Source organism: Citrobacter sp. 21OH12SH02A-Citro (genome assembly GCF_027919895.1).
In the GTDB taxonomy this organism is placed as follows: domain Bacteria; phylum Pseudomonadota; class Gammaproteobacteria; order Enterobacterales; family Enterobacteriaceae; genus Citrobacter; species Citrobacter braakii.
The window spans coordinates 2,705,795-2,761,594 of the sequence record NZ_CP114801.1 but is presented as its reverse complement, the minus strand read 5'-3'; the positions used below and the strand labels follow the sequence as shown (position 1 = coordinate 2,761,594).

At 52.2% G+C, this 55,800-nt stretch carries 61 protein-coding genes (2 of these 61 only partly in view); 34 read left to right on the top strand and 27 right to left on the bottom strand.

Translation table 11 applies throughout. From position 1 onward, the window contains the following. The 8 genes from O6D90_RS13410 to O6D90_RS13375 form a co-directional block, all read left to right on the top strand. A protein-coding gene (locus tag O6D90_RS13410; protein ID WP_016156290.1) for an ABC transporter permease crosses the window boundary here: on the top strand, positions 1-745 show its 3' portion. 68 nt of this gene lie to the left of the window's left edge; only the last 745 of its 813 coding nucleotides appear in the window; its start codon lies beyond the left edge, outside the window; it ends in the stop codon at positions 743-745. Continuing rightward, a complete protein-coding gene (locus O6D90_RS13405) occupies positions 739-1,533 on the top strand; it encodes an ATP-binding cassette domain-containing protein (protein WP_016152790.1) in 795 nt (264 codons plus the stop codon). Before O6D90_RS13410 ends, O6D90_RS13405 begins: the two co-directional genes overlap by 7 nt. Continuing rightward, positions 1,517-2,107, top strand: coding sequence for an ATP-binding cassette domain-containing protein (locus O6D90_RS13400; RefSeq protein WP_016156291.1), 591 nt, complete (start codon positions 1,517-1,519; stop codon positions 2,105-2,107). Before O6D90_RS13405 ends, O6D90_RS13400 begins: the two co-directional genes overlap by 17 nt. Before the next feature lie 124 nt (positions 2,108-2,231). Further along, positions 2,232-2,843, top strand: coding sequence for a metal-binding protein ZinT (gene zinT, locus O6D90_RS13395; RefSeq protein ID WP_231392229.1), 612 nt, complete (start codon positions 2,232-2,234; stop codon positions 2,841-2,843). Positions 2,844-2,983: 140 nt separating this feature from the next. Beyond that, positions 2,984-3,622: a leucine efflux protein LeuE gene (leuE, locus tag O6D90_RS13390; protein WP_016152793.1), complete on the top strand. Its 639-nt coding sequence runs from the start codon at positions 2,984-2,986 to the stop codon at positions 3,620-3,622. A gap of 173 nt (positions 3,623-3,795) precedes the next feature. Further along, positions 3,796-4,158, top strand: coding sequence for a DUF1971 domain-containing protein YeaR (gene yeaR, locus O6D90_RS13385; protein WP_005120376.1), 363 nt, complete (start codon positions 3,796-3,798; stop codon positions 4,156-4,158). Positions 4,159-4,161: 3 nt separating this feature from the next. Then, positions 4,162-4,344 (top strand): DUF1869 domain-containing protein, encoded by a 183-nt coding sequence (locus O6D90_RS13380; RefSeq protein ID WP_003832433.1) that lies wholly within the window; start codon positions 4,162-4,164, stop codon positions 4,342-4,344. 214 nt (positions 4,345-4,558) lie between these two features. Continuing rightward, a complete protein-coding gene (locus tag O6D90_RS13375; protein ID WP_016156293.1) occupies positions 4,559-5,206 on the top strand; it encodes a hypothetical protein in 648 nt (215 codons plus the stop codon). Between the two features lie 49 nt (positions 5,207-5,255). Here O6D90_RS13375 and fdhF read toward each other — a convergent pair whose 3' ends face one another. Then, positions 5,256-7,403, bottom strand: coding sequence for a formate dehydrogenase subunit alpha (gene fdhF, locus O6D90_RS13370; RefSeq protein ID WP_016156294.1), 2,148 nt, complete (start codon positions 7,401-7,403; stop codon positions 5,256-5,258). 359 nt (positions 7,404-7,762) lie between these two features. Between fdhF and O6D90_RS13365 the strand changes: the two genes are divergently transcribed. Beyond that, positions 7,763-8,011: a GlsB/YeaQ/YmgE family stress response membrane protein gene (locus tag O6D90_RS13365; RefSeq protein ID WP_016152796.1), complete on the top strand. Its 249-nt coding sequence runs from the start codon at positions 7,763-7,765 to the stop codon at positions 8,009-8,011. 49 nt (positions 8,012-8,060) lie between these two features. On the opposite strand, the gene yoaJ is transcribed toward O6D90_RS13365, so the two are convergent. Genes yoaJ through O6D90_RS13350 form a run of 3 tightly spaced genes read right to left on the bottom strand, consistent with a single transcriptional unit; the run spans position 8,061 to position 9,309 of the window. Beyond that, positions 8,061-8,135 (bottom strand): protein YoaJ, encoded by a 75-nt coding sequence (yoaJ, locus tag O6D90_RS13360; protein WP_101700011.1) that lies wholly within the window; start codon positions 8,133-8,135, stop codon positions 8,061-8,063. Between the two features lie 2 nt (positions 8,136-8,137). Then, the gene (locus O6D90_RS13355) at positions 8,138-8,236 is read right to left on the bottom strand and encodes a YoaK family small membrane protein (RefSeq protein ID WP_032941789.1); all 99 of its coding nucleotides are present in this window, start codon (positions 8,234-8,236) and stop codon (positions 8,138-8,140) included. Positions 8,237-8,283: 47 nt separating this feature from the next. Further along, a complete protein-coding gene (locus tag O6D90_RS13350) occupies positions 8,284-9,309 on the bottom strand; it encodes a sensor domain-containing diguanylate cyclase (RefSeq protein WP_016156295.1) in 1,026 nt (341 codons plus the stop codon). Between the two features lie 186 nt (positions 9,310-9,495). Here O6D90_RS13350 and O6D90_RS13345 point away from each other — a divergent pair, with 186 nt between their 5' ends. Then, positions 9,496-9,744, top strand: a complete 249-nt coding sequence (locus tag O6D90_RS13345) for a putative hemolysin (protein WP_016156296.1) — start codon at positions 9,496-9,498, stop codon at positions 9,742-9,744. Positions 9,745-9,751: 7 nt separating this feature from the next. On the opposite strand, the gene O6D90_RS13340 is transcribed toward O6D90_RS13345, so the two are convergent. Next, positions 9,752-10,099 (bottom strand): DUF488 domain-containing protein, encoded by a 348-nt coding sequence (locus tag O6D90_RS13340; protein ID WP_016156297.1) that lies wholly within the window; start codon positions 10,097-10,099, stop codon positions 9,752-9,754. Between the two features lie 198 nt (positions 10,100-10,297). Between O6D90_RS13340 and O6D90_RS13335 the strand changes: the two genes are divergently transcribed. Beyond that, positions 10,298-11,005, top strand: a complete 708-nt coding sequence (locus O6D90_RS13335) for a CTP synthase C-terminal region-related (seleno)protein (protein ID WP_016156299.1) — start codon at positions 10,298-10,300, stop codon at positions 11,003-11,005. A 36-nt stretch (positions 11,006-11,041) separates the two neighbouring features. Here O6D90_RS13335 and O6D90_RS13330 read toward each other — a convergent pair whose 3' ends face one another. Next, positions 11,042-12,229, bottom strand: a complete 1,188-nt coding sequence (locus tag O6D90_RS13330; RefSeq protein WP_016156300.1) for a CynX/NimT family MFS transporter — start codon at positions 12,227-12,229, stop codon at positions 11,042-11,044. Positions 12,230-12,328: 99 nt separating this feature from the next. On the opposite strand from O6D90_RS13330, the gene O6D90_RS13325 reads away from it, so the two are divergent. Continuing rightward, positions 12,329-13,147, top strand: coding sequence for an AraC family transcriptional regulator (locus O6D90_RS13325; protein ID WP_016156301.1), 819 nt, complete (start codon positions 12,329-12,331; stop codon positions 13,145-13,147). Here O6D90_RS13325 and O6D90_RS13320 read toward each other — a convergent pair. The 3 genes from O6D90_RS13320 to dgcJ form a co-directional block, all read right to left on the bottom strand. Further along, the gene (locus O6D90_RS13320) at positions 13,104-13,550 is read right to left on the bottom strand and encodes a DUF441 domain-containing protein (protein WP_016152803.1); all 447 of its coding nucleotides are present in this window, start codon (positions 13,548-13,550) and stop codon (positions 13,104-13,106) included. The two genes, O6D90_RS13325 and O6D90_RS13320, sit on opposite strands and share 44 nt — an antisense overlap. A 138-nt stretch (positions 13,551-13,688) precedes the next feature. Then, positions 13,689-14,192, bottom strand: a complete 504-nt coding sequence (locus tag O6D90_RS13315) for a YbaK/prolyl-tRNA synthetase associated domain-containing protein (protein ID WP_016152804.1) — start codon at positions 14,190-14,192, stop codon at positions 13,689-13,691. A gap of 44 nt (positions 14,193-14,236) precedes the next feature. Then, complete coding sequence (gene dgcJ, locus O6D90_RS13310) at positions 14,237-15,727, bottom strand: diguanylate cyclase DgcJ (RefSeq protein WP_016156302.1); 1,491 nt, start codon at positions 15,725-15,727, stop codon at positions 14,237-14,239. Positions 15,728-15,892: 165 nt separating this feature from the next. On the opposite strand from dgcJ, the gene O6D90_RS13305 reads away from it, so the two are divergent. Genes O6D90_RS13305 through O6D90_RS13295 form a run of 3 tightly spaced genes read left to right on the top strand, consistent with a single transcriptional unit; the run spans position 15,893 to position 17,761 of the window. Then, a complete protein-coding gene (locus O6D90_RS13305) occupies positions 15,893-16,663 on the top strand; it encodes a class I SAM-dependent methyltransferase (RefSeq protein ID WP_016156303.1) in 771 nt (256 codons plus the stop codon). 13 nt (positions 16,664-16,676) lie between these two features. Next, positions 16,677-17,087 (top strand): hemerythrin domain-containing protein, encoded by a 411-nt coding sequence (locus tag O6D90_RS13300; RefSeq protein ID WP_016156304.1) that lies wholly within the window; start codon positions 16,677-16,679, stop codon positions 17,085-17,087. A 35-nt stretch (positions 17,088-17,122) separates the two neighbouring features. Next, positions 17,123-17,761 (top strand): CatB-related O-acetyltransferase, encoded by a 639-nt coding sequence (locus O6D90_RS13295; RefSeq protein ID WP_218731482.1) that lies wholly within the window; start codon positions 17,123-17,125, stop codon positions 17,759-17,761. Positions 17,762-17,836: 75 nt separating this feature from the next. Here O6D90_RS13295 and O6D90_RS13290 read toward each other — a convergent pair whose 3' ends face one another. Together O6D90_RS13290 and yeaG are read right to left on the bottom strand one after the other, a co-directional pair. Next, positions 17,837-19,120 carry a YeaH/YhbH family protein gene (locus tag O6D90_RS13290; RefSeq protein ID WP_016152809.1) on the bottom strand — a complete coding sequence of 428 codons (1,284 nt, stop codon included), beginning with the start codon at positions 19,118-19,120 and terminating at the stop codon, positions 17,837-17,839. Between the two features lie 123 nt (positions 19,121-19,243). Further along, positions 19,244-21,178 carry a protein kinase YeaG gene (gene yeaG, locus O6D90_RS13285; RefSeq protein ID WP_016152810.1) on the bottom strand — a complete coding sequence of 645 codons (1,935 nt, stop codon included), beginning with the start codon at positions 21,176-21,178 and terminating at the stop codon, positions 19,244-19,246. A 434-nt stretch (positions 21,179-21,612) separates the two neighbouring features. On the opposite strand from yeaG, the gene O6D90_RS13280 reads away from it, so the two are divergent. From O6D90_RS13280 to O6D90_RS13265, 4 genes are all read left to right on the top strand, one after another. Further along, complete coding sequence (locus tag O6D90_RS13280; RefSeq protein WP_016152811.1) at positions 21,613-22,359, top strand: MipA/OmpV family protein; 747 nt, start codon at positions 21,613-21,615, stop codon at positions 22,357-22,359. Positions 22,360-22,937: 578 nt separating this feature from the next. Continuing rightward, positions 22,938-23,180, top strand: a complete 243-nt coding sequence (locus O6D90_RS13275; RefSeq protein ID WP_019076610.1) for a hypothetical protein — start codon at positions 22,938-22,940, stop codon at positions 23,178-23,180. Positions 23,181-23,190: 10 nt separating this feature from the next. Beyond that, positions 23,191-23,544: a hypothetical protein gene (locus O6D90_RS13270; protein ID WP_016156306.1), complete on the top strand. Its 354-nt coding sequence runs from the start codon at positions 23,191-23,193 to the stop codon at positions 23,542-23,544. Positions 23,545-23,722: 178 nt separating this feature from the next. Continuing rightward, positions 23,723-24,577, top strand: a complete 855-nt coding sequence (locus O6D90_RS13265) for an aldo/keto reductase (RefSeq protein WP_271143108.1) — start codon at positions 23,723-23,725, stop codon at positions 24,575-24,577. Positions 24,578-24,672: 95 nt separating this feature from the next. Here the strand turns inward: O6D90_RS13265 and O6D90_RS13260 are convergent, their stop codons facing one another. Together O6D90_RS13260 and gapA are read right to left on the bottom strand one after the other, a co-directional pair. After that, positions 24,673-25,557 (bottom strand): D-hexose-6-phosphate mutarotase, encoded by an 885-nt coding sequence (locus O6D90_RS13260; RefSeq protein ID WP_016156308.1) that lies wholly within the window; start codon positions 25,555-25,557, stop codon positions 24,673-24,675. Positions 25,558-25,756: 199 nt separating this feature from the next. Beyond that, entirely contained in the window at positions 25,757-26,752 is a 996-nt protein-coding gene (gene gapA / locus O6D90_RS13255; protein ID WP_003030697.1) for a glyceraldehyde-3-phosphate dehydrogenase, read from the bottom strand. Between the two features lie 341 nt (positions 26,753-27,093). Between gapA and msrB the strand changes: the two genes are divergently transcribed. Both msrB and O6D90_RS13245 read left to right on the top strand, forming a co-directional pair. After that, positions 27,094-27,507 (top strand): peptide-methionine (R)-S-oxide reductase MsrB, encoded by a 414-nt coding sequence (gene msrB, locus O6D90_RS13250; protein WP_016152816.1) that lies wholly within the window; start codon positions 27,094-27,096, stop codon positions 27,505-27,507. Positions 27,508-27,549: 42 nt separating this feature from the next. Next, positions 27,550-27,825: a YeaC family protein gene (locus O6D90_RS13245; protein WP_016152817.1), complete on the top strand. Its 276-nt coding sequence runs from the start codon at positions 27,550-27,552 to the stop codon at positions 27,823-27,825. A 44-nt stretch (positions 27,826-27,869) separates the two neighbouring features. Here the strand turns inward: O6D90_RS13245 and yajD are convergent, their stop codons facing one another. The 5 genes from yajD to sppA all read right to left on the bottom strand — a co-directional run bounded on the left by yajD (position 27,870) and on the right by sppA (position 33,403). Then, entirely contained in the window at positions 27,870-28,214 is a 345-nt protein-coding gene (yajD, locus tag O6D90_RS13240) for an HNH nuclease YajD (protein WP_003832478.1), read from the bottom strand. Between the two features lie 93 nt (positions 28,215-28,307). Beyond that, the gene (locus O6D90_RS13235) at positions 28,308-29,561 is read right to left on the bottom strand and encodes a glycoside hydrolase family 18 protein (protein ID WP_016156309.1); all 1,254 of its coding nucleotides are present in this window, start codon (positions 29,559-29,561) and stop codon (positions 28,308-28,310) included. 260 nt (positions 29,562-29,821) lie between these two features. Next, positions 29,822-30,460 carry a bifunctional nicotinamidase/pyrazinamidase gene (pncA, locus tag O6D90_RS13230; RefSeq protein ID WP_016156310.1) on the bottom strand — a complete coding sequence of 213 codons (639 nt, stop codon included), beginning with the start codon at positions 30,458-30,460 and terminating at the stop codon, positions 29,822-29,824. A gap of 14 nt (positions 30,461-30,474) precedes the next feature. Continuing rightward, positions 30,475-31,491, bottom strand: a complete 1,017-nt coding sequence (ansA, locus tag O6D90_RS13225; protein ID WP_016156311.1) for an asparaginase — start codon at positions 31,489-31,491, stop codon at positions 30,475-30,477. Between the two features lie 55 nt (positions 31,492-31,546). Continuing rightward, the gene (sppA, locus tag O6D90_RS13220; protein WP_016156312.1) at positions 31,547-33,403 is read right to left on the bottom strand and encodes a signal peptide peptidase SppA; all 1,857 of its coding nucleotides are present in this window, start codon (positions 33,401-33,403) and stop codon (positions 31,547-31,549) included. Between the two features lie 175 nt (positions 33,404-33,578). Here sppA and O6D90_RS13215 point away from each other — a divergent pair, with 175 nt between their 5' ends. From O6D90_RS13215 to topB, 3 genes are all read left to right on the top strand, one after another. Then, on the top strand, positions 33,579-34,130 hold the full coding sequence (locus O6D90_RS13215) for an NAD(P)H nitroreductase (protein WP_016152830.1): 552 nt from the start codon (positions 33,579-33,581) through the stop codon (positions 34,128-34,130). 116 nt (positions 34,131-34,246) lie between these two features. Then, complete coding sequence (selD, locus tag O6D90_RS13210; RefSeq protein ID WP_016152831.1) at positions 34,247-35,290, top strand: selenide, water dikinase SelD; 1,044 nt, start codon at positions 34,247-34,249, stop codon at positions 35,288-35,290. A gap of 4 nt (positions 35,291-35,294) precedes the next feature. Further along, complete coding sequence (topB, locus tag O6D90_RS13205; protein WP_019076618.1) at positions 35,295-37,241, top strand: DNA topoisomerase III; 1,947 nt, start codon at positions 35,295-35,297, stop codon at positions 37,239-37,241. 63 nt (positions 37,242-37,304) lie between these two features. Here the strand turns inward: topB and gdhA are convergent, their stop codons facing one another. Next, on the bottom strand, positions 37,305-38,648 hold the full coding sequence (gene gdhA, locus O6D90_RS13200; protein ID WP_016152833.1) for an NADP-specific glutamate dehydrogenase: 1,344 nt from the start codon (positions 38,646-38,648) through the stop codon (positions 37,305-37,307). Positions 38,649-38,885: 237 nt separating this feature from the next. Here gdhA and O6D90_RS13195 point away from each other — a divergent pair, with 237 nt between their 5' ends. After that, positions 38,886-39,161: a YnjH family protein gene (locus O6D90_RS13195; protein ID WP_016152834.1), complete on the top strand. Its 276-nt coding sequence runs from the start codon at positions 38,886-38,888 to the stop codon at positions 39,159-39,161. Here the strand turns inward: O6D90_RS13195 and O6D90_RS13190 are convergent. Further along, on the bottom strand, positions 39,121-39,534 hold the full coding sequence (locus O6D90_RS13190; protein WP_019076619.1) for a pyrimidine (deoxy)nucleoside triphosphate diphosphatase: 414 nt from the start codon (positions 39,532-39,534) through the stop codon (positions 39,121-39,123). The genes O6D90_RS13195 and O6D90_RS13190 overlap by 41 nt on opposite strands. 79 nt (positions 39,535-39,613) lie before the next feature. On the opposite strand from O6D90_RS13190, the gene O6D90_RS13185 reads away from it, so the two are divergent. Further along, positions 39,614-40,183 carry a carboxymuconolactone decarboxylase family protein gene (locus O6D90_RS13185; RefSeq protein WP_016156315.1) on the top strand — a complete coding sequence of 190 codons (570 nt, stop codon included), beginning with the start codon at positions 39,614-39,616 and terminating at the stop codon, positions 40,181-40,183. Beyond that, entirely contained in the window at positions 40,176-40,799 is a 624-nt protein-coding gene (locus tag O6D90_RS13180; protein ID WP_016156316.1) for a CDP-alcohol phosphatidyltransferase family protein, read from the top strand. The genes O6D90_RS13185 and O6D90_RS13180 overlap by 8 nt, the downstream gene beginning before the upstream one ends. A gap of 100 nt (positions 40,800-40,899) precedes the next feature. Here O6D90_RS13180 and O6D90_RS13175 read toward each other — a convergent pair whose 3' ends face one another. The 7 genes from O6D90_RS13175 to xthA all read right to left on the bottom strand — a co-directional run bounded on the left by O6D90_RS13175 (position 40,900) and on the right by xthA (position 48,029). Then, complete coding sequence (locus O6D90_RS13175; protein WP_016156317.1) at positions 40,900-42,207, bottom strand: sulfurtransferase; 1,308 nt, start codon at positions 42,205-42,207, stop codon at positions 40,900-40,902. A gap of 86 nt (positions 42,208-42,293) precedes the next feature. Then, complete coding sequence (locus O6D90_RS13170) at positions 42,294-42,926, bottom strand: ATP-binding cassette domain-containing protein (protein ID WP_016156318.1); 633 nt, start codon at positions 42,924-42,926, stop codon at positions 42,294-42,296. Then, positions 42,926-44,461 carry an ABC transporter permease gene (locus O6D90_RS13165; protein WP_016156319.1) on the bottom strand — a complete coding sequence of 512 codons (1,536 nt, stop codon included), beginning with the start codon at positions 44,459-44,461 and terminating at the stop codon, positions 42,926-42,928. The genes O6D90_RS13170 and O6D90_RS13165 overlap by 1 nt, the downstream gene beginning before the upstream one ends. Continuing rightward, positions 44,434-45,603 carry an ABC transporter substrate-binding protein gene (locus tag O6D90_RS13160; RefSeq protein WP_016156320.1) on the bottom strand — a complete coding sequence of 390 codons (1,170 nt, stop codon included), beginning with the start codon at positions 45,601-45,603 and terminating at the stop codon, positions 44,434-44,436. Before O6D90_RS13160 ends, O6D90_RS13165 begins: the two co-directional genes overlap by 28 nt. 32 nt (positions 45,604-45,635) lie before the next feature. Then, positions 45,636-46,346 carry a TVP38/TMEM64 family protein gene (locus tag O6D90_RS13155; protein ID WP_016156321.1) on the bottom strand — a complete coding sequence of 237 codons (711 nt, stop codon included), beginning with the start codon at positions 46,344-46,346 and terminating at the stop codon, positions 45,636-45,638. After that, complete coding sequence (locus tag O6D90_RS13150) at positions 46,343-46,999, bottom strand: TVP38/TMEM64 family protein (protein WP_016156322.1); 657 nt, start codon at positions 46,997-46,999, stop codon at positions 46,343-46,345. The genes O6D90_RS13155 and O6D90_RS13150 overlap by 4 nt, the downstream gene beginning before the upstream one ends. Before the next feature lie 223 nt (positions 47,000-47,222). Next, a complete protein-coding gene (xthA, locus tag O6D90_RS13145) occupies positions 47,223-48,029 on the bottom strand; it encodes an exodeoxyribonuclease III (RefSeq protein WP_016156323.1) in 807 nt (268 codons plus the stop codon). 444 nt (positions 48,030-48,473) lie between these two features. Between xthA and astC the strand changes: the two genes are divergently transcribed. From astC to ves, 7 genes are all read left to right on the top strand, one after another. Continuing rightward, a complete protein-coding gene (astC, locus tag O6D90_RS13140) occupies positions 48,474-49,694 on the top strand; it encodes a succinylornithine/acetylornithine transaminase (RefSeq protein ID WP_016156324.1) in 1,221 nt (406 codons plus the stop codon). After that, a complete protein-coding gene (gene astA / locus O6D90_RS13135; RefSeq protein ID WP_016152846.1) occupies positions 49,691-50,725 on the top strand; it encodes an arginine N-succinyltransferase in 1,035 nt (344 codons plus the stop codon). Before astC ends, astA begins: the two co-directional genes overlap by 4 nt. Beyond that, a complete protein-coding gene (gene astD / locus O6D90_RS13130; protein ID WP_016156325.1) occupies positions 50,722-52,200 on the top strand; it encodes a succinylglutamate-semialdehyde dehydrogenase in 1,479 nt (492 codons plus the stop codon). Before astA ends, astD begins: the two co-directional genes overlap by 4 nt. After that, positions 52,197-53,540: an N-succinylarginine dihydrolase gene (gene astB, locus O6D90_RS13125; protein ID WP_016156326.1), complete on the top strand. Its 1,344-nt coding sequence runs from the start codon at positions 52,197-52,199 to the stop codon at positions 53,538-53,540. Before astD ends, astB begins: the two co-directional genes overlap by 4 nt. Beyond that, the gene (gene astE, locus O6D90_RS13120) at positions 53,533-54,498 is read left to right on the top strand and encodes a succinylglutamate desuccinylase (protein WP_016156327.1); all 966 of its coding nucleotides are present in this window, start codon (positions 53,533-53,535) and stop codon (positions 54,496-54,498) included. The genes astB and astE overlap by 8 nt, the downstream gene beginning before the upstream one ends. 349 nt (positions 54,499-54,847) lie before the next feature. Further along, complete coding sequence (gene spy, locus O6D90_RS13115) at positions 54,848-55,333, top strand: ATP-independent periplasmic protein-refolding chaperone Spy (RefSeq protein WP_016156328.1); 486 nt, start codon at positions 54,848-54,850, stop codon at positions 55,331-55,333. Between the two features lie 351 nt (positions 55,334-55,684). Beyond that, a protein-coding gene (gene ves, locus O6D90_RS13110) for an environmental stress-induced protein Ves (protein ID WP_016152850.1) crosses the window boundary here: on the top strand, positions 55,685-55,800 show its beginning. It continues 460 nt past the right edge of the window; 116 of the gene's 576 nt are visible here — the first part of the coding sequence; it begins with the start codon at positions 55,685-55,687; its stop codon lies beyond the right edge, outside the window.

The window sequence follows — 55,800 nt, the reverse complement described above, 5'->3', positions numbered from 1 at the left end:
GGTGTATGGCGCCGCGACGCTGGATAACCCATTGAGCGTTAATCTGCTTGCCCGTCATCTACCGCCTGATGCGCTGTATTGGTTTGGCACCGATAACCTCGGTCGCGATCTGTGGATTCGTTGCTTTCAGGGCGCGTTAACCAGTCTGCAAATTGGTATTGGCGCAGCGTTTTGCAGCGGCTTCATCGCATTACTGATGGCGGCGGTTTCACGTATACATCCGCGTCTGGATGTACTAATGCGTCTGATTACCGATGCCATGCTGTCAATGCCGCATCTGCTGTTGCTCATATTGATCTGTTTCACGCTGGGCGGCGGAAAAAATGGGGTGATTATGGCGGTTGCGTTGACCCACTGGCCGCGTCTGGCGCTAATCCTGCGTGCCGAAGCGCAGCGCGTGGCCCACAGTGACTATCTGACGTTAACCTGGCGTCTGGGACACGGACATTTTTACTGCTGGCGGCATCACTATCTCCCGGCATTGTTACCCCAGTGGTTAACGGGAACCTTGCTGATGTTTCCCCACGCGGTGTTGCACAGCGCGGCGTTGAGCTTCCTCGGTTTTGGGCTGGCGCCGCATGAACCATCGCTGGGCCTGTTGCTGGCTGATGCGCTGAGGTTTATCAGTCATGGCGACTGGTGGTTAGTGCTGTTTCCCGGGCTGATGCTATTCAGTCTGGTTATGTTATTCGATCAGCTCGCAAGGGCAGTGCATCGTTTATGGTTACGAGGTGACGCATGTTGAGTTTAAGACAGGTCTCGCTGGACGTGGCGCGTTATCGCTGGTACGGCGCGAGAAACTGGTCTTCGCTGTTGCAGGATATCTCTTTCGACGTAGCGCCAGGTCAGATGGTGGCGTTAGTTGGGGGAAGTGGGGAAGGTAAAAGCCTGTTGCTGCAATGTCTGCTTGATCTCTTACCGGACAATTTGCGTTTCAACGGCTCCATCACCCTGGAAGGGAAAACGCTGGATAGTGATGATATTCGCAAATGTCGTGGCAATACTTTCAGCTATGTCCCGCAAGGCGTTCAGGCGCTTAACCCGCTGCTCTCGATTGAAAAGCATCTGCGCAGGGCAAGTCAGCTCTCTGGCCAGGCCTGGAATGCCGGAAAAATTGAACGATTGCTCCAGCGTAGCCAACTGGAAAGTCGCGTATTAGATGCTTTCCCACGCCAGCTTTCGGGGGGGATGGCGAAACGTGTTCTGGCCTGTCACGCGTCGCTGAGCCAGGCTCGCTATATTCTGGCTGATGAAATTACCGCCTGGCTTGATGCACCGCTGGCTAATCAACTGCTTGAACAGCTACGTGAGCAATGTGAGCAAGGGGCTGGCGTTTTATGGGTAACGCACGACCTTACGCTGGCCGCTCGCCACGCGGACCGCATTGTCGCGCTGCATCAGGGAAGGGTGTCGGATAACGTCAGCCGGGAACAGCTGTTACGCGGAGAGATCAGCGAGCATCTGCAACGCCAATGGCGGGCGCTGCCTGAAAGAAATCAACTTTTTGGAGAGCGCGATGCTGTGCTGTCGTGAGGTGACGATTTGTCAGGGAGGAAAGGTGCTATGGCAAAATCTGACCTTCTCTCTGCGCCCCGGAGAACGCATTGGGGTTTGCGCACCCAGCGGAACCGGCAAAACAACGTTGGGGCGCGTACTGGCGGGCTGGCAAAAACCGACCTCGGGTGACATTCTGGTTGATGACCAACCGCTGCCAATGCACCAGTATTGCCCGGTGCAACTGGTGCCACAGCATCCGGAATTAACCTTTAACCCCCGGCGTAGCACTGGCGATGCGGTTTATGATGCCTGGCGACCTGATGCTGAACTGCTTACCCGTCTTCACATCAATCCTGAGTGGTTAACCCGCCGTCCCGGACAGCTTTCTGGCGGTGAACTGGCGCGAATTGCTTTACTTCGCGCGCTGGATCCGCGGACACGTTTTCTTATTGCCGATGAAATTACCGCCCAGCTCGATCCTTCCATTCAAAAAGATATCTGGGTATTACTGCTTGAAGAGTGCCAGCGTCGGCCATTAGGTATGCTCATTATCAGCCATCAGCAGGCTCTGCTTGAGCAGATTTGCTCCAGAAAACTCATTGAAGCGTGAGGCAATAACGTGCAGTAATGTCTGTTGATTAAATTGTTACGTTATATTATAACAATTCACTCGCAAACGATTTGAGGGTGAAATTTTGGCTATTCGTTTTAACAAACTGACAATCGCTCTGGGGATGCTTTTAGTCTGTGGGCAGGTTTTGGCGCATGGTCATCATTCCCATGGTGCGCCGATGAGTGAAGCAGAACAAAAGGCGTCGGAAGGGGTATTTGATGATAACCAGGTGCAGAACCGGGCGCTGTCCGACTGGGATGGCATGTGGCAATCTGTCTATCCGTATCTGGTCAGTGGCGAACTTGATCCGGTTTTCAAAAAGAAAGCGGAGAAAGATAAAAGCAAAACGGCAGAACAAATTAAAGCTTATTACCGTACAGGCTATGCAACCAATGTAGACACCATCGGCATCGAAGATGGCGTGATGGAATTTCACACCGGTAATCAGGTCGCATCGTGCAAATACGATTATGCCGGGTATAAAATCTTGCACTATAAATCAGGCAAGAAAGGTGTACGGTATCTGTTTGAGTGTAAAACCGCTGACAGCAAAGCGCCTAAATACGTGCAATTCAGCGATCATATTATCGCGCCGCGTAAATCGAGCCACTTCCATATCTTTATGGGAAATACCTCGCAGGCTGCCTTGTTTGAGGAGATGGAAAACTGGCCTACCTACTACCCTTATCAGCTGAAGGGCGAAGAAGTAGTGGATGAAATGCTGCACCATTAATCCGGGCTAACCTTATCTGTACACACCCGCCACCAGTGGCGGGTTTTTTTAATTAATAACCTGCTCTTTCCATCACCTGTCGCATTCGTTAGCATATTGTATCGCAGCAAGTGCATGTGTTTTTTCAGGAAGAGGTTAACGTGTTCGCAGAGTATGGAGTTCTGAATTACTGGACGTATCTGGTGGGGGCTATTTTTATCGTGCTGGTACCGGGGCCAAATACGATATTTGTGCTGAAGAACAGCGTCGGTAGGGGAGTAAAGGGGGGTTATCTCGCCGCCAGCGGTGTGTTTATTGGTGATGCCGTGTTGATGTTTTTGGCCTATGCCGGTGTTGCTGCATTGATTAAAACAACGCCCGTTTTGTTCAATATCGTTCGTTATCTTGGCGCTTTCTATTTACTGTATCTTGGCGCGAAGATCCTGTATGCAACACTGAAATCGAAAGCAAGCGACGCCGCGCCCGAGGAAGTCCCGTTTGGCGCTATTTTTAAGCGCGCATTAATCCTGAGCCTGACCAACCCCAAAGCTATTCTGTTTTATGTGTCGTTCTTCGTGCAGTTTATTGATGTCAATGCGCCGCATTCAGGGCTGTCATTCTTTATTCTGGCTATTACGCTTGAGATAGTGAGCTTTTTCTATTTGAGCTTCCTTATTTTCTCCGGCGCGTTTGTGACGCAATATATCCGTACGAAGAAGAAACTGGCCAAAGTGGGTAATTCCCTTATCGGCCTGATTTTCGTTGGTTTTGCCGCCCGTCTGGCCACGCTTCAATCGTGATGCCATCGGCCCGCTGATTGCGGCGGGCCTTTAATATTGCGCTCTGCTTTTCATTTAAAATCGTAGGGTTGTAACCAATAAATGGTATTTTAAATGTATATTTTGAGGCGTACCCTGTGTACAGCAGCGGTTCAATATGACTCGCTGGTTGTCGACTGGAAAAGGGAAGAAAAATGCTTCAAATTCCACAGAATCATATCCATACACGCTCTACGCCATTCTGGAACAAAGAAACGGCGCCTGCCGGAATTTTCGAACGCCACCTTGATAAAGGGACCCGAGCCGGGGTTTATCCTCGACTTTCGGTTATGCAGGGGGCGGTCAAATATCTCGGATACGCAGACGAACACAGTCCGGAGCCAGTAGAGGTGATGATTATTGAAGCCGGTCAGTTTGGCGTTTTTCCACCGGAAAAATGGCATAACATCGAAGTGATGACCGACGACACTTACTTTAATATCGATTTTTTCGTCGCCCCGGAAGTTCTGATGGAGAGTGCAAATCAACGAAAAGTCGTGCGCACCGGCAAGGAGTAAATCATGGGTAAAGCAACCTATACCGTAACCGTGACCAATAACAGCAACGGTGTTTCTGTTGATTATGAAACAGAGGCGCCAATGACATTACTGGTGCCGGATGTGGCAGCTGAAGTGGTCAAAGATCTGGTCAATACCGTGCGTTCGTACGATACCGAAAATGAGCACGAAGTCTGCGGGTGGTAGGCATTAGTCACTGCTACTGATTGAATATATTAGTTTTTAATCTAAAAACCGCACTGCGCTTTGACGGCGCAGTGCGTTTTTTTGTGGGCGAAACAGGGAAATATCCAGAAAGGATTCCTTAAGAATACCTTAAGAGATTCGCATTGATTGCTAATAGTTGATCATTCACAGGGGTTATGATCGCGAAACAGATATAAAACAGAACATCGCGCTTATGAAACTCAATACCCGACTTACATTACCCACAATCATTCTCGGATTAGCCATCGTGGCGATCCCGTTCGCCGCGAACTGGCATCTCCCGCTACTAAACGGTACTGTCGTCAGCTGGATTGAAAATGGCCAGGCGCTATGGCTGCTGTTTGGTGCCATATTTACACTCAGTTACATCAGGCCCTTATCACGTCCCGAAGGCGAGAAGCAATTTTGGCTTTGGGCGGCAGCGTGGTGGCTGGTATTACTGGGCCGAAGCACAAGTTGGGGCCGCGATTATTTTCCTGAGCATCCTAAACTCCTGTTCCGGGCTATCTCAGTGGTATTGATTGCCATGATTATTCTGCCAGTGCTGATTTCGAAGCGCTTACGCCAGGATATTGCCCGTCGCTTTCGCAATGAACCGCTACCTCTGTGGCTGTTAGCGATCACCACCTGTGCATTTTTGATCTCCGATACGGTAGAGCATCATCGTCTGCTGGCTCCCATCTTTCTGCACAATGCTCAGTATGGCGATCTGATTGAAGAACTGTACGAACTACCGTTTATGGCGGGATTGTTTCTGATGAACCTCGGCTTTATGCGGCGGGATAAGCAGGAGGAAGCTGCATCCATCCGCTTCAGTGAACCACAGCTGGCGAAGTCATGAGATAAGGCCTGAGTCTGGAAAGCCAGACTCAGGCGATGATGGCGGTGATTTACGCAATAGCCTCACACAGACGTGACTTCATATCGCTATACGTTTGTGCGGCATATTTTTCTGCCCAACCCTGATCGGTAATGTGCTCAATATTTACGGCGCAATATTTGGTTTCCGGCGTTTTCGAAATAGGATCGAGATTGTCCTGGGTTAACTCGTTACACGCGCCAATCCACCATTGATAGGTCATATAGACCGTTCCGGCATTGATGCGCTCGGAGACATCCGCGCGGCTGATAACCTTACCGCGGCGCGAGCTGACCCATACCAGATCGCGATGACGAATACCCAATTTTTCAGCATCATGGGTATTGATTTGCACATACCCAGGCTCGTCTGCCAGCGCTTGCAACGCTGCGCAGTTGCCGGTCATCGAACGGCAGGAGTAGTGCCCAACCTCACGCACGGTACACAGCACCAGCGGATATTGTTCATCAGGAACTTCTGCTGGCGCTCGCCACGGTGCGGCAAACAGTTTGCCTTTGCCATTGGCGGTATCAAACTGGCTGCGCGCGTAAAGGTAGGGTGTACCAGGACTATCGAGATCCGGACATGGCCACTGAACATGACCCATCTCACCCATTTTCTCATAGGTCACGCCGTAGAACAGTGGACACAGCTCGCGCATCTCATCCCAGATTTGCTGGTTATTTTGATACTGCATTGGATAGCCCATTTCGCTGGCCAGCAGGCTGATAATCTCCCAGTCACGCTTTACATCACCAGTGGGTTCAATCGCTTTCTCAAAACGCTGGAAACCGCGATCGGCGCAGGTAAAGACGCCACCGTGTTCACCCCATGAGGTGGCAGGCAGGAGGACATCGGCCATTTCCGCCGTCTTGGTCATGAAGATATCCTGCACGACGATAAAATCGAGCGCGTTAAATCCTTCGCGGACCAGACCCAAATCGGCCTCGGTTTGCAGCGGATCTTCTCCCATGATGTAGTAGGCTTTGATTTTGCCTTCGATAGCCAGATGCGGAACTTCGGTGATGCGGGTTCCAACCTTGTCATCCATCTGATTAACGTCAATACCCCATGCGGCGGCAAATTTCTCCCTGACGGCGAAATCGGTTACGTCCTGATACCCTGGAAACTGGTTAGGCAGCACCCCCATATCGCACGCGCCCTGCACGTTATTTTGCCCGCGCACCGGGCCAACACCGACGTTAGGGCGTCCCAGATTTCCGGTCAGCAAGGCCAGGCTCGACAAACCACGAACCACGTCAACGGCCTGACCAAACTGGGTGACGCCCATCCCCCACATCACGGTGGACGATGGCGCCGCAGCAAATGTACGCATCGCCTGACGAACCTGCTGTGCGGGAACACCGGTTAAATGTTCAACGTCTTCAGGCGCATACTCCTTAACGGTTTCCCAGTATGTTTCCAGTCCTTCCGCATGCTTTTGTACATACTCGCGATCGTAGAGTTGCTCCTCAATGAGAACATGGCCAAACGCGTTGACCAGCGCCATATTGCAACCGTTTTTCAACTGCAAATGTTGGTCAGCGATACGGGCAGTTTCAATCCGGCGTGGGTCGCAGACAATGATTTTTGCGCCGTTCTGGCGAGCTTTAATTACCCGGCGGGCCACAATTGGGTGTGAATCGGCACAGTTATAACCAAAGATCAGCAGGCATTTTGAGTTTTCAATGTCGCTGATGGAATTGCTCATGGCGCCATTGCCTAACGTTTCCTGTAACCCGGCCACGGAAGGGCCGTGACAGACGCGGGCACAGCAATCGACATTGTTGGTATGGAGCACGCCACGTGCGAATTTTTGCATCACGTAGTTGGTCTCATTCCCTGTTCCACGGGAAGATCCGGTGGTCATGATGGCACGAGGGCCATAGGTATTTTTGATTTCAGTTAAGCGTTTTGCGGTGTAACGAATGGCTTCATCCCAGCTAACGGGAGTGAATTTTCCACCTTTTTCATAACGGATCATCGGGCGGGTCAGACGGGGAGTCAGAAGGCGAGTGTCGTTAAGAAAGTCCCAACCATAATAGCCTTTCAGGCATAACTGATTTTGGTTCGTTACACCCTCTGCGGCCTCAGCGCGGATGATTTTGTTATTCTCAACAACAAGCTTGAGCTTGCACCCGGCCCCACAGTATGGGCATACACTGGTGATTTTTTTCATCAATAACAGACCTGTTAAATGCTGAAATAGCGCGAATTGTAGACGCAGTCACGCGATATGCATCGCGGACTACGATGTGTCGTAGTGACGGGCTGTTTAAGCATAAAGTGTGCCAGAAGTGAAAACCCAGCAATAGCAGGGGCTGACAGCCAAAGCGTTAAGCAGAATGACTGACGATTCGACATTAATGACGAGGCGCGACAAAATTAGTCTGCCAGTCAGCGATGTAACCTTATGAAACATCGGAAAAAGATGAAAAACAGAAGTGATAGCGATCACAAATTTTAATTTTTCAGCGCTATGCTATGCTTTTATACGACGAGTGAATCGTTAATTTAAAAACATAAGTGAGGGAAATTATGGGCATTATTTCATGGGTGGTTTTCGGTCTTATTGCTGGGATTTTGGCAAAATGGATTATGCCGGGTAAAGATGGCGGCGGATTCTTTATGACCATTATCTTAGGGGTTGTCGGTGCGGTAGTGGGTGGCTGGATCAGCACCTTCTTTGGTTTTGGTAAAGTCGATGGTTTCAACTTCGGCAGTTTCGCCGTGGCGGTGATCGGTGCGATTGTGGTGTTGTTTATCTACAGAAAAATCAAAAGCTAAGTAAACATACAGACAATAGAGGCCACTAATATGTGGCCTTTTTCTTAGGTCACCACCAGCCGAATTCTGTTCCCAGAACGACGATGATAGCCACGCCAATCATAATAAGCGTTGTTTTTTTCATCGTTATGCTCCCGGCGCAGCGTAGCCGCCAATAAAAAACCAGGATAAGAAAACGACAGCGGAAATGAAAATGATGACGGGGAAAATAATACCGAGTCGCATACGATTATCTGCCAGAGTTATTTAAAGACGGGTTAGCATAGCAGGGCTTAATGTACGACAAAAGTGGTTTTATCCTGACGCTTTTTATCCTTGTACATTGCGCTGTCTGCGAGGTGAAGCGCGCAGTTTACATCAGTCTCCAACGGATTAATTTCCACCACGCCCAGACTGGCGCCAGGATAAAATAGATGAATGTCGCCCAGGTGGTAGTCACCACAAATTTGCTGTTGTAGCTGATTTTTCACCTGCTGCAGGCGGTCCCGCGGATCCCTGTCATCTTCCGGTGACAGGCTCACGACTAAAAATTCGTCACCACCCAGTCGGCCAAGGATATCATTGTCACCGCATTCGCGAAGCAGACGCTGACCAATCTGGATCAGAAACTGGTCGCCAACCTCGTGGCCAAAGCGGTCATTGATCAATTTGAAATCATCCAAATCAATATAGGCAAAAATAATCTTCTGCCTGAGATGTCGGGCAAGGGAAAAAAGAGTCTCAACATTTTCAAAAATGGCGCGCCGATTCGGTAATCCGGTCAGGGCATCGGTGTAAGAGTGCGCAATCAGCGCGGCATTCGCTTCACGTAACTGAGCAACCAGCGACTCTTTTTGAATTGACTGGGCGATCAGGCCCGCAAACAGATGTAACACCTGTTCGCCACGTTGGCTTAATGCGTGCTGGTGGCGACTGGTGGCGCAGAGCGTACCGTAAAACGTTCCGTCGGGAAGATGAATCGGCGTGCTCAGGAAAGTGGTTATCTCCAGCGCGCGGGCGGCGGTACACTCTGGCCAGCGAGCGGGGACGTTGTCGCTGTACAGACAGTTTTCGTCTATGGCGCGTTTGCATAGCGTCTCATCCCAGGGTACGGACAGCCCTTCAGGGATCTGCATCTGCTTGCTATTGCGCGCATACAAAATATGCTGCAGGCGGGCATCTAAATCGACCTTGGTTAAATAGGTGGATTCCATCTCAGTCACCACTTCCAGCATCTCCAGAAGTTGCCGAACCAGGCTCTCAACTGACTGCTCCGTGGCTAAGGATTGTGAGACTCTGGCAAGGATCATGTCCGACATGAGGTGTAAATGCTCCTGAGTAATGACTGGGCTGACGTGGCCCGCATGATAGAACATCAAGATGAAAGATGAAACACGCCATCCCGCTCAAAACTTAAACATTAAATTGAAAGCTGGCAGTAAAACATGGAGATAGATGGAAAGTCGGGGTAACCTGCCGGGATAAGGTTTTTAACAGGAGTCGATATGAAACTGGCGTCTATTATTTTGCCCGGCTTGTTGGTGTTAGCGGGATGTACCACTCAGCCCGAAGCCCCCAAACCGCCGAAGATTGGTCTGGCGAATCCGGCATCGGTATATTGCGAACAAAAGGGCGGCTCGCTGATTGCGGTGCAGATCCCGCAAGGCGTAAGGTCGGACTGCAAATTACCGGGCGGGGAAGTGATTGATGAATGGGCGCTCTGGCGCAGAGATCATCCGACAACGGGCAAATGAAATCCGGTTAGCATTGACGTATCCATTCAGCCAGCACCAGCGCGTGGTTTTGCTGGGTGTTTTTCGCCGCATACAGTAGCGTTAAGGTTTGCTGTCGGGCAATCTCTGCGAGACGCTTTCCTTCCTGCTGCTGTAGGGCCAGTTCAGCGCGATATTGCTCGGAAAAGTGTGTGAAATCAATCAATTCTGCGTGGAACGCCTTGCGTAAATCAGATGACGGCGTAAGCGCTTTATTCCATTCGTTAAAAATAAAGTCGGTCTTTTTTACCCCGCGAGGCCACAGCCTGTCGACCAGTACGCGATAACCATCATTTTTTTCTGCTGGGTCATACACCCGTTTACATTGAATTTTCATCTTTTCATCTGCTCCATTAATCCACTGCTTTGATATATTTCGACACCTTTATTACGGTTAAATAAGATCGTAAAACGTGACAATTGTAACATTCTGCCCGTCCTGACTCCCAATTTAAGGGATTGTGATACCAACAAAAAATCGGTAGGCTGAGGCTCCTTATATTGTCCCTCATTGTCTGGACATAAGGAAAGCTTAATGGAAATTTCCCCGTTTAAAGATACGCTTCGCATTGCGCTGGTGGGTGATTACAGCCCTGATATTGTGGCGCATCAGGCCATTCCTCTTGCTATCGATGATGCCGCTGCCGTCCTGGAATTAGTGGCTGATTATGACTGGCTAACCACCTCTGATATTAGCAGCAGTGAAGATCTGATTGGCTATGATGCTATTTGGGTCGTTCCTGGCAGTCCATATCGGCACCTGGAAGGCGCACTGATCGCTATCCGCTACGCGCGTGAAAACAGCATCCCATTCCTCGGGACCTGTGGCGGTTTTCAACATGCGATTCTGGAGTATGCCCGCAACGTGCTGGGCTGGAGTGATGCTGCCCATGCGGAAACGGATACCACGGGGCGGATGGTCATCGCACCGTTGACCTGCTCGCTGGTAGAAAAAACGGACGATATTGAACTGAGGGCCAATACGCTGATTGCCAAAGCCTACGGACGGGGTGTTATCTCCGAGGGGTATCACTGCAACTATGGCGTATCGGAAGATTTTGCCGCCGAGCTTGAGAGCGGTGATCTTCGTGTGACTGGCTGGGATGAGGCTGGTGATATCCGTGCCATTGAGCTGGTGACGCATCCTTTTTTTGTCGGCACACTCTTTCAGCATGAACGTGGAGCGCTGGCGGGAAAACCCGTGCCGTTAGTTCAGGCAATGCTGCGCGCTGCGCGAGGATAAAAAACGGGCAGGTTATACTCAAACCTGCCCGCTGCTTTATGCGCTTGCGATCTCCCGATTACGCCCTGCGCACAAACCAAACACCGCCATCAGTATCGCTAACACGGCGACCCCAGCTAATGGAATCAGCCAGCTACCATTGAGGTCGTGAATCTTACCCATCAGCGGTGGCCCACAGGCAGCCAGTAAATACCCGACGGATTGTGCCATGCCGGACAGGGCCGCGGCCTGATGCGCTGAGCTTGCGCGCAGGCCAATAAAGGTCAAACCAAGGATCATCGTGGCGCCTGAGCCAAAGCCAAACAGTATGGTCCACAGCAAAGCCTGCCCGGGCATTACCGCGAATCCCGCTGCGCCGATGGCGCACATTAACGAAACCAGTGCGGCGATGGCGCGCTGATCCTTAAATCTGTTCAGGACGAGAGGGATCAATAACCCCGGCGCGGCGGTTGCCAGTTGCAGTAAACCATGCAACGAACCGGCCTGCGCTTCGCTGTAGCCGTGGCTGATTAAAATGGCGGGTAGCCAGCCAATGATCACGTAGTAGATAAGTGAATTGATCCCGAGAAACAGCGTCACCTGCCAGGCGAGGCTCGAGCGCCAGATCGCGCGGGAATGCAAAGCGCGCGAGTTGCTCAAACTGGCATTGGCCGTCTGGCGACATTGGGGTAACCAGATAATCAGCGCCAGCAGCGGAAAGACCATCAGTACCATCAGCGCACCGCGCCAGCCAAACCCGTTCAGCGCCAGCGGAACCACAATAGCTGAACCCAGTGCCGCCGCTGCGCCCATAGTCAGCGAGTATGCGCCAGTGAGTTTTGCCACATGCTGAGCAAAATCACGCTTAATCAGCCCAGGTAACAGCACATTTCCCAGCGCGATTCCGCAACCAATGATAGCGGTGCCGCTAAACAGGAAACCTGTCGTGGGCAGGGAACGTATCGCAATACCTGCGCAAATCAGTAGCATTGCGGCAAACAGGCTGCGTTCGATACCCCAACGGCGTGCAACGGCGGCGGCCAGAGGCGATACCAGTGCGAAGGCCAGCAGCGGCAGGGTGGTCAGAAGTCCCGTCTGGGCGGTACTCAGGCCGTAGTCGGTGCGAATTGCATCCAGCAACGGGGCGGCTCCGGTAAAGGTGACGCGCAGCGTGGTGGCAATCATCAGGATCCCCGCGATCAGCCAGGCTGCGTTTTTGCCGCGGGAGGAAGGCATATTTGTCATTTTTTTCTCATATCGTCAGGCGAGGCGATACTTTAGCGTTTTTACTCAATGGATGAATCAAGCTAAAATGACAGTTTATCGCTAAAAACGGACATTTTTATGTTAGGACTGAGGCTGGATGGGTATGAGCCCGACCTTTACCACGATGCGGCGGTGGCGTTTTGTATACAGGCCCGGGAAGATGAACTCTTCAGTCCGCTGCATCAGCACCGTAAGGGGCAGTTGATTCTGGCCTTGCATGGCGCGATCACCTGTGAGGTTGAAAATGCTATGTGGATGGTGCCTCCACAATATGCGGTATGGATCCCCGGTGAAATTCCACACAGCAACCACGTTACCGTTGGGGCGCAACTGTGCTTTTTGTTTATTGAGCCGCAGGCAGTAGTGATGCCTGAACGCTGCTGCACCCTGAAAATCGCCCCGTTATGTCGGGAGCTCATTCTGGCGCTGGCGTCCAAAACGGATGATCAACGGCTGGAGCCGTCTACCCAGCGGCTGACGCAAGTGTTATTTGATGAACTCCCGCAGCAGCCGCAGGAGCAAATGCAGTTGCCGGTTTCCGATCACCCGAAAATCCGCAGAATGGTCGCGACGATGGCGCGGGAGCCCGCGCAGTGGCAGACGCTGGGACAGTGGGCCAGCGTATTTGCGATGAGTGAGCGGAACCTCGCCCGTCTGGTCGTTAAAGAGACGGGGTTGAGTTTTCGCCGCTGGCGTCACCAGCTTCAATTGATTCTGGCGCTGCAGGCGCTGATAGATGGCCATAACGTGCAACAGGTTGCGCAAATGCTCGGTTACGATTCGACCACGGCATTTATCACCATGTTCAAAAAAGGCCTGGGACAGACGCCAGGCCGTTATCTGGCTGGACTGGCTACTGCTTACCAACAATCAATGACACCAGACCTGCCGCAATGAGCGGTCCCACCGGCACACCGCGAAATAGCGCCACGCCCAGTACCGTACCCACCAGTAAACCGGCCACAAGCTGAGGCTGGCTACCCATGAGCGTGACACCGCGCCCGCCAAGCCAGGAGACGAATACCCCGATGGCAATAGCGACCAGTGATTTCCAATTCACAAAGGAGTGGATGAGCGTGGAGGGGGGGAGCGTTCCGCTGGCGATCGGCGCCATGACGCCAATGGTTAGAATTATAATCCCGACGGTCAGGCCCTGTTTTTCTATCCATGGAAAGAACGTATTCAGAGGGGTAACACGGACAATGATCAGCACCAGAATTGAAACAGCGACAGTGGTGTTGTGGCTGACAAAGCCCAGAGCTGCCAGTCCGAGCAGGATCAGCAGAGTGACATCAAACATCGTAGTTTCCTTGCCAAAAGAAAAAATAAGCCTGCTTACTGTACGCGTAAACGCGTGACGGAACAGGCTTTTTTTAATGATTATGATTTTTTTTGGGCTAATGCACGATGCTACGCTTTTTACTCCTGACTCGGACGGCTATTGTACGCGGCGGAACGGGAGTAATTCCGGTTGCGCGATACGCAGGTAATCTGCGGTATCCATGATCACGGATTTTTCCAGCACTCCGGCATTGAACGCAATTTCATTAAAACGCTCAAACAATAGCGGATCGGCGACCAGCTTAAGATTTGGATGGAAGCTAAACGGTGGAATAGCGCCGAATACGCAGCCTGTCAGCGCATCGACTTCCGCCGGGCTGGCAAGTGATGCTCTTAACCCGCCGATATGACTGGCTAACAGGCTCAGGTCGGCCTGCTGGTCGGCAGAAAGAATCGCCAGGACATGCTGATTAACGCCGTTGCCTTTGACCTTACAAACCAGCGCTTTTGCTCCCTGGCCCAGTGCGGTACCGCGAATTTCAGAAACCGCTTCACATTTGCCGACCGCTTCATGGCTTACCACGCGATACGTCGCGCCTTGTTCTGACAACAGCGAAATTAAACGCTGATGCGTTGCGTTACCTTTGTTCACTTCCGTCATGACTTACTCCTGGTACAACAATGAAAATCCTGTCAGAAAAATGATTACGCATCCGCGCGTTTTTTCTGTTTGTTCAGGTAGAGCTGTGCATCGGATGCTTTGTAGGCATCATCAATGGTGTCGTTTGGCTGCATATTATAAATCCCTGCGGAGAAGCTGATTGCTCTATCTTGCGCAATAATTTGTAAGTTATAGCGAATCCTCTCCAGCAGACGAGGCGTTAATTCAGCGGGGTAATCGATGAGGATAATGCAAAACTCATCCCCACCGAGGCGGATGGCATAGTCGTTTTTGCGAATAGAGGTTTGAATGGCTCTAGCCAGAATGGTGATAATGCGATCGCCTTCCTTATGCCCCAGCGTATCATTAATGACTTTTAGTTTATCGCAATCAATGGCGATAAAGGTCACAAGGGTGCCCGCGTTTACCAACTGCTGTAAACGCTGTTCGAGCGTCGGCGTTAAAATTTTGCGGTTGTAGAGCCCGGTCATCGCGTCACTGATATTTTCACGCGTGACGTTGTGATACAGCCGAAAATGCGTTCTGACCATATTCAGCAACAGTATTGTCGCCAGCAGATAAAAGGCGAATACTTTCCAGGAGGAGACAATAAAGTACATAAAATCAAGCGATAAGGTGATGCGTATACCGCCGGGCATGTCCTCCTGGTAGTGAACATAGCTAAACAGGTTGTTCTCACTTTGGTGAACGAGTATCTCCTTACCTGAGTTGATGTCCGAAAGCGTCACGTTAAGATAGCGCCAGACGAGAGGGCGGTCGCTGGTATAGAAAATATTCTTTAAATTCTCTTTGTTAATATCCACCATCACCACGCCTTTTAACTTACCGGCATAGTAGACCGGTGTTAAAAAGCTCATCACTTTTTTCTCGGTCAGGTTATCTTCATAAATACGGGAGATTACCGTGCGGCCAGTGAAAATACCGTCAATATCATTCTGGTTGATACCCAGGTTTCCTTTTTGCAAAAACGACCAGTTGTGTATCGCAAATTTCCGCGAATCGACCAGATCAAAGAAATAGACGTAGTTATTTTTGAGATCGACGTAATATCGAAATTTATACTCCTGCATACCTAAACCATGACCGTAATCTTTCTGTTCACGATTAACGTTTACCGCCCGGTCAAAAGAGGGCAGTAGAAATATGTCTTCAAGTTTCTCGCTACATTTTGTAGTGGGGGTTTGCAACGTACCGTGTAATGGCAGGTAGTTATGCTGGGTGAGGTTGAGCCCATGAGTGCCGTTAACGCTGTCGAAAGCGTTGCAAAGTGCTTTTTGTTGCTCGATAGAAGCGGGTACCTGGGGGGATGAAAATGTGCGCATCAGATGGGCTGCAATACTTTGATTAGTATACTTATCATAGAGAAACGATGAGTCGGCTTTCTCATTGATATAGCGCATGTACGCATTCATTGCTTTATCGCTGGCAATGAGCTCATAAACCAAAAAAGAAAACGTCAAAACAACTACGCTGACGGAGATAAAGAGCCTGAGCGCTTTATGATGCAATTGCATAATGATGTACAGCCCTGTAAGTCTGATACTTCAGTCTATCACACGGCATACATCCGCTCTAACGCTACTGGGAAGGGCATTTTGTAATAAAAATCATTCGCGTGCTTCACCTTTAACTCTTATTGTTGTATTTATAATGCAACTTATAAGGAAGGAGACAAGCAGATGAGCGCGACTGATAAAGCGGGCCATACGTTCTTAGCCAGCCTGGGCAAAACCCGTCTGCGTCCGGGGGGCGTTGAAGCAACAGAGTGGTTGTTCAGCCAGTCACAGCTGACGCCCGACAGCCAGGTGCTGGAAGTGGCGTGTAACATGGCCACGACGGCGATAGAGTTAGTTCAACGTTTTGGTTGTACGGTATACGCCATTGATATGGATAAAACCGCACTGGCAAACGCCAGAAATAACGTGGCGGCAAATGGTCTGGAAAATCACATTCACGTTATGGCAGCTAACGCTAACACCCTTCCATTTGCGGATAACAGTTTCGACGTTGTGATCAACGAAGCCATGCTGACAATGTATGCTGATAAAGCGAAGGCGAAGTTAATTGCCGAGTATTATCGCGTATTGAAGCCCGGCGGGCGTCTGTTAACTCACGACATTATGTTCACCGCACAAAAACTGGGCGCGGGCGAGCAGGGCCAGCTTGTAGAGGTAGTGAAATCAAACGTTAGCCCGATGACCAGACAAGGCTGGCGCGATTTATTTCTGAACGGTGGGTTTGCACAGGTCTTGCAGCAGAATGGCGATATGTCGCTGATGTCGCCGCGAGGATTAATTCGTGATGAAGGGCTGACTGGGGCGGTTAAAATTGTGTTTAACGGCTTACGCACACGCGAAAATCGTCGCCGGTTCCTGAAAATGTTTCGCTTCTTCCGTTCGCAACGTCACCAGCTAAACTACATTGCCTGCTGCTCCGTGAAGGGAAAATAAAAAGGATAAACGGATGAATATTGATAAAATGAAAAATCAGCATGTTGAAATTCTGGAGAAAATATCATTTCTACGTACGTTGAGCCATGCAGGCGTATCATCCAATGCCCAGGAAATTGCAACTGCGATCGTTAGCATGAGTGCCATTATAAAAACACATTTGTTTGCTGAAGATCAGTTCCTTTATCCACATATTGAGCAGGATGGAAATAGTACGCTCAGACAGGTTAGCTCAAAATTTCAACGTGAAATGACGGATATCGTCAGCGAATATGAAGTTTTTTCCCGGCGCTGGAATATTGCCAGTAAATTAAAAGGTAATGATGAGGCATTCAGACGTGATGCCAACAATGTTCTACGCAAAGTGTATGAGCGTATGCAAAAAGAAAATAAAGACTTCTATCCGCTGGTGGAAAGGATGTAGGGTGTTTTAAAACACAATGATAAAAGGATGGCGAAGTGTCAGAAAAACACTGGTCGAGAATGGAGTACCTTCATCAGACAGTGACCAACCCTAATATAGTTATTAAGGGTACGCATAGCTATTACAGTGACTGCTGGGATCATGGATTCGAACGTTCGGTGGTGCGGTATTTACTCGGTGATGAGATCAGCCGGGACTGGGAACCGCTTGGGCATTTGGATAAGTTGATTATTGGGAATTTCGTCTGCATTGGCGCTGAGAGCGTTATTCTGATGGGGGGAAATAGTACGCACCGGCTTGACTGGATCAGTCTTTATCCCTTTATGGCGTCGATCAAAGATGCCTACGAGTTTCGGGGTGACACGGTGTTGCATGATGGTTGCTGGTTAGGCATGCGCGCCATGATCATGCCAGGCGTTACGCTCGGGGAGGGCGCTGTTGTCGCAGCAGGTGCGGTGGTGACTAAAGATGTGCCACCGTATGCGGTAGTCGGCGGTAATCCGGCAAAAATAATAAAATATCGCCTGCCGGTGGGGGATATTGAACGAATACTAGCCCTTAATTTGTATCAACTTCCGGAAGAGTCGCTCGTGAAAATGCAACCGCTGTTGTCTTCTGGCGATATTTCCGCGCTCGATGTGGAAGTGGCTAGCCTGAGACAAAATGCTAAATGACATAACATGTGGTCGAAACGCGAGGTCATAAAAATCAACCAGAGGAGATAACCTCTGGCTGATTTATGTATGTGGTTAGCTATTGCTGGTTGTACTTTGCTTATGAAACAGTTCGCGGAATACCGGATAAATGTCATCCTGGTCGCGGATATGCTGCATCGCAAAGTTTTCAAACGTTGATTGCAGATGTTCGTATTCACGCCACAAGGTCTGGTGCGCACGGCGGGTGATTTCGATATAGCTATAATATCGCACCATCGGCAGCAGTTTTTTCGCCAGAATCTCATGACACAACGGGGAATCATCCGCCCAGTTATCACCGTCCGAGGCCTGTGCGGCATAGATGTTCCACTGGGCTGGGTCGTAACGGTCTTTTACCACTTCATCCATTAACTTCAGCGCGCTGGAGACAATGGTTCCCCCGGTTTCCTGAGAGTAGAAGAACTCGTGCTCATCCACCTCTTTCGCCTGGGTATGGTGGCGAATATAAACCACTTCCACGTTTTTGTAGGTCCGACTCAAGAACAGATACAGCAAGATATAAAAACGCTTGGCCATATCTTTGGTCGACTGATCCATTGAACCGGAGACGTCCATCAGGCAGAACATCACTGCCTGGCTGGAAGGATCGGGCCGTTTTTCATAATTCTTGTAGCGTAAATCAAAGGTGTCGATAAACGGCACGCGTTCGATTTTTGCCCGTAGTTCGGCAATCTCTTTGCGTAACCGTTCCTCTTCCAGCAACTGCGCTGGTTCACTTTTCGCGATGGTTTCCAGATCCGCTTCGAGCGCATGCAGTTCGCGACGCTTACCTGCCGTCATCGCTGTGCGGCGCGCCAGTGAGTTTTGCAGGGAGCGCACCACGCTAATGTTGGCAGGCACGCCGTTAGATGTGAAACCTGCCCGGTGCGTTTTGTACTCCGTTAACTGACGCTGCTGATTCTGCTTCAGGTTAGGAAGTGCTAAATCTTCGAACAATAGATCGAGATATTCATCTTTAGAGATCTGGAAGACGAACTCATCCTGACCCTCGCCATCCTGGCTGGCCTGGCCTTGTCCGCTTCCTGAACCACCGCCGCCGCCCTGCGGGCGTTCAATGCGGTCGTTCTGCACAAAATGGTCGTTACCCGGATGCACGCGATGGCGCAAGCCGCCACGCCCCTGATGGAACATCGGTTCGCTAATATCATCAGTCGGAATAGAGACAGATTCGCCGCTATCCACATCAGTCACCGAACGCTTGTTAATGGCCTCGGAGATCGACTGTTTAATTTGCGATTTATAACGGCGTAAGAAGCGCTGGCGGTTTACCGTGCTCTTGTTTTTGCCGTTAAGACGCCGGTCAATAAACCAGGTCATAAGCCCCCCGTACTGCATTTGCCAACTTTATGCTACATCAGTAACGCCGGATGCGCTGAGCATATCCGGCCTACGGATGTGTATTGTAGGCCCGGCAAGCGTACGCGCCTCCGGGCACTTTTTTTAAGACGATTTACGTACGCGCAAATACCATTCGCACAGTAAACGTACCTGCTTACGCGTGTAGCCTTTTTCCATCATCCGGTCGACAAAATCGTCGTGTTTTTTCTGCTCGTCAGTTGAGGTTTTGGCGTTGAACGAAATGACCGGCAGCAACTCCTCGGTATTGGAGAACATTTTCTTCTCAATGACCGTGCGCAGTTTTTCGTAACTGGTCCAGTTTGGATTGCGACCGCTGTTATTCGCTCTGGCACGCAGAACAAAGTTGACGATCTCGTTACGGAAATCTTTGGGGTTACTAATACCCGCCGGTTTCTCAATTTTCTCCAGTTCTGAGTTCAACGACTCGCGGTCAAACAGCTGACCGGTATCCGGGTCGCGATACTCCTGATCCTGAATCCAGAAATCCGCATAAGTGACATAACGGTCAAAAATGTTTTGTCCATATTCGGAATAGGATTCGAGATAAGCCGTCTGGATCTCTTTGCCAATGAACTCAGCATATTTCGGGATCAGATAGCCTTTCAGGAACTCAAGGTAACGTTCTGCCAGCTCCTGCGGGAACTGTTCGCGCTCGATTTGCTGCTCCAGTACGTAGAACAGATGCACCGGGTTAGCTGCCACTTCGGCGTGGTCAAAGTTAAAGACGCGTGAGAGGATCTTAAACGCGAAACGCGTGGAAAGACCGTTCATTCCCTCATCGACCCCGGCGTAATCCCGATATTCTTGATAGGACTTCGCTTTTGGATCGGTATCTTTCAGGCTTTCCCCATCGTAAACACGCATCTTCGAGTAAATGCTCGAGTTCTCAGGCTCTTTCAGGCGAGAAAGAATGGTAAAGCGAGAGAGCGTTTCCAGCGTGCCCGGTGCGCAAGGCGCATGGGTCAGCTCACTGTGGTTAAGCAGTTTTTCGTAAATTTTGATCTCTTCGGAGATCCGCAGGCAATAAGGCACTTTGACGATGTAAACACGGTCAAGGAACGCCTCATTGTTTTTATTATTACGGAACGTCACCCATTCGGACTCGTTCGAGTGGGCGAGAATAATTCCGTTAAACGGCAGGGCAGAGATACCTTCTGTCCCGTTGTAGTTTCCTTCCTGGGTTGCGGTCAGCAGAGGATGCAGCACTTTAATCGGTGCTTTAAACATCTCAACGAACTCCATAATCCCCTGGTTTGAGCGGCACAGTGCGCCCGAATAACCGTAGGCATCAGGATCGTTCTGGGCGTGGTGTTCGAGTTTACGAATATCCACTTTCCCGACCAGCGCAGAAATATCCTGGTTGTTTTCATCACCAGGCTCCGTTTTGGCAATAGCGATCTGCTCCAGAATAGACGGCCAGACTTTGACAACGCGGAATTTTGTAATGTCCCCGCCAAAATCATGCAGACGTTTTGCAGCCCAGGGCGACATGATCGTACCGAGATAACGACGTGGGATCCCATACTCTTTTTCCAGGATCTGCGCGTCTTCCTGTGGGTTAAACAGGCATAACGGATGATCGTTTACCGGGCTACGCTCGCCGTTGGCGCTCAGGACATAAATCGGTACTCGCTGCATCAGCGACTTCAGCCGCTCAGCAAGAGATGATTTCCCCCCTCCCACAGGCCCCAGCAGATACAGAATCTGCTTCTTCTCTTCCAGACCCTGAGCCGCATGCTTCAAATAAGAAACAATCTGCTCAATGGCCTCTTCCATGCCATAAAACTCTTCAAAAGCGGGGTATCGTGCAATCACCCGATTCGAAAAGAGTCGAGAAAGACGAGGTTCGTGGGCAGTGTCGACCATGACAGGCTCACCAATAGCCATTAATAGCCGCTCTGCCGCATTGGCATAAGCGCTGCGATCTTGCCGACAAGTGGTAAGAAACTCCTGCAGCGTGAACTCTTCGTCCTTGGCAGCTTCATAACGCTGGCGATAGTGATCGAATATATTCATGGTATGCCGTCCTTTCGTTTTTTTAGCACATGTTAAGAGCCGTTCATATGAATAGTAGAGGCCCCTGAAGAGGTAAACTGAACGACGTCGCTGCTGAAGAAATAAGCAACTCTCATGCCATTGTGGTGGTCAGGAGATCAACGTATTCGGTGATACACCTTCTAAAATTAAGCGTAGATGGCATTTGCAAAACTTGCCTGTGTGCGCAAATGAATTTCAATGGCATATCAATAACTCATCAGCAAAAAAAGCATATCTTTTGTAAATCTATGGGGCAGGATTCATGCGGTGTTCACTGTCCTGCAAGCAAAATGTCATCACTCGCTGAGAAATTAGGGGGTTACATTCTGGGGCGAATCCGTAAAATAGTTGGGCTGAAGCGTATTGACGGTTAAACTTTGACCGCTACACATTTAAATAAGGAATTATTGACTGTGACCAAACTCAAACTTCTGGCACTTAGCGTGCTTATTGCCACTTCCGCTAACGTCGCACAGGCAGAGAGCAACCTGACGCTGGGCGCAGGCGTTGGTGTGGTTGAGCACCCTTACAAAGATTACGATAGTGACGTTTACCCGGTCCCGGTTGTGACTTATGAAAGCGATAACTTCTGGTTCCGTGGTCTGGGCGGTGGTTACTACCTGTGGAATGACGATACCGATAAGCTGTCGGTGATGGCCTATTGGTCGCCAATGTACTTCAAACCGGGTGACAGCGACGACAACCGTCTGCGTAGTCTGGATAAACGTAAGAGCACCATGATGGCTGGCCTTTCTTACATTCACAACACGCAATACGGTTTCCTGCGTACCAGCCTTGCAGGCGATACGCTGGATAACAGCAATGGTATTGTATGGGATCTGGCGTGGTTATACCGCTATACCAATGGCGGTCTGACGTTGACTCCGGGGATTGGTGTCGAGTGGAACAGTGAAAACCAGAATGAATACTATTATGGTGTTTCACGCCATGAATCTGCCCGTAGCGGCTTGCGTAGCTACGATCCTGAAAGCTCCTGGAACCCGTATCTGGAGCTCAGCGCAAACTATAACTTCCTGGGCAACTGGAGCGTATACGGTACTGCGCGTTATACCCGCCTGTCTGATGAAGTGACAGACAGCCCGATGGTGGACAAATCCTGGACGGGTCTGATTTCAACGGGTGTTACCTACAAGTTCTGATACCACTGTGTGTCAAACACTCGCCCGCAGAGATGCGGGCTTTTTTGTGCATATCAGAGATGAATATTGATCCAAAACATGTGATTTGATTTTTTGTGCTGTTTTGGCATTACATCGGCCGCAACAAATAGTTAACGTATTTTTCCTGCCGCAATTACCAAAATTAAACCTGTTGTTTGATGAGACTGAAATCTATTCGTTTGTGAATGGAAGAGTATCTGTACAGTTTCACGAATTATTGTTCTGGGAGAGTGATTTCTGGTTTCGCAATATATTGATAATATTCTATTTTATAATCACGGTATAATTTTATCGTGAAACTCTCGCCACTAAAAATAGCAAGATAACTATTTTATTATTTTTGTGAGACGATGAAAGTTAACTTTCATTTGAAAAAATAAAATCATTAAGTTAATTTTTATTTTACATCTTTTAGGTATTTATCTGAAAACATTAAAATTGACATTAAATAAGCGATTGCAGATATTACTCCAACTTAATAAGTAAAGACAGTAACGCTGCATGGCTCAGATATTAAATGTCATGTGGTTTTCTTGCGAATAAACCTGGTAGAGATAATGAAAAAGTTAATCATGATAGCAGTGATGGGTGGGATTCTGACGGGATGTTCCACCGAGGCTTCACGCATGAGTGCTTGCGAAAGCAAGGGCGTGAGCCGCGATGCCTGCTATATCGCTGAGCAAAACCGTCAGGCGACAATCAATGCCGTAGCTGAAAAACAAGCTATGGAGAACGCGCAAAACGTATATAACTCAAATGATACTAATTCCAGTCATCACCACAAACACAATAATTATTAAGGTGTAACTTATGAAGAAATTAATAATTATCGCTGCACTGGTCGCAACATCTGCGGCTGCACCAGCCTATGCCATCAGCGAGGCTTACCGTCAGCAGTTACAGCATGAACATAAAACGATGGTCAGCGATGCTAATGCTCCGGTGCACGCCAGTAAAATCACACCCGTGCATGTGAATAAACTGGGTGTAGACTTTAAACGTGGCGCTGATGGTATTGCTTATATTAATGGCAAAGCGGCGGCAAATGATGAGAACAATGCAGACGCTCAGTCTTATAGCGCGGGCTTGATTTCCGTCATCGTCTATAAAAACGGGAAAATTAACGCGATGAAAGAGGGGAAATATTTAGGTCGCTTAAAATAACCGCAGTGCAGTTAAGATTTTCTGTCATTCGGCCCGGGAGCATTGTTTGTTCCCGGGTTTTTTATTGCCGTTGCCATAGCGGTCAACTTCCAATCTTAGAAGGTGCAATTTGTGCACCCTAACAGGACACATGCCAGTTGTTTTGCTTTACTGTGGTGCATTAACACAGGAGGGCGCTATGACAGCGAAACAGGTGATGTTTACAAAGCAGGTATCGCTGCCTGCTATTGGGCAGGGAACATGGTACATGGGCGAGGATCCTGGCCGACGCCGGGAAGAGGTTTCAGCGCTGCGGGCTGGTCTGGATCTCGGTCTGCGGTTGATCGATACCGCCGAAATGTATGCAGATGGTGCAGCGGAAGAGGTAGTGGGTGAAGCATTAACCGGGCGTCGTGATAGCGCTTTTTTAGTCTCGAAAGTATATCCCTGGAATGCCGGTGGTCAGAAAGCCATTGCCGCCTGTGAAGCGAGCCTGCGTCGACTAAAAACCGATTATCTGGATCTCTATTTGCTCCACTGGACGGGCAGTTTTTCATTTGCTGAGACCGTTGATGCCATGGAAGCACTCATTGCGCAGGGGAAAATCCGCCGCTGGGGCGTCTCTAATCTCGATTACGATGACATGCAGGCGTTATGGCAAGTCACAGGTGGGCGGGAATGTGCCACTAACCAGGTGCTTTATCATTTAGCATCGCGCGGTATTGAATATGATTTACTGCCGTGGTGCCAGCAGCAGCAGATGCCGGTCATGGCTTACAGTCCGCTGGCTCAGGCGGGGCGATTGCGCGGTGACTTGCTTTCTCATTCTGTGATGAACGACATCGCGCACGCGCACAATGTTAGTGCTGCGCAGATTTTGCTGGCATGGGTGATCCGTCTGCCGGGCGTGATGGCGATTCCAAAAGCGGCAAGCATAGCGCATGTCGAACAAAATGCCGCCGCGCTGGAGATAACGCTCTCTGTTGATGAGCTGAAGCAGTTAGATAAGGCATATCCAGCGCCAAAGGGTAAAACGGCGCTGGATATGGCCTGATTTGCCGAATGGCGATGCTCACGCTTCTTATCCGGCCAACGCAATGTTTGGTAGGCCGGATAAGGCGCAAGTTCCGTCAGGCTACAGACACAATTTTAGCGTTTAGCAACGCGGATAGTTTGTGCCAGGCGTGATGGTTTTTCTTCGCGGGTTTTCTGCGGCGCGGTCGCGTAAGCCGTCTCTACGCAAACAAACGTTTTATAGCCGTCATCCGGCATGTCGCCCATGCTAACGGACAGCGCCGGACCCGGGTTCCAGCCTACGACATTCAGATGGTGATGATGGACGACGTCGATATTGCGGTTGAGCGCATCATCATGGATAACGCTGCACGCTTGCGGATTCAGATAGACACGATCGGTGCGGTCCGGGAAGGTCTGGATACCATCAGCCAGCACATCTTCTTTAGCATCATTCACTTTGTCGATCAGGCGATCGCCAAGTCCACTGACTTTTACTGCCGCAATGTCACCGACGTTGAAATAGGTATGCAGCGCAGAGGTGGTTTCAAATTCACCGTGGGCTTCCAGTTCCATTTCACAGGTGGCACCTACTTTGAAACGGGCCAGCAGGCAGAACTCGTGCGGCCATAGCTGACGCGTTTCAGCGTTGCTTTGCAATTCAAACGTCAGCACCACGCCATTGTCGTCTTCATTGTGCGCTTTCAGCGTCCATGGCAGGTTGCGGGCAAAACCATGAGAAGGCAGGCCCTGCTGAGCAGCCGGACCAAACCACGGCCAGCAAATTGGTACGCCGCCACGCAGCGCTACGCCGGTTTTAAACGGGGTATTGTTACTTAGCCACAGGACTTCCTCTTCGCCGTTGGGTTTCCAGGAAAGAAGATGTGCGCCCTGCAGTGCGAAAGATGCTTTAACCTGTGGATGATCGACCACAAGAATCTCGAGTTCATCAAGCTGGCGGCGGGAGAGGACCGGGGTAATTTGTTCGATTACCGGAAGTGCAAAAATTTTATTAATCATTATGCAATCCTTTTTTTTACCCTAAATAATTCGAGTTGCAGGACGGCGGCAAGTGAACGATCCCGATGAGCTTACAGAAGTAAGTGATTCGGGTGAGAGAGCATTGCCAACACACCGGTAACTTGAAGTATGACGGGTATCTTCAGGCAAAAAAAAGAGCGACCTGAGTCGCTCTTACAGATTACTGTTTCATCTCAACTTATTTGGAGATGTGAGCAATCAGGTCCAGAACTTTGTTGGAGTAGCCGGTTTCGTTGTCGTACCAGGATACCAGTTTCACGAAGTTGTCGTTCAGTGCGATACCAGCTTTAGCATCGAACACGGAAGTGCAAACTTCACCGTTGAAATCGGTAGATACTACGTCGTCTTCGGTGTAACCCAGAACGCCTTTCATTGGGCCTTCGGAAGCAGCTTTGATTGCTTTCTTAATTTCTTCGTAAGAAGCAGCTTTTTCCAGACGAACGGTCAGGTCAACAACAGATACGTTCGGGGTAGGAACGCGGAACGCCATACCAGTCAGTTTGCCGTTCAGTTCTGGCAGTACTTTACCTACAGCTTTAGCAGCACCGGTAGAGGACGGGATGATGTTCTGGGATGCGCCGCGGCCGCCGCGCCAGTCTTTGTGAGACGGGCCATCAACGGTTTTCTGAGTAGCGGTGGTCGCGTGAACAGTAGTCATCAGACCTTCGATGATGCCGAAGTTGTCGTTGATAACTTTAGCCAGCGGAGCCAGGCAGTTAGTGGTGCAGGAAGCGTTAGAAACGATGTCCTGACCTTCGTATTTGTCAAAGTTAGCGCCTTTAACAAACATCGGAGTGTTATCTTTGGACGGACCAGTCAGAACCACTTTTTTCGCGCCAGCAGTGATGTGCTTACGAGCGGTTTCATCTGTCAGGAACAGGCCAGTAGCTTCAGCTACTACGTCAACACCAACTTCGTCCCATTTCAGGTTAGCCGGATCACGTTCAGCGGTAACACGGATTTTTTTACCGTTTACGATCAGATGACCGTCTTTCACTTCAACGGTACCGTTGAAACGGCCGTGAGTGGAGTCATATTTCAGCATGTAAGCCATGTAGTCAGCGTCTAACAGGTCGTTGATTGCAACGATCTCGATGTCAGAGCGTTCTTGAGCAGCACGGAAAACAATGCGACCGATACGGCCAAAACCGTTGATACCTACTTTGATAGTCATATATTCCACCAGCTATTTGTTAGTGAATAAAAGGTTGCCTGTAAAATTACAAAAACCTTACGCAGCGTCAAGCGGAATCGTGTCAATCATTGCGACAAATCAATCTGCTGCTTAAGCTTTGCGCAACTGACTCGCCTCACTCTTCCTTTGGGCTTGAAACCACATGGGGTCGGCGGCCCGAATTTTAAAGGGCAATCAAGATAAAAACGTGATTGTGATCACGAATTGCAGGCTGCCATTTCGCACGGATCAAGTTTAGAACAAAAGTTCGCACTCTGGTGTTAATGTTTTGTTAGAATCTGTCTCGCGATGTGAGTTTAGATAAAGCGAGATGTGAGCAAATGGCTAATCAACCTTCACCAGAAGAACTAAAAAAAAATTTAACCGAAATGCAGTTCTACGTGACGCAGAATCACGGGACAGAACCGCCATTTACCGGGCGTTTGCTGCACAACAAGCGTGACGGAATCTACCACTGTTTGGTCTGTGACAAACCGCTATTTCGTTCCGAGACAAAATATGACTCTGGCTGCGGCTGGCCCAGCTTTTACGAGCCTGTCAGCGCAGAGGCTATCCGTTACATTAAAGATACTTCACACGGTATGCAGCGCATTGAAATCCGCTGTGGTAACTGTGATGCGCACCTGGGGCATGTCTTCCCGGATGGTCCGCAACCTACAGGTGAACGTTACTGCGTTAACTCAGCGTCTTTGAACTTCACCGATGGTGAAAACGGTGAGCAGACCAAAGGCTGAAGAAACGATTCAGCAAATTATTCTACGGAGAGTGGATTTAACATGAATCTTGATGAGATGATCAACAGCATGACGCCGGAAGTTTATCAGCGCTTATCAACTGCCGTTGAACTCGGAAAATGGCCGGATGGCGTGGCGCTAACGGCAGAACAAAAAGAGAACTGCTTACAGCTGGTGATGTTATGGCAGGCGCGAAACAATATTGACGCGCAGCATATGACGATTGATACCAACGGTGAGATGGTGATGAAGAGTAAGCAGCAGTTGAAAGTGGAGTTTGGTATTACGCCCGAACCCATTGCGACGTTTAAATCCTGATTACTCAGGCCCGGCAAACATCTATGTCGGGCCCGCAGTTGAAGTTATTTCTTGTTCATCATCGCCTTCAGATCGGCGAACGGATTATATTTCGCTTCGCCCACCGCTTTCTGTGCATCTTCGCCTGCAACCACCGTTGAACCATACTGGTCCGCTTCCGTATATTTGGAATGTTCGTGATCGTGGCAGTACAGGCACAACATTTCCCAGTTGCTACCATCTTCCGGGTTATTGGAGTGATCGTGATCGATATGGTGTACCGTCAATTCGCGCAAATTTGAATACACGAACTCACGGGAACAACGTCCGCAGACCCAGGGGAAGAGTTTAAGCGCCTTTTCCCGGTAACCGACTTCCAGACGGGCGTAATTTTTAGGGATAAAAGCCATAAAGCTCATGCCTCCAGTAGAAAATGAAAAGCTGCGCCAAAAGCTGGCGCAGCAGAATGCGATAATCATAACCTATTGTGTCAGGCGTTGGGATCAGTGTTTGATGCCTAACGAATCGGCTAACTGCTTCGCCAACTGGTTTTGGTCATCCGCACCGTATTCCCAGAACATGGCGCCTCCCAGCCCCTTGCTCTTGATATAGTCAGCCTTGATCGCTACCGAGCGAGGATTTTCATAGGAGAGGGCAAAGAGCGCTTTTCCATCCACAGACTGCACTGACAGCCACGGCACTTTTGCTTCATCATCCCAATGCTGGCTAAAGCGCTTCTGCGGATCGTTGATCAATTTCGCCACGATATCGTTGTACTTCACATAGGTATCTTTGCTCAGATCGACGCCCAGTGATTTGAACAATTCAATTTGCGCGGGCTCGAAATAGGGTTGGGTAACAGGATTTTTCTGTGCGTCAGGTTTGCTCCAGTCAATGCCTGGCTCAACAGCGCGTTTCGGTACGCGACCATAAAAACCAATGCCCAGGTTCATCTGACTCGCTTTTAGACCGGCAGCAAGATAGTTGTTGACCACAAAATCAGCGCTGTACTTATCCGCCGCGGCGACTGTCGGCCATTGTGTCGAATCGTACAGGTTCGAGTTGAAATACTGCGTACCGTAAGCCATGTCATAGGTCATCAGGTTTATGTAGTCGAGCGATGGCGCAATGGCTTTCACATCCACCCAGCTTTTCGGGCTTTCCGCATTTGCGCCCACGGCGATAGTCAGTAGTTTTTTATGCCCCAATGCGGCGCGGAGCTCTTTTAACAGTGCGGTAAAGTTAGCTCGGTCGGCCGGTTGACTTTCGACCCGTCCCCAGGCGCCGTTGACCGGATATTCCCAGTCGAGGTCGATGCCATCAAGGCCATATTTCGCAATTATCTCCTGAGCAGACTGAATAAACACCGCGCGCGATTCTTTCGTTGCTGCCGCGCCGGAGAATCCACGAGCCCCCCAACCACCGACGGAAAGCAATACTTTCAGGTTCGGATTCTGTTTACGCAGCTGTGGAATTTTCAGTAAATCATCCTGCACTTTCGGTGAAAGCCAAATCTGATGCAGCTTACTGGCGTCTTTTAAGGCGTCATTGGTCTCGTCTTTTTCGTTGTTGTAGACAAGGCCAAACGAATAGTTGAGATGGGTTATCTGACGAACATCCAGTTTATTGATGTCGCCACCAGGACCGGCAGTGACGTCGCCGCCACCATTGAAGTAGCCAACTGACATCAGTGAACTGGCGGAAACAAAGCTGGCGCAAAGCAGGGGTAATGCTGCCAACAAAGGCAATAGTTTCATCGGTGTTCCTCTTTGACATTTAAACAAGCAAACACGCCACGGAAATGGCGTGGCGAAAAAAACAGCATTTGCAGGTTAACAGTTTCATAACAGGAAAAATGCGAAGAGGTTCACCTCATGTCGGCGAAGCGGCAAACCATTTCTGGTAGGTTGTATCGGTTGGGGCAAACATTACTGATTGTTGACGCAAGTCCTTTTTCTGGCCTACAGATTTGCATACATGCGCAAATTCAATAGGCCGGATAAGGCGTTTTAAAGTATTAGCGCTGGGTTTCCAGCCAGTCATCAAGCGTATACAGCGTCGCGCCCGCTGCGGCCATTTCCATAAACGCCTCTGCACTGTCCTGGGGTTGAATATTGACACCACGGCAGCCGTCGGTAATAACGCTGACGGTATAACCAAGATCGAGCGCATCCAGAACGGTGAATTTAACGCAATAGTCGCTAGCCAGACCCATGATAATAAGCTCAGCAATACGGTGTTCGAGCAGCCAGGCGTTCAGCGTGGTTGCCTGACGACGACCGTTATCAAAAAACGCACTGTAACTGTCGACCAGCGGGTTCTCGCCCTTGGTGAAGGTTTTCGCTATCGCACGCTGGTTCAGCAGCGGATGCAGGGCCGCTCCTTCGCTGTTTTGCACGCAATGATCGGGCCAGAACGTTTGCGCCAGACCATCCAGTTGTCCCTGACTGTAGGGGGCGACCTGATGCTGGCTGGCAAAACTACCGTGATTAGCCGGATGCCAGTCCAGACTGGCAACAACCGTGTCGCCGCGTAGGGCGCACCAGTCAATCAGACGGTTGGCAATCTCGATTGTGCTGTCGCCTTGCGGAACAGCGAGAGCGCCGCCGGCACAAAAGTCATTTTGTAAATCGACCAACAGTAAGGCTCGGGCCATGGGCATAGACTCCTTTATTCGTCCGGGGTGAGCTCGCCGCGCAGATTTTGCGTCATAGCTTCACGAATGCTCTGCACATCCAGTCCCTGACTGAGTAAATAATGCAATTTGGTGAGCGTGGCTTCGACGGTCATATCCGCGCCGCCAATCACGCCAGCGTGGGCGAGGGCATTACCCGTCGCATAGCCACCCATGTTTACCTTGCCGGACATACACTGGGTCAGGTTCACCACCACAATGCCACGTGAGCTCGCATCTTCAAGTTCTTGCAGAAACTCTTTATTTTGCGGTGCATTGCCCACGCCGTAGGAGCGCAAAATTAACGCTTTCACCGGCTGGCGCAGGAAGTTACGCACCACATCAGCGGAGATACCTGGGTAAATGGTGACTACGCCAATCGGTTGTGGAGTAATAGGATGAACAATCAGTTCACCTGCGCCGTGCGGTGCTGGCGGAGTTCCCAGTCGACGGATGTGGATCCCGGCTTCCAGTAGCGGCGCAAGGTTGGGTGAGGCAAAGGCGTCAAAGCCATCGGCGTGCGCTTTAGTGGTACGGTTGCCGCGAAACAGTCGATTGTTGAAAAACAGGGTTACTTCATTGATCGGATAATTTGCCGCAACGTACAGCGCATTGAGCAGGTTGATTTGCCCGTCTGAACGTAGCTCTGCCAGCGGGATTTGTGACCCTGTCACAATTACCGGTTTACCCAGGTTCTCCAACATAAAAGAGAGCGCTGAAGCCGTAAACGCCATGGTGTCGGTGCCGTGCAGAATGACAAAACCATCGTAATCGTCGTAGTGTGCTTTAATGTCTTCCGCAATATGCTGCCAGTCTTCCGGCGTCATGTCGGAGGAATCCATCAACGGGACGTATTCGTGGATGGTGAAGTCTGGCATCTCCGGGCGGTGGAATTCAGGCATCAATGCCAGTTGACGCTGGAGATGACCAGAAACAGGAATATAACCCTGTTCTGAGCGCTGCATACCAATGGTACCGCCGGTATAGGCAACGTAAATCGATTTCTTTTGCATGACTTTTCTTCTGTCTCAATGAAAACCCCTCTTCATCCCGAAGAGGGGGCAATTGTTAGCGAACGTTGGCGCAGGTCAGGCAAAACGCATATCGGTTTTGCGGATCGTTAAACGCGGCCAGCTTATCGCTTTCCGCTTTAACTGCACTGGCCGCAGAAGCAAGCGGCGCCGGGAGCATGGCCTGAATAGCTTCGGGCAGCATGGCGCGAACGGAGCCTGACATGCTGTCCATTACCATATCGACGAATGTCGGTTCATCCTGATAATACGCAATGTGCCACTGTTTCAGCTTGGCAAGCTCAGCCGCTTTCGCGATGGCGTCGTCAAAATCACCGAGGCTGTCTACCAGTCCGTTGGCTTTCGCATCCTGACCGGTCCAGACGTGACCCTGCGCGATTTTGTCAATCTGCTCAGGGGTTGTCTTACGTGCATCCGCGACCAGCGTGATAAAGCGCTTATAGCCATTTTCAATGCTCAATTGCATCATTTGCTGCACTTCAGGCGGTAACGCTTTGGTGATGGAGATATCCGCCAGCGGGGAAGTGGCCACGCCATCGGTATGTACACCAATGGAATCCAGGCTGTTTTCTACGGTGTTGATCACACCAAAGATCCCGATTGAACCGGTTAAAGTGCTGGGGTTCGCCACAATGTAACTGGCTGGGGTGGAGATCCAGTAGCCACCGGAGGCCGCCATGCCGCCCATGGACACGACAACCGGTTTACCCGCCGCTTTTGCCGCAGCCAGCTCAGCACGAATGACTTCCGAGGCGCTGACGCTGCCGCCAGGACTGTTCACGCGCAGAACAATAGCTTTCACTTTCGGATCGAGACGCGCTTCGCGGATTTGTGCGGCAGTGGTGTCGCCCCCCACATTTCCTGGGGTTTCTTCACCGTCCATAATCGCGCCGTTCGCAAAGATAACGCCAATGCTGTCTCCGGTATCCGCCGGTGTTTTCAGCGAATAATCGTAATAGCTGACGGCGCGATAGTTTTTATCCGCTTTGCTCCAGCCAAACTGTTTGGTCAGCATTTTTTCGACTTCGGCGCTGGAGGCGAGTGCATCCACCAGTTTGTTGTCGAGCGCATATTTCGCCGTATCTCCATCGACCTTCGTCAAACCGTCCAGCATCGCCTGTGCGCCAGGGAACACCTGCTGAGCTGGGATCTGGCGGTTGGCGGCGACCGTGTCGAGATAGTTCTGCCACAGCTCGCCGATCCAACGACTGTCGGCTTCACGCGCGGCAGGAGACATATCATCGCGGATAAACGGTTCTACGGCAGACTTATAGGTCCCGACGCGGAATACGTGCGTGGAAACTTTCAGCTTATCGAGCAGGGACTTGTAGTACAGACCGTTGGTGGCAAAGCCGTGCAGATCAACGGAACCCTGCGGAGAGAGGTAAATTTTATTAGCAAAACTGGCGAGGTAATACTGCCCCTGGCTGAAGTTATCGCCCACGGCAAAGACCGGTTTACCGCTGTCGCGGAATTCCCGCAGTGCTTTGCCGATATACTGCATGGAAGGCTGGTCTGCCCCGGCAAAATTTTTCAGATCCATCACGATGCCGGTGATGTTGCGATCATCTTTTGCCTGGCGAATCGTATTCACGATATCGAAAAGGGAGTTTTCCTGCAGACGATCGGAACTGGCGCCAAACAGCTGACGGCCAATAACGCTTAAACGACTGGTGCTCGAAGGCTTATCGACAATCACCCCGGAGATATCCAGCAGCAGCGCGCCTCGCTCAGCGTGTTCGCTGGTGTTGCTGCTGCTGACCTGCATCCAGATGCCCACGCCAACCAGCACCAAAAAGATGAAGAACAGGTTAAGCACAAATTCACGGACGAAATTGAGTAATCGCCATGTCCATTTAAAAAATCCGGCAATAAATCGCCACAGGGTTCGCATGTATTCTCCCTACCAATTAACAACACGCCACCCCGAAATCCCGGAGAAAGGCGATAAGATGAGGCTATCGTAATGACCCGACAGGCACTTGTCAGCAGGAATCACCGCCTGTGCTGTAACAAAATCCGCTCACGTGTTAATTTTGTGAACAAATTACATTGTTGGAGTTAAGCAAATGGATGCACTCGAATTACTTATGACCCGTCGTAGCGCCTCTCGTCTCGTCGAACCGGCCCCGGCAGGAGAACAACTGCAAAATATTCTGCGTGCGGGAATGCGCGCGCCGGACCACAAAACGCTGCAACCGTGGCAATTCTTTGTCATTGAGGGCGAAGGGCGTGAACGCTTTGCCGCCGTGCTTGAAAAAGGCGCTATTGCATCTGGCAGCGATGAGAAGGCCCAGGAAAAAGCGCGCAGCGCGCCGTTTCGCGCGCCGCTGATTATTACCGTGGTGGCGAAATGTGAAGCAAACGACAAGGTTCCGCTATGGGAACAGGAAATGTCTGCCGGTTGTGCGGTGATGGCCATGCAGATGGCTGCCATTGCCCAGGGCTTTGGCGGTATCTGGCGCAGTGGCGCATTAACCGAAAGTGAGGTCGTCCGCGAAGCGTTTGACTGTCGCCCACAGGATAAAATCGTCGGTTTTCTCTATCTGGGCACACCACAGTTGAAAGCATCCACGACGATTACCCTTGCCGATCCGAGCGCATTCGTCCGTTATTTCTGATATCAACGGCAAAACTGTCTGGATTATGAGCAAAGGCACCCGAATTCAGACAGTCACTCTTACCACATCATGGAATGAGCGCTACCATATCCGGATTGCAATGACAGGAGATGTCCATGAGCGAGCAAGCTATTCGTTTAACGCAATACAGCCACGGAGCCGGTTGCGGTTGTAAAATTTCCCCAAAAGTGCTGGAAACCATCCTGCACAGCGAGCAGGCGAAGTTTGTTGATCCAAACTTACTGGTGGGTAATGAAACCCGCGACGACGCGGCTGTATACGATCTGGGGAACGGCACCAGCGTAATCAGCACCACCGATTTCTTTATGCCGATTGTCGATAATCCGTTTGATTTTGGCCGCATCGCCGCCACCAACGCCATCAGCGATATTTTCGCCATGGGCGGCAAACCGATTATGGCAATTGCTATCCTGGGCTGGCCGCTTGATAAGCTGGCGCCGGAAATCGCCCGAGAAGTAACCGAAGGCGGACGCTTTGCCTGCCGTCAGGCGGGTATCGCGCTGGCGGGGGGGCACTCTATCGATGCCCCTGAACCTATCTTTGGTCTTGCGGTAACCGGCGTTGTTCCAACCGAACGCGTGAAGAAAAACAGCACCGCCGAGGCGGGATGCAAGCTGTTTTTGACCAAGCCTCTGGGTATTGGTGTCCTGACCACCGCAGAGAAAAAATCGCTGCTGAAGGACGAGCACAAAGGGCTGGCGACGGAAGTGATGTGCCGGATGAACATTGCCGGGGCGGCATTTGCCGATATCGACGGCGTGAAAGCCATGACCGACGTTACCGGTTTTGGGCTGCTGGGGCATCTGAGCGAGATGTGTCAGGGGGCCGGCGTTCAGGCGCAGATCGTCTACCAGGCTATTCCTAAGCTGCCAGGTGTTGAAGAATACATCGCGCAGGGCGCGGTGCCGGGCGGTACCCAGCGTAACTTTGCCAGCTACGGACACCTGATGGGTGAAATGCCGCAGTCGGTTCGCGATCTGCTCTGCGATCCGCAAACTTCCGGTGGTCTGCTGTTAGCGGTAACGCCGGAAGCTGAAGCCGAAGTTAAAGCGGCAGCGGCGCAGTTTGGCATCGACCTCACTGCGATTGGTGAGTTAGTGGAAGCTCGTGGCGGTCGCGCCATGGTTGAGATCCGTTAACTCGATGCGGTTGTTTATTGCCGAAAAACCGAGTCTGGCGCGCGCTATCGCCGATGTGCTGCCGAAGCCGCATCGCAAAGGTGACGGTTTTATCGAATGCGGAAACGGGCAAGTGGTGACCTGGTGTATTGGTCACCTGCTTGAGCAGGCGCAGCCAGATGCCTATGATAGTCGTTATGCTCGCTGGAGTCTGGTTGATCTGCCGATTGTCCCGGAAAAGTGGCAACTGCAGCCGCGTCCCTCGGTGACCAAACAGCTCAACGTTATTAAGCGATTTTTGCATGAGGCCAGTGAAGTCATTCACGCAGGTGACCCCGATCGTGAAGGACAGCTGCTGGTGGATGAAGTGCTGGATTACCTGCAACTGGCCCCTGAAAAGCGCCAGCAGGTGCAACGCTGCCTGATTAACGACCTCAACCCGCAGGCCGTCGAGCGGGCGATTGAGCGTCTGCGCGCCAACAGTGAGTTCATCCCCCTTTGCGTGTCGGCACTGGCGCGAGCGCGGGCGGACTGGCTGTACGGTATCAACATGACGCGCGCTTACACCATTCTGGGGCGTAACGCGGGCTATCAGGGCGTACTTTCGGTCGGGCGCGTGCAAACGCCGGTGCTCGGACTGGTTGTGCGTCGCGATGAAGAGATTGAAAACTTCGTTGCCAAAGACTTCTTCGAGGTAAAGGCGCATATCGTGACGCCCGCCGATGAGCGGTTTACCGCTATCTGGCAGCCGAGCGAAGCGTGTGAGCCGTATCAGGATGAAGAAGGGCGCTTGCTAAACCGCACGTTGGCTGAACACGTGGTAAACCGCATTAACGGTCAGCCGGCGATCGTCACCAGCTATAACGATAAACGGGAATCAGAATCCGCGCCGCTGCCGTTTTCGCTGTCGGCGTTGCAGATTGAAGCGGCGAAACGCTTTGGCTTAAGTGCGCAAAACGTTCTGGATATCTGCCAGAAGCTGTATGAAACCCATAAACTGATCACCTATCCGCGTTCGGATAGCCGTTATCTGCCGGAAGAACACTTTGCCGGACGTCACGCGGTGCTGAACGCGATTAGCGTCCATGCGCCGGATCTGCTTCCGCAACCGGCGGTCAATCCCGATACGCGAAACCGCTGTTGGGATGATAAAAAAGTGGATGCCCACCACGCCATCATTCCAACCGCGCGCAGTTCGTCCATCAACCTGAACGATAATGAAGCGAAGATATACAATCTGATTGCCCGTCAATATCTGATGCAGTTTTGCGCGGATGCGGTATTCAGGAAGTGCGTTATTGAGCTGGACATCGCGAAAGGTAAGTTTGTCGCCAAAGCCCGTTTTCTGGCGGAGGCCGGATGGCGTACGCTGCTTGGCAACAAAGAGCGCGACGAAGATAACGACGGGACGCCGCTGCCGGTGGTGGCAAAAGACGACGAACTGCTGTGCGAAAAAGGCGAAGTGGTTGAACGACAGACTCAGCCTCCGCGGCACTTTACCGATGCCACGCTGCTGTCAGCGATGACCGGAATCGCGCGCTTTGTGCAGGATAAAGATCTGAAAAAGATCCTGCGCGCAACGGACGGACTGGGAACGGAAGCGACGCGCGCCGGGATTATCGAGCTGCTGTTTAAGCGTGGTTTCCTGGTGAAGAAGGGGCGCTATATCCATTCTACCGATGCCGGAAAAGCGCTGTTTCATTCGCTGCCTGAAATGGCGACGCGTCCGGATATGACCGCGCACTGGGAATCTATCCTGACCCAAATCAGCGAAAAGCAGTGTCGATATCAGGATTTCATGCAGCCGCTGGTGGGGACGCTGTATCAGCTAATCGATCAGGCGCGCAGCACGCCGGTACGACGCTTCCGTGGTATTGCCGCACCGGGTAGTAGTGGTGGTGACAAGAAAAAGAGTGCGCCGCGTAAACGCACGGCGAAAAAAAGCCCGCCATCTGAAGAGGCGGGCCTGTAATGCGCTCTTAGGCTGGATAAGGCATGTGTGCCGCATCAAGCCGACGGGAACAATAGATCTGAATTAAATCACACCCTGGCCCAACATCGCGTCGGCAACTTTCACGAATCCCGCGATGTTGGCGCCACGTACGTAGTTGGTTTGCTTGCTTTCGCCGCCGTACTCGACGCAGGCATGGTGAATATCCAGCATGATGTGGTGCAGGCGTGCATCCACTTTCTCCGCTTTCCAGCCCAGACGTGCGGCGTTCTGCGCCATTTCCAGACCGGATGTTGCTACGCCTCCCGCGTTGGCCGCTTTACCCGGCGCGAACAATACACCGGCTTCCAGGAACAGATCGGTGGCCTCGATGGTGGTAGGCATGTTTGCCCCTTCAGCGACAGCCTTCACGCCGTTGGCGATCAGCACGCGTGCCGCATCGACATCAAGTTCGTTCTGGGTGGCGCACGGCAGGGCGATATCAACCGGAACCGACCACGGCTGTTGGCCTTCCAGATAGGTCAGGCCAAATTCGCGGGCGTAATCCGCCACGCGGCCGTCGCGGCTGTCTTTGATCGCGCACAGACGCGCCAGTTTTTCTTTAGTAAATCCGCTTTCGTCGACCACGGTACCGCTGGAATCGGAGGCGGTGACTACTCGCGCGCCAAACTCCATGGCTTTCTCAATGGCGAATTGCGCCACGTTACCGGAACCAGAGACGGCCACGCGCATGCCTTCAAAGCCCAGGCCATGGCGTTTGAGCATCGCTTCGGTGAAGTACACCAGACCGTAGCCGGTAGCTTCCGGGCGAATCAGGCTGCCGCCGAAAGAGAGACCTTTACCGGTAAAGACGCAGGCGCTGTTGTTGGACAGTTTTTTCATCATCCCGGCCATAAAGCCGACTTCACGACCGCCTACGCCGATATCGCCCGCCGGAACATCGGTATCGGGTCCTAAATGGCGGAACAGTTCGGTCATCAGCGCCTGACAGAAACGCATGATTTCGCCTTCGCTTTTACCTTTCGGATCGAAATCGCTCCCGCCTTTACCCCCGCCCATTGGCAGCGTGGTGAGGGCGTTTTTAAATGTTTGCTCGAAGCCAAGGAATTTCAGGATCGACAGGTTCACGGAAGGGTGGAAACGCATCCCGCCTTTGTATGGGCCAATGGCGGAGCTAAACTGCACGCGCCACGCGCGGTTGACCTGCACCTGATTGCGATCGTCCAGCCAGACGACGCGGAACTGGATCACGCGCTCCGGTTCAACCAGACGTTCCAGCAACGACATCTGACGATAACGCGGGTTTTGCTCGAGGAAGGGCCACAGTGTCGTCATTACCTCACGAACGGCTTGCGCGAACTCGGTCTGATTCGGGTCGCGCTTTTGCACATGGTTAAGGAATGACTCCAGAGAACGTGTCTGATCCATAGATATAAGTACCTCTTATGTATTGATATGGTTATATTTTTGATTTTTGTGTTAAGTGTTTTGCAGTTTTTGACTATAACATCAGCAGTGTGACGGGACGCAAGAAAAAATTAACCGCGCTAAGTAAATTAATATTGCGGCGTGGGTCATAACCAAAAGCGATGATGGCAAGGGCTAAAGTTTCTGCCGGTTTATACCGTTATACTGAGCATAACTGTCAGTCAAAAAGGAAAGAATATGCGCCGTATAATCATGGCAGGAGCGTTGGCACTGGTGTCCAGCGCGACGCTGGCAAATCAGCTCTATCGCCCGGACGTGCAGGTGAATGTCCCGCCGGAAGTGTTCAGTTCCAGCGGTCAGCGGGCGCAACCCTGTAGTCAGTGCTGTATTTATCAGGATCAAAACTACTCAGAAGGGGCGGTGATTAAAGCGGATGGCGTTTTGCTTCAGTGCCAGCGTGATGATAAAACGATCAGCACGAATCCGCTGGTCTGGCGTCGCGTAAAAGGATAAACGCTTCTAATAGCGGGATATCGGCAGGCGCCAGCGGATAACGCAGCGCCTCTTCGGGTGAACACCAGACGATATCCTGATGTTCATACACTTTCAGCTCCCCCTGATATGACGGTACATGCCAGGCATGTAAGTGAATGAGTCGGCCTGAAACCTCGCGTTGATGGCTGGCAATGTAGCGCTCAACGACCGCCTCGATGCCCAACTCTTCACGCAGTTCACGGATCAGCGCCTCTGGCTGACTTTCCCCCGGCTCAACCTTACCGCCAGCAAACTCCCACATACCTGACTGATCCGCATGCTGCGGGCGTTGAGCCAGTAAAATTTTGCCATCACGTTCAATGATAGCGGCGACCACGTCGAGGGTTTTCATTATATTCATCAATATCTAACGGCAGAAAATGACATACTATCGTTATCTTTGTTTTATCTAAAGTATTCAGGAGCCACCGTTGAACGATCCTCAGTCGTGGGTAAAACCGTTAACGCGTATCCCTTCCAGTTTGCAACCGCTCGTTGCTACGCAGAAAAAACATTATGGCGATGTGCTGCATCCCACGCGCTGGTGGGGGCGGATGCCGTTCCTGTTCTGGCTGGTGGCGCTGTTTGTCGGGTTTCTGGAGCGTAAAAAGGCACGCCTGTCGCCAGTGATGCGCGCGCTGTTGATGACCCGCGTTTCTCAGGTGTGCCACTGCGCTTTCTGCGTTGACGCCAACAGTTTACGGCTGGCTGAACGCTGCGGCGCGCTGGATAAAGTCTTACAGGTTGCCAACTGGCAAGAATCAACGCTATTTAGCGCAGAAGAACGTGTAGGGCTGGCCTATGCTGATGCGGTCACCGCAACGCCACCACAGGTTGACGATGCGCTGAAAGCGCAGATGAAGCAGTATTTTACCGATGATGCCATTACTGAAATGACCGCGCTGATTGCGTTTCAAAATCTCTCGGCGCGTTTTAATGCCGCTCTCGATATTCCCTCCCAGGGACTGTGCGACAGTTTTAAAGGACGCCCGCATGCTTGACCGCCATCTTCATCCGCGATTAAAACCGCTTTTGCATCGCTGCGTGGGCATCCTTGATCAACCGGCGATTACCCCGGACGGACTTACGCTGGTCGGTTTTGCTATTGGCGTGCTGGCGTTGCCATTTCTGGCGTTAGGCTGGTATATGGCGGCGCTGGTGGCTATTGTGCTCAATCGGCTGTTTGACGGGCTGGATGGGGCGCTGGCACGGCGCAGAGGGCTAACGGACGCGGGAGGATTTCTCGATATCTCGCTCGATTTTCTGTTTTACGCCTTAGTGCCGTTTGGTTTTATTCTTGCTGCACCGGCGCAAAATGCGCTGGCAGGCGGTTGGCTGTTGTTCGCGTTTATTGGCACCGGCAGCAGCTTTCTGGCCTTCGCCGCGCTGGCGGCAAAGCATCAGATTGATAACCCCGGTTATGCGCATAAATCGTTTTATTATCTGGGCGGACTGACTGAAGGAACCGAGACGATTTTGCTGTTTGTGTTGGGATGTCTGTTCCCGGAATATTTTGCCGTAATGGCGTGGGTCTTTGGCGCGCTGTGCTGGATGACGACGTTCACCCGGATCTGGAGCGGATATCTGACGCTGAAAGCGGTCCAGCGTCAGGCGTAACGTAGTGCGTTGCCGGATGCGCTTCGCTTATTCGGCCTACAACGATGGCTTATGTAGGCTGGGTAAAGCGTTCTCGCTGCATCCGGCAACAATGACAATCTTACTTGCTGGCGTCCGGACCCCGTTCACCGCTGGCGATCGGGTTTTTCGGAGAGCTGCTCCACTCATACCAGCCGCCGTCGTAGACGGAGACGTTTTTCCAGCCCATTGCGCGGGCATACATAAACGTTTCCGAAGCACGCCAGCCGGTACCACAATAGAATGAGACCTGTTGCTCTGGCAGGATATTCCATTGCTTCCACATGGCGGCGATGTCATCGGCGCTGCGCATGGTGCCATCCGGATTATGGAAATCTTCCATGTGGGTGGAGTCGCTGCCTGCATGGCCCCAACGCGCCCCTGCGATCTCACCTTTTGGCTTAATGTAGCTATAGCCGCTGGTCGTACCGATAAATTCCGGCCATGAACGAATGCTCACCAAAGACGCATCCTGGCGATGCAGCAGACCGCGAGCCTGTTCCATATCCAGCATCAGCTGCGGTTGGGCAGGGATCGTCACGCCGAAATCAGGTTCAGGCTTCACCGTTGGTGCCGTACCGCGTTCGACCGGTAAACCTGAGTCAGACCAGGTCAGCCAGCCGCCGTCGAGCAGACGAACATCATTCACACCTGCATACAGCATAATTTGTGCCACGCGTGCGGCGGCGTAGACATCGCGGCCGTATAAAATCACCGTGGTGTCGTGGCGGATGCCGTGTTTCGCCAGCATCGCTTTGAGCTGAGCGTCGGACACTTTATTCCACAGCGGTTCGCTTTCGACTTCGTTGGTATCAATGTAGCCCGCGCCAGGGATATGGCTGAGCAGATACAACTTCGGCGCGCCCCAGGCGGCTTCAATCACTTTCCAGTCACCGGCCGGTTTGGCGGTTACCTCTTTACCCTGCTGAAGGTCGTGCAGCCACTGCGGGTAAACCAACTGTTCGAAGTGCGGCAGACGTTGCAGGCGGGCAGGGTCCGTAAGCGCATCGCTGAGGGTTGAGATAGCGTTAAAGCCGACTTTCTGCAGGCGGGATTTGACGGCCTGCATGTCAGTATCGCTGCCATACAATGCCACCGGCGCGTCGGTTTTCAGGTGATGTGCCTTAACCCAGGCGCTGAGTTGTTCATCATTCATCTTGTCGAGCCAGGCGGCAGACAGGTTCAGTGCGGAAGGCTCGTGTCCTGAAGGACCATTAAGCGATTGCGGCCAGCCGTTGTAAAAAGCGCTCTGACGGGTATCGATCGCCGCGCCTTGCTTTTGCTGTAACTGGTTGAGGGTGAGCGTCTGTGCTGTTTCAGCAGCCCAGGAAGAAGCGCAAGCGAGCCCTAAAGCCAGTGCCAGCGCGGTCATTTGAGAAACACGTTTCATCGAATAGCCCGACGTTGAAAAAGAGGACGACATTCTGTGCCGTCAGTTAAGTAAAAACCTTGCGTTAACGCAGCATATCGCCACATTCACGCCCAGTTTTCCATCTGTAATACGCGACCTGCTGGCGGGACGTCCTGCGCATCGTGGGTAACCTGGACCACAGGAATACCCAGTTTACGTACTTCGGTGAAGACCCACTGGCGAAAGGTATCGCGCAGCGACGCATCCAGCCTGCTAAAGGGTTCATCGAGTAACAGCGCCTGGGGTTGTGCCAGTAGCGCGCGAAGCAGGGCGACACGCGAGCGTTGCCCGCCGGAGAGCGAAGCCGGATCGCGTGAATAAAATCCTGCCAGGCCCGCGCGTGCGAGGGCGCTTTCCACCTCATGGCGTCTGGCGGGACCTTGCACGCTGGCGGGTAAGGCCAGCAGTAAATTCTGCCCAACGCTGAAATGGTCAAACAGCAGCGCATCCTGAAACAGAATGCCAATCTGGCGCTGCGCGGTAGGCAGTGTGTCTACGCGCTGTTCGTTGAGCCACAGTTCGCCTGACGCCTGAAGCTGAGGAGACAACGCCCCGATCATCCACGAAAATAACGAAGACTTACCGCTGCCGGAAGGTCCCATAATGGTGACAATGTCACTTTTATTAACCTGGAAATTAACGTCCTTCAGTAGTGCTGTCGTACCCTGGTACAACGAAACGCTTTGTACAATGAGCATTAGCGGAGTCCTTGTCGAAAGCGGCCAATCCACGCAGCGAGAAACGCCGCCAGTGCGAAAATTATAAGCGGTAACAGAAGCTGCCATAGCGCCTGGGTTGCCAGAATGGCGGTGCTACCGCCGCTGCTTAATGCCACCGCTTCGGTGGTCAGCGTGGGATAGCGCCCGGCGCCTAACCACAGCGTCGGCATATACTGGGCGATACTGACTGAGAACCCTACCGCGAAGGCAACCAGCGCCGGGCGCGCCAGCTGCGGACATTTTACTTGCCAGAATATGCGGCCCCGGGTCCAACCCAGCGTTTGCGCAATCAACATCAATCGTGGGTCAATGCGTTGCCACGCCGGTTTGAGCACAAACAGCATCCATGGCATCACCCACAGCAGGTGTCCCCAGACAATGGTTATCATCAGCCCATCCTGTCCGGCATATAACGCCAACAGATACTGTCCAGTCACTAGCGGCAGCGCAGGCAAAATGAGCGGTAGCCAGACCCAACGGTGTCCGGTTTGTGGACCCCATTCCAGCCAGGCAAAAAGTATCAGCAGCGCCAGCACGCTGGAGAGAAGCCCCAGTTGCAGGCTATTGCTGAGCGCCTCGCTATTTAGCGACGAATAGCTGGCGATCAGCGCCAGAACCAGCGCGCACACCACACCGCCAAAGGGCAAAAGTTGTACCAGCGAACGTCCGATTGTACAGGATGAAAAACGCAGGCGTTCCCCGTTTACTGCGGGAATAGTGCGTTGCCAGGCGCGCCAGAGCAGATACCCCAGCAGTGCGATGATGAGTAGCAGCAGTACCAGCAGCAGGCTGGCGAGTGCTCCTTTAGCCTGTTGCTCGGCATCGCCCTGACTGAGCCATTGCCAGCTCAACACGGCAAGCGTTGGTGGGTTTCCGGGACCAAGGACGATTGCTACATCCACTACCGAGAGCGACCAGGCGACGATCGCCAGCATGGCTTTGCCTAACGCGGGGGCGAGAGAGGGCAGAACCAGCCAGTTCAGGCATTGCAGTCGGCTGTAACCCAGCGAATCCAGGACGATAACCTGCTGCGAAAGCTGTTTTTCACTCAGCAGAGCTGAGAGGATCCATAACAAAAAGGCACTCTCTTTTACCGCCAGCGTCACGCCAAGCCCAATGCCGTAGCGGTCAGGCTGGGAGCTGTGAAACGGGAGCCATTGCCAGAGCATGCCGCCTTCGGCAAAAACCAACAGCACGCTGGTGGCGAAGGCAACGTGCGGAATCGCCAGCAGCCACGGAAGACGCGTGCACAGACGCGCCCAGCCTGCGCCGGGCCATAAGGCGAGGATCGCCAGCAGGGCGATGATCAGCGCGCCACCAGCCGCTAGGCTTACGGAAACCAGCGTTGCCAGTAACGCCTGCGGGAGTTGAGGATCGCTAAATAGCGCCAGCCAGTGTCTGGTGCTCAGCGCCGGCGTTATCAGAGAAAAAGCCGCTGGCGCCAGCGGCAGATAAACGCCCGCCATGATGGCCCAGAGTAGCAGAATTAATGTGTACCGTAGCGGCGTAGCCATTCTTGTTCCAGAGCGTTTACCCATGCAGCATGCGGTTCTGGCAGTACGGCAGGGAGCCCTTGTGGGATCCGCGCCAGCAGCGCATTACGCTGGTCGACAGGCAATTTTTGTGGATCAAGCACCGAAGGATCTCCCCAGACTGACGGGTCGGCTTTACGCAACTGCGCTTCGGGTGAAAGCAGGAAATTTGCCACGACTTTCGCTCCGGCGCTGGCACGCGCATTCGCTGGAATGGTGACAAAATGCACGTTGCCGAGCATGCCCTGTGAGAAACCAAAACTATAGCTGCTTTTGGGTAATTCACCGCTGGCCACTTTTTGCTGCGCGTGGGCAGGATTAAAGGTCATTGATAAACGCAGGGTGCCACCGTTGAGCAGCGCATCCATTCGCGCGGGCGTGGGCGGAAAATCTTTACCTTCGCGCCACAGGGCAGGATGCAAAGCATCAAGGTAATGCCACAATGGAGCGGTAACGTCGGCGAATGTGGACGCATCTGGCGCTGTTTTCAGCGCCTGCGGCTTGTTGGTGAGCGAAATTAACAACTGCTCAAGAAAAGCCGTTCCGGTAAAGTCTGGTGGACGCGGATAGGTCACCGTGCCAGGGTGCGCCTGGGCAAACTCAAGCAGTGCCTGCGGGGATTGCGGCGGCTGCGCGGTGAGATCGTGCCTGGCAATAAATGTAAGCTGTGCGCCGCCCCACGGTGATTCAGCCCCCTCCGTTGGAATGGAAAAGTCTTCATTCACCGGTTTCTGGGTATCAACATAGCGCCAGTTAGGCAGCGTTTGTGCCCACTGGGTCTGTAGCAGCCCGGCTTCTTTCAGCGTGCGGAAATTTTCGCCGTTCACCCACAGTAAATCGACCGAGCCACCGGCTTTTCGCCCGGATGCCGCTTCCGTCTGGATACGTTTTACGGCGTCGGCGGCATCCGCCAGGCGTACGATTTTCAGGTTAATGGCATAGTGTGTTTTCATCTCGCCGCTAACCCAGTCGAGATACTGGTTAACTGCGTTGTCGCCACCCCAGGCGTTGAACCACACCGTCTGACCGCGGGCGTCATTTTTGATTTGCTGCCAACTGGCGTCCTCGGCGAAAGCCGCCAGCGGAGAGAGCAGCAAACTCAGGCACAATAAGCAGTAACGCATAATATCTCCCTTGCTAAAAATGGGGGAAAGACTCAGGTCTTTTTCCGTTGATGCTCAAGATAAAGGCTTCTGGCCACGGCAATCACCACGCTCAGAGCGAACAGGATGAACAGGCCGGTAACAAACCAAAATGTGCCGCCGGTTAACAGGCTACCAGCCCATGAATAGACGATAGTGGCCGGTAACTGACCGATGCCGGTGGCGATGAAGAAATGGCGAAAACGAATCGAGGTCAGGCCTGCTGCGTAGCTTACCGGGTCGAACGGCACAAAAGGTAACAGGCGACAGACAAGAATTGTGTGCTTGCCATAGCGCTCGAAAAAAGAGTCCATGTTGTTCAGCACCGTTTTTCCGGTCAGTTTTTCCACCGCGCTGCGACCTAAAACGCGGGCAATAAAAAAGCACAGCGCCGCGCCTGCCATCGCGCTGCTCCAGGACAGAACGCCGCCCCAAAATGCGCCAAACAGCGAGGCATTGGCAAAGGTGATCACAAAGGCGGGAAGCGGTGCGACGATGGCCTGTAAGATCATCAGGAAGAACGACACGACCGCCGCCTGGGTTCCGTAAGAACGAATGAAGTTCTCAAGAGCATGCTGATCGAGCGTGGTAAATGCCGCCAGGCTGGCGTGAAGAAAATCACTCACGCCAGGTATCCACGCCCACGCCATCAGTGCGAGCAGCAGCAGGGCAAGCAAGCTTAAACGGTAATAGCGTATCCGCCGCGCTTTATTCATCTTGATCATTTACCCGCGTACTCGTGACCGGGCGCCGGATCGACATGTTTATGTCGCGCCCAGGCTTTGGCTGCCTGAACGAGGACGAATAGCGCCAGCCCCGCAACGCTGAGCTTACCGATAAATGCCCAGCTAATCCCTTCGCTGGCCAGTTCGTGCGACATCAGCGTATAGATAAAGATGCCGGGCAAGGTGGTTAGCGCAGATATCACGGTAAATGACCAGAACGGTATGGCCGTCAGCCCATAGGCATAGTTTTGAATGTTATAGGGGAACAGTGGCACGAGCCGGGTCAGGATCAGAAAGTCTACTCCGCTATGGGCAATGCCTTTTTCGATAGCCTGAAACGTTGCCGTGTGGCCAACGTATTTCAGCAGTAATTCCCGCCCAAGCCAGCGAGCCAGCATAAACGACAGCGCCGAAGCCATGGTTGCCGCCACTAACGAGATAAGCGTCCCTGTCACCGGGCCAAACAGCACACCGCCGACGATCACCAGGATGCTGCCAGGGATCAGACACAGCGCGGCAACTATAAACAGCAGGATATAAAGGGTATAGCCGAACAGGCCGCTTTGGCGGATGACATCTTGTAAATGATGGAAATTGGTGATCAGATCGGTCAGACCGTAATGATGGAAAACTCCCGCCAGAACGCAGAACAATACCGCAACAATTAGCAGCCGGTATTCTGCGTTATGCGAACTTCTTTTTCATGGGGGTTCTCCTGTAAAACCGAGTGCAATGTAGCGTTTTCGTCAGCGAAAAGTGCGCGCGAAGATATAATAAATTTCCGGCCGCAACAATGTATTACCGTGGCTTTATTGATTTTGCACAGAATAAACAGACTCTCCAGGCAAGGCCCGGAGAGTGAAAATACGCAGACGATCAGACGCGGAATTTAGCCCATACAGGCGCATGGTCGGACGGCTTTTCCATGCTGCGGATTTCATAGTCGATGCCGGTTTCTTCGCAGCGCTCCGCCAGCGGTTTGCTCGCCAGCAGCAGATCGATACGCAGGCCACGGTTATCATCAAAGCCTTTTGAGCGGTAATCAAACCACGAGAACTGGTCGTTCTTTTCAGGCCAGGCGTGACGGTAGGTATCTACCAGGCCCCAGCCCAGCAGACGTTCCATCCACTCGCGCTCTTCTGGCAGGAAGGAACATTTGCCGGTACGCAGCCAGCGTTTACGGTTCTCTTCGCCAATACCGATATCGAGGTCGGTTGGGCTGATATTCATATCGCCCATGATCAATACCGGATTGTCGCGCTTCAGTTCAGTCTCCAGGTAGTTTTGTAGGTTCTGATAAAACGCGGCTTTGGCCGGGAACTTGGTTTCATGGTCACGGCTTTCACCCTGCGGGAAATAGCCGTTGATCACCGTGATGCTGCCCAGAGGCGACGGAATTTCCGCCATGATGATACGACGCTGCGCTTCTTCGCCATCACCCGGGAAGCCACGACGCACCGCAATCGGCGTTTCTTTCGTTAATAGTGCTACGCCGTAGTGGCCTTTCTGACCGTGATAAAAGACGTTATAACCCAGCTTTGCTACCTCTTCGAGAGGGAACATATCGTCGTGGACTTTTGTCTCCTGTAAGCCAATAACATCCGGTTGGTGTTTTTCGACAATGGCTGCCAGTTGATGGGGACGGGCACGCAGGCCGTTGATATTAAAAGAGACAAATTTCATAGTCGCTGCCACTTTGCAAGATGAATAGTGCAAGGATGGTAGCAGAATTTCTGCAGGCTGACTGCTTCTTGCCACTTGATTCCAACAATGATTGCTAATGGTGTTAACGATGGAGCAAAAACTGCACCGTTTTGGCGCGTAGCGCGTCGGAATAGAGCAATAATTTCCGATAAATTTCGTATACGATCACAATTCCAGAATTATATTTGGCGACTGAATAAAATTGCGTTTTTTCCTCTGTTTAGTCATCTGGTACGCAAACATATTCACTTTATATGCACATACAGTGAATATCGTCAGGTTGTAACTCGTTGATATTCCGTCACCGCCCTCCGTTTATGCACTTTTTTCGCTGGCTGGCACGAAGCCTGCAATCTACATTTACACCGCAAACACTATATTTATTAACATATAAATAACCTTTTATTTACCGTTGAGGTCGCTATGTCTCTGTCAATTACGCGTGAAAATTTTGATGAATGGATGATGCCCGTATACGCTCCGGCCCCTTTTATTCCGGTGCGTGGCGAAGGTTCACGTCTGTGGGATCAGCAGGGTAAAGAGTATATCGATTTCGCGGGAGGCATTGCGGTTAACGCGCTGGGTCATGCACATCCGGCATTGCGCGAGGCATTAAACGACCAGGCGAGCAAATTCTGGCATACGGGAAATGGCTACACCAACGAGCCGGTGCTGCGCCTGGCGAAAAAGCTGATTGATGCCACTTTTGCCGAGCGCATTTTCTTCTGTAACTCTGGCGCAGAAGCTAACGAAGCGGCATTAAAACTGGCACGTAAATATGCCCACGATCGTTTTGGTAGCCAGAAGAGCGGCATTGTGGCGTTTAAAAATGCTTTCCATGGTCGCACGCTGTTTACCGTCAGTGCCGGAGGACAGCCCGCCTATTCACAGGACTTCGCGCCGCTGCCGCCGGATATCCGCCATGCCGTGTATAACGATCTCGACTCTGCCAGCCAACTGATTGATGACAACACCTGTGCGGTTATTGTGGAGCCGGTGCAGGGGGAAGGCGGCGTAGTGCCGGCAACAAACGCCTTTTTGCAGGGGCTGCGTGAATTATGCGATCGCCATAATGCGCTGTTGATTTTTGATGAAGTTCAGACCGGAGTTGGTCGTACCGGCGAACTGTATGCCTACATGCACTACGGCGTTACGCCGGACCTGCTGACGACAGCGAAAGCGCTGGGCGGCGGTTTCCCCATCGGCGCACTGCTGGCGACAGAGCGTTGCGCCAGTGTGATGACGGTCGGTACGCACGGTACAACCTACGGCGGAAACCCGCTGGCCACTGCGGTGGCGGGAAAACTGCTGGAAATTGTTAACACGTCGGAAGTGCTTAACGGAGTGAAACAGCGCCACGACTGGTTTGTGGAGCGTATTAACGCCATTAACGAACGTTTTGGACTGTTTAGTGAAATTCGTGGACTCGGACTGCTGATTGGCTGTGTGCTGAACGCGGAATTTGCCGGGAAAGCAAAACTCATCTCGCAAGAAGCGGCCGTTGCCGGAGTGATGGTGCTGATTGCTGGCGCTAATGTGGTGCGGTTTGCGCCAGCGTTAAACGTCAGCGAAGAAGAAATCGCCACCGGACTGGATCGCTTTGCGCTGGCCTGCGAACGCATTAAAGCAGGAGGTTCATCATGATGGTGATTCGTCCCATTGAACGCGCTGATATCACCGCGCTGATGCAGCTTGCCAGTAAGACCGGCGGCGGGTTGACCTCGCTACCGGCGAATGAAGCTACGCTGATGGCGCGTATCGAACGTTCGCTACAAACCTGGCGCGGTGAGTTGCCCAAAAGTGAGCAGGGATATGTGTTTGTGCTTGAAGACAGCGCCAGCGGAACCGTGGCAGGGATTTGCGCCATTGAGGTGGCGGTGGGGCTTAACGATCCCTGGTACAACTACCGGGTCGGTACACTGGTGCACGCCTCGAAAGAGCTGAACGTGTATAACGCGCTGCCGACGCTGTTTCTGAGTAACGATCACACGGGCAGTAGCGAACTTTGTTCTCTGTTTCTCGATCCGGACTGGCGTAAAGAAGGCAACGGCTATTTGTTGTCGAAGTCGCGCTTTATGTTTATGGCGGCCTTTCGTGACCGGTTCAATGAGAAGGTCGTGGCCGAGATGCGCGGCGTGATCGATGAACACGGCTACTCTCCGTTTTGGCAAAGCCTCGGCAAACGTTTTTTCTCAATGGAGTTCAGCCGGGCGGATTTTCTCTGCGGAACCGGGCAAAAAGCCTTTATTGCTGAACTGATGCCTAAGCATCCGATTTATACCCATTTCCTGTCTGACGAAGCGCAAAGCGTGATTGGTCAGGTGCATCCGCAAACGGCTCCTGCGCGGGCGGTGCTGGAGAAAGAAGGATTTCGCTACCGCAACTATGTCGATATTTTCGACGGCGGACCGACCCTGGAGTGCGATATTGACCGGGTACGGGCTATCCGTAAAAGCAGGCTGGTGGAGGTGGCTGAAGGGCAGCCTGCGCCGGGCGACTATCCTGCTTGTCTGGTTGCCAATGAAAATTATCAAAACTTCCGCGTCATGTTGGTTCGTGCCGACCCGGATACTCAGCGTCTGGTACTGACGGCGGCGCAACTGGACGCCCTGAAATGTCACGCGGGCGACCATGTACGTTTTGTGCGTCTTTGTGCAGAGGAGAAAACAGCATGACATTATGGATAAACGGGGACTGGTTGACGGGGCTGGGCGAGCGTCGGGTGAAAACCAATCCCGTAAGCGGTGATGTACTGTGGCAGGGCAATGATGCCGATGCAGCCCAGGTAGCGCAGGCGTGCCGGGCCGCGCGCGCAGCCTTCGCCAGTTGGGCTAAACAGCCCTTTGGCGCACGCCAGGCCATTGTTGAAAAATTTGCCTCATTGCTGGAAAGCAATAAAGCCGAACTCACACAGATTATCGCCCGGGAAACCGGCAAACCCCGTTGGGAAGCCGCTACGGAACTGACGGCGATGATCAATAAAATTGCCATCTCCGTGAAAGCCTGGCATGCGCGTACCGGAGAGCATCACAGCGAATTACCGGATGGCGCAGCGACGTTGCGCCATCGCCCGCACGGCGTGCTGGCGGTTTTTGGCCCGTATAACTTCCCTGGCCATTTACCCAATGGTCATATTGTTCCGGCACTGCTGGCAGGCAACACATTGATTTTCAAACCCAGCGAGCTGACGCCGTGGACCGGTGAAGCCGTGACAAAGCTGTGGGAGCAGGCGGGATTGCCGCCGGGTGTGCTGAACCTGGTGCAGGGCGGTCGCGATACGGGACAGGCGCTGAGCGGGCAGGACGATCTCGATGGCCTGCTGTTTACCGGCAGTGCCAATACGGGTTATCAACTGCATCGACAGCTATCCGGCCAGCCGGAAAAAATCCTTGCTCTGGAGATGGGGGGCAACAACCCGCTGATTATTGAGAACCCGGAAGATATTGATGCCGCAGTGCATCTGACTATTCAGTCCGCGTTTGTCACCGCCGGACAGCGTTGTACCTGCGCCCGTCGCCTGTTAGTTAAAAAAGGCGCGCAGGGGGATGCGTTCCTGACGCGCCTGGTGGACGTCAGCCAGCGTTTAATGCCCGGCAACTGGGACGCAGAACCGCAGCCATTTATTGGCGGGCTGATTTCCGAACAGGCCGCGCGGCATGTCTATGATACCTGGCAGCGTCTGGAGTCGTTAGGGGGCCGGACGCTGTTAGCGCCACGTCTGGTGCAAGCCGGAACGTCACTGCTCACCCCAGGGATCATCGAACTGACCGGGGCAGCGAACGTACCCGATGAAGAGGTCTTTGGACCGCTGCTTGGCGTCTGGCGTTATGACAGCTTTGATGACGCAATTCGTATGGCGAACAACACCCGCTTTGGATTGTCGTGTGGGTTGGTTTCCCCCGAACGCAGCCAGTTTGATCAACTGCTGCTCGAGGCGCGGGCCGGGATCGTCAACTGGAATAAGCCGTTAACCGGCGCGGCGAGTACAGCGCCGTTTGGCGGCGTTGGCGCTTCCGGGAACCATCGCGCCAGCGCGTGGTATGCCGCAGATTATTGCGCCTGGCCGATGGCAAGTCTGGAATCACCGGCCTTAACGCTGCCAACGACGCTTAGCCCCGGCCTGGATTTTTCTCGCGAGGATAAGCTATGAAAGCCCGTGAGGTAAATTTTGATGGTCTGGTGGGGCTGACCCACCACTATGCGGGGCTGTCATTTGGTAATGAGGCCTCAACCAAACATCGTTTTCAGGTATCGAACCCGCGTCTGGCGGCGAAGCAGGGTCTGCTAAAGATGAAAGCGCTGGCGGATGCGGGATTTCCCCAGGCGGTGATCCCGCCTCATGAGCGGCCGTATATTCCGGTGCTGCGTCAGTTGGGCTTTACCGGCCGCGACGAACAGATACTGGAGAACGTGGCGCGTCAGGCGCCTCACTGGCTCTCCAGCGCCAGCTCCGCATCGTCTATGTGGGTGGCGAATGCGGCAACGGTCTGCCCTTCAGCCGATGCGCTGGACGGGAAAGTGCATCTGACGGTGGCGAATCTGAATAATAAGTTTCACCGTTCGCTGGAAGCGCCGACCACCGAAGCGTTGCTACGGGCGATTTTCCGTGATGAGAATAGTTTTACGGTCCACGGCGCGTTACCCCAGGTTGCACTATTCGGTGATGAAGGTGCGGCAAACCATAACCGCCTCGGCGGGGATTACGGCGACCCTGGCGTACAGCTGTTTGTTTACGGTCGTGAAGAAGGGAATGCGTCCCATCCGAAGCGCTATCCGGCGAGGCAATCCCGTGAGGCCAGCGAGGCGGTCGCCCGACTGAATCAGGTTAACCCGCATCAGCGCATTTTTGCCCAGCAAAACCCGGACGTTATCGATCTTGGCGTGTTTCATAACGATGTGATTGCGGTGTCGAATCGCCAGGTACTGTTTTGTCATCAGTTGGCGTTTGCCAGACAGCAGGCGTTGTTCGAGCAGTTACGCAGTCAGGTGGCAGGTTTTACCCCGCTGGAAGTCCCGGCTGCGGAAGTGTCGGTGCAGGATGCGGTGACTACCTATCTGTTTAACAGCCAGTTACTGAGCCGTGATGACGGTTCGATGATGCTGGTCCTGCCGCAGGAGTGTCGGGAGCATGCGGGCGTGTGGCGGTATTTGAACCGTCTGCTCGAGGAAGACAATCCGATCGATGACCTGCAGGTATTCGATCTGCGTGAAAGTATGTCCAATGGCGGCGGTCCGGCATGTCTGCGCCTGAGAGTGGTGCTTACGCCACAGGAGCTGCAGGCCATAAATCCGGCGGTTATCATGAACGATACGCTGTTTAACACGCTGAATAATTGGGTCGACCGTTACTATCGCGATCGTCTTACCGCCGCCGACCTTGCCGACCCGCAGCTGTTGCGTGAGGGGCGTGAAGCGCTGGATACGTTGACGCAATTGCTAAACCTCGGCTCTGTGTATCCCTTCCAGCAGGAGAGGACCAGCCATGGATAATTTTCTGGCCCAGACGCTGGCAGGGATAACCCCCGAGACAACCGAGGGCACAGCTCGCGGCTTTTCCTGGCAGTGGATTGGTCACGGAATTCTGGAGCTGACGCCGGTCGCTCCGGCGGAATATTCGCTGGTGCTGTCTGCTGGGATCCACGGCAATGAAACGGCCCCGGTAGAGATACTTGATTCAATTCTCTCCAGGCTGTTTAGCGGTGAACTGACGCTGACATGGCGGCTGCTGGTGATTCTGGGGAACCCGCAGGCGTTGGCGGCGGGACAACGTTATTGTCATAGCGACCTGAACCGTATGTTTGGCGGCCGTTGGCAGATTTTTGCCGCGAGTGAAGAAACGCACCGAGCCCATCAGCTTGAGCTGTGTCTGGAGGATTTTTATTCGCGGGCGAAAGAGCCAGTCCGCTGGCATCTGGATCTGCACACCGCGATTCGCGGCTCGCAGCATCTGCGCTTTGGCGTGTTGCCACAACGCAACGTTGCCTGGGACGAAGATTTTTTGGAATGGCTGGGAGAGGCTGGGCTGGAGGCGCTGGTTTTCCATCAGACACCTGGCGGCACGTTCACCCATTTTAGCGCTGAACATTTTGGCGCGCTGGCCTGCACGCTGGAACTGGGTAAAGCGCTGCCGTTTGGACAAAACGATCTGACTCAGTTTGCGCAGACGGCAGATGCGCTGGCGAAGCTGCTGCAGGGCGAGCGAATGTCACCGGGAGAAACATCTCCGCTGCGTTACCGCGTGGTGTCGCAAATCACGCGGCGTAGCGACGATTTCATTCTTCACATGGATAACCAGACGCTCAATTTTACCCCTTTTACAGAGGGCACCTTGCTGGCGCAGGACGGTGATGAACGTTTTACCGTCACCCATGATGTTGAATACGTTCTTTTTCCAAATCCAAACGTGGCCTGTGGTTTACGTGCCGGATTGATGCTCGAAAAATTATGACAAATATATATGCCCTTTTGGTTTATCCCTAAGGGCTTATTTTTACGTGCTGTTTTTATTTATTACGGATTATTCCTGGTGAATTGCTTTCTTAATAATCAGGGATGAGGTATAGTTCTTCATAATCCCTTCAAAATCATCCCGTTGTAATTTTTTATTGCAACTCTGCGCAATTTATTCTTTTTTTCTCCATAATTGATGAAAGTTTGTTTTTTACACTTTCATTGTTTTACCGTTGCTCTGATTAATTGACGCTTAAGCCGGTAAAGTTAATCTCGTCAACACGACATCACATTGCATAAGAGTCGCATGAGTGTCGTAAAAATAACTGAAAGAAAGGATAGAAATTATGCGTAAACTGACTGCTCTGTTTGTTGCCTCTACCCTGGCGCTGGGCGCTGCTAACCTGGCCCACGCCGCTGACACGACAACATCTGCGCCAGCTGATGCCAAACCAATGATGCACCACAACGGTAAGTTTGCCCCGCATCATGACATGATGTTTAAAGACCTGAGCCTGACCGATGCGCAGAAACAGCAGATTCGCGAGATCATGAAAGGTCAGCGTGATCAGATGAAACGACCGCCGCTGGAAGAGCGCCGCGCAATGCACGACATCATCGCCAGCGATAGCTTTGATAAAGCGAAAGCGGAAGCGCAGATTGCGAAGATGGAAGAACAGCGCAAAGCCAACATGCTGGCGCACATGGAAACTCAGAACAAGATTTACAACATTCTGACCCCGGAACAGAAAAAGCAGTTTAATGCCAATTTTGAGAAGCGTCTGACAGAACGTGCCGCGCAGAAGGGTAAAATGCCGCAAGCTGCTGAGTAATCGTTCAGCGTCTACACTATATCATTCACGCTGTGTGTGCTGATTGCCACTCAGTGTGAAACCAAACTCAAGACCGCCGCTCTTGTCCACAACACGTTTAACGAGGTGGGCAGGATCGGCGGTTTTTTCTTTGCTGCCTCTTGCACCGCGCTTGTGACACGTTATTCTCCTGAAGCCCGCGAAAATTCCACCTGGAGGGCGCGTTGTTCTTTTTTGCAAAACACCGGGTTCATCGCTAAGGCAAATCAACTCTGCTGCCGATAACAATAATCTGCAGGGTGAACATAACAATGATGATTTATGGCTGCCTGTTTACGGTGGGCTGCCGTGCTGCGCCTTTCTGGAGGGATGATGGAATACTTTGATATCCGCAAAATGCCGGTCAATCTGTGGCGAAATGGTGCGGGAGAAACGCGTGAGATTTGCTGTTTTCCGCCAGCAACACGAGATTTTCACTGGCGGGCGAG

Coding starts and splice junctions, on each gene's coding strand:
- O6D90_RS13405 (WP_016152790.1), top strand. CDS start 739: ATGTTGAGTTTAAGACAGGTCTCGCTGGACGTGGCGCGTTATCGCTGG.
- O6D90_RS13400 (WP_016156291.1), top strand. CDS start 1,517: ATGCTGTGCTGTCGTGAGGTGACGATTTGTCAGGGAGGAAAGGTGCTA.
- zinT (WP_231392229.1), top strand. CDS start 2,232: ATGCTTTTAGTCTGTGGGCAGGTTTTGGCGCATGGTCATCATTCCCAT.
- yeaR (WP_005120376.1), top strand. CDS start 3,796: ATGCTTCAAATTCCACAGAATCATATCCATACACGCTCTACGCCATTC.
- O6D90_RS13380 (WP_003832433.1), top strand. CDS start 4,162: ATGGGTAAAGCAACCTATACCGTAACCGTGACCAATAACAGCAACGGT.
- O6D90_RS13375 (WP_016156293.1), top strand. CDS start 4,559: ATGAAACTCAATACCCGACTTACATTACCCACAATCATTCTCGGATTA.
- fdhF (WP_016156294.1), bottom strand. CDS start 7,403: ATGAAAAAAATCACCAGTGTATGCCCATACTGTGGGGCCGGGTGCAAG.
- O6D90_RS13365 (WP_016152796.1), top strand. CDS start 7,763: ATGGGCATTATTTCATGGGTGGTTTTCGGTCTTATTGCTGGGATTTTG.
- O6D90_RS13355 (WP_032941789.1), bottom strand. CDS start 8,236: ATGCGACTCGGTATTATTTTCCCCGTCATCATTTTCATTTCCGCTGTC.
- O6D90_RS13350 (WP_016156295.1), bottom strand. CDS start 9,309: ATGTCGGACATGATCCTTGCCAGAGTCTCACAATCCTTAGCCACGGAG.
- O6D90_RS13345 (WP_016156296.1), top strand. CDS start 9,496: ATGAAACTGGCGTCTATTATTTTGCCCGGCTTGTTGGTGTTAGCGGGA.
- O6D90_RS13340 (WP_016156297.1), bottom strand. CDS start 10,099: ATGAAAATTCAATGTAAACGGGTGTATGACCCAGCAGAAAAAAATGAT.
- O6D90_RS13335 (WP_016156299.1), top strand. CDS start 10,298: ATGGAAATTTCCCCGTTTAAAGATACGCTTCGCATTGCGCTGGTGGGT.
- O6D90_RS13330 (WP_016156300.1), bottom strand. CDS start 12,229: ATGACAAATATGCCTTCCTCCCGCGGCAAAAACGCAGCCTGGCTGATC.
- O6D90_RS13325 (WP_016156301.1), top strand. CDS start 12,329: ATGTTAGGACTGAGGCTGGATGGGTATGAGCCCGACCTTTACCACGAT.
- O6D90_RS13320 (WP_016152803.1), bottom strand. CDS start 13,550: ATGTTTGATGTCACTCTGCTGATCCTGCTCGGACTGGCAGCTCTGGGC.
- O6D90_RS13315 (WP_016152804.1), bottom strand. CDS start 14,192: ATGACGGAAGTGAACAAAGGTAACGCAACGCATCAGCGTTTAATTTCG.
- dgcJ (WP_016156302.1), bottom strand. CDS start 15,727: ATGCAATTGCATCATAAAGCGCTCAGGCTCTTTATCTCCGTCAGCGTA.
- O6D90_RS13305 (WP_016156303.1), top strand. CDS start 15,893: ATGAGCGCGACTGATAAAGCGGGCCATACGTTCTTAGCCAGCCTGGGC.
- O6D90_RS13300 (WP_016156304.1), top strand. CDS start 16,677: ATGAATATTGATAAAATGAAAAATCAGCATGTTGAAATTCTGGAGAAA.
- O6D90_RS13290 (WP_016152809.1), bottom strand. CDS start 19,120: ATGACCTGGTTTATTGACCGGCGTCTTAACGGCAAAAACAAGAGCACG.
- yeaG (WP_016152810.1), bottom strand. CDS start 21,178: ATGAATATATTCGATCACTATCGCCAGCGTTATGAAGCTGCCAAGGAC.
- O6D90_RS13275 (WP_019076610.1), top strand. CDS start 22,938: ATGAAAAAGTTAATCATGATAGCAGTGATGGGTGGGATTCTGACGGGA.
- O6D90_RS13270 (WP_016156306.1), top strand. CDS start 23,191: ATGAAGAAATTAATAATTATCGCTGCACTGGTCGCAACATCTGCGGCT.
- O6D90_RS13265 (WP_271143108.1), top strand. CDS start 23,723: ATGACAGCGAAACAGGTGATGTTTACAAAGCAGGTATCGCTGCCTGCT.
- O6D90_RS13260 (WP_016156308.1), bottom strand. CDS start 25,557: ATGATTAATAAAATTTTTGCACTTCCGGTAATCGAACAAATTACCCCG.
- gapA (WP_003030697.1), bottom strand. CDS start 26,752: ATGACTATCAAAGTAGGTATCAACGGTTTTGGCCGTATCGGTCGCATT.
- msrB (WP_016152816.1), top strand. CDS start 27,094: ATGGCTAATCAACCTTCACCAGAAGAACTAAAAAAAAATTTAACCGAA.
- O6D90_RS13245 (WP_016152817.1), top strand. CDS start 27,550: ATGAATCTTGATGAGATGATCAACAGCATGACGCCGGAAGTTTATCAG.
- yajD (WP_003832478.1), bottom strand. CDS start 28,214: ATGGCTTTTATCCCTAAAAATTACGCCCGTCTGGAAGTCGGTTACCGG.
- O6D90_RS13235 (WP_016156309.1), bottom strand. CDS start 29,561: ATGAAACTATTGCCTTTGTTGGCAGCATTACCCCTGCTTTGCGCCAGC.
- pncA (WP_016156310.1), bottom strand. CDS start 30,460: ATGGCCCGAGCCTTACTGTTGGTCGATTTACAAAATGACTTTTGTGCC.
- ansA (WP_016156311.1), bottom strand. CDS start 31,491: ATGCAAAAGAAATCGATTTACGTTGCCTATACCGGCGGTACCATTGGT.
- sppA (WP_016156312.1), bottom strand. CDS start 33,403: ATGCGAACCCTGTGGCGATTTATTGCCGGATTTTTTAAATGGACATGG.
- O6D90_RS13215 (WP_016152830.1), top strand. CDS start 33,579: ATGGATGCACTCGAATTACTTATGACCCGTCGTAGCGCCTCTCGTCTC.
- selD (WP_016152831.1), top strand. CDS start 34,247: ATGAGCGAGCAAGCTATTCGTTTAACGCAATACAGCCACGGAGCCGGT.
- topB (WP_019076618.1), top strand. CDS start 35,295: ATGCGGTTGTTTATTGCCGAAAAACCGAGTCTGGCGCGCGCTATCGCC.
- gdhA (WP_016152833.1), bottom strand. CDS start 38,648: ATGGATCAGACACGTTCTCTGGAGTCATTCCTTAACCATGTGCAAAAG.
- O6D90_RS13195 (WP_016152834.1), top strand. CDS start 38,886: ATGCGCCGTATAATCATGGCAGGAGCGTTGGCACTGGTGTCCAGCGCG.
- O6D90_RS13190 (WP_019076619.1), bottom strand. CDS start 39,534: ATGAAAACCCTCGACGTGGTCGCCGCTATCATTGAACGTGATGGCAAA.
- O6D90_RS13180 (WP_016156316.1), top strand. CDS start 40,176: ATGCTTGACCGCCATCTTCATCCGCGATTAAAACCGCTTTTGCATCGC.
- O6D90_RS13175 (WP_016156317.1), bottom strand. CDS start 42,207: ATGAAACGTGTTTCTCAAATGACCGCGCTGGCACTGGCTTTAGGGCTC.
- O6D90_RS13170 (WP_016156318.1), bottom strand. CDS start 42,926: ATGCTCATTGTACAAAGCGTTTCGTTGTACCAGGGTACGACAGCACTA.
- O6D90_RS13165 (WP_016156319.1), bottom strand. CDS start 44,461: ATGGCTACGCCGCTACGGTACACATTAATTCTGCTACTCTGGGCCATC.
- O6D90_RS13160 (WP_016156320.1), bottom strand. CDS start 45,603: ATGCGTTACTGCTTATTGTGCCTGAGTTTGCTGCTCTCTCCGCTGGCG.
- O6D90_RS13155 (WP_016156321.1), bottom strand. CDS start 46,346: ATGATCAAGATGAATAAAGCGCGGCGGATACGCTATTACCGTTTAAGC.
- xthA (WP_016156323.1), bottom strand. CDS start 48,029: ATGAAATTTGTCTCTTTTAATATCAACGGCCTGCGTGCCCGTCCCCAT.
- astC (WP_016156324.1), top strand. CDS start 48,474: ATGTCTCTGTCAATTACGCGTGAAAATTTTGATGAATGGATGATGCCC.
- astA (WP_016152846.1), top strand. CDS start 49,691: ATGATGGTGATTCGTCCCATTGAACGCGCTGATATCACCGCGCTGATG.
- astD (WP_016156325.1), top strand. CDS start 50,722: ATGACATTATGGATAAACGGGGACTGGTTGACGGGGCTGGGCGAGCGT.
- astB (WP_016156326.1), top strand. CDS start 52,197: ATGAAAGCCCGTGAGGTAAATTTTGATGGTCTGGTGGGGCTGACCCAC.
- astE (WP_016156327.1), top strand. CDS start 53,533: ATGGATAATTTTCTGGCCCAGACGCTGGCAGGGATAACCCCCGAGACA.
- spy (WP_016156328.1), top strand. CDS start 54,848: ATGCGTAAACTGACTGCTCTGTTTGTTGCCTCTACCCTGGCGCTGGGC.